Consider the following 52,252-nt stretch of genomic DNA (forward strand, 5'->3'; position numbering starts at 1 on the left):
CCGCACCGTCAGCCATGCCTATGCGCTGGAATATGGCGAGGATGTGGTCGAGGTGCAGGAGGGCATGATCGAGCCCGGCCAGCGGGTGGTGCTGGTCGATGATCTTCTGGCCACCGGCGGCACCGCGTCGGCCGCCGTCACCCTGCTGCGCAAGGTGGGCGCCGAGGTGCCGGGTGCCGCCTTCATCATCGAACTGATCGGCCTGGGCGGTCGGGCACGTCTGGACGTGCCGACCGAGACCGTGCTTCAGTTGGAAGCCTGACCGGACCGGTTCAGCCCGCGTCACCCGCGGCGCGGGCAATCTCGGCATGGCGCGGACAACTGACCAGATGATCGTTCACCATCCCGGTCGCCTGCATCAGCGCATAGGTGGTGGTCGAGCCCATATGCCTGAAGCCCTTCTGCTTCAGCAGCTTCGCGATCCGGTCCGACAGATCGGTGCGGGCCTGGGCGTCGCTCATGCTGGCCAGATGATTGGTGATCTGGCGGCCGTCGATCACGTCCCACAGCGTATCGGCAAGCCCGCGCCCGGCATCGCGCAGCGCCAGGGTGGCGCGGGCATTGCCGATCGTCGCCTCGATCTTGCCGCGATGACGGATGATGCCGGGATCGCCGACCAGCCGGTCGACGTCATCGGGCCCCATCCGGGCCACGGCCTCGGCATCGAAGCCCAGAAACGCCTGTCGGAACCCCTCGCGCCGGCGCAGGATGGTGATCCAGGACAGGCCGGACTGGAAGCTTTCCAGCACCAGCATCTCGAACATCTGCCGGTCGTCGCACACCGGCACGCCCCATTCGGTGTCGTGATAGGCGCGGTAGAGCGGATCGGTGCCACACCATGGGCAGGTGCCGTCGGCGGCGGCTGGGGTATCGGTCACGGCGGGGGCATCCTTCCATGGGCGCGCGGCAGGCGATGCCGGGCGCGGATCTTCCGTGTCAGTCGTCGCCACGCGGTCGCGCGGCCAGGGTGATGCCATCGGCGGTCAGGACCGGGCCGCTGCCGGCTGCCGCCTCGTCCGTCCGGTCGATCCGGAGCAGGGCGATGCCGGTGCCGCCGACGCTGCTGCGCAGATCGCCGGCCGCACGCTCGCCCGCCATCACCGGCGTGCCCGGCGGCGGCAGGCGGGCGCCGTCGGCCGTATCGACCACGAACAGGCGCTTGCGGACCTGGCCGCGGAACTTGCTGCGGGTGGTGACTTCCTGCCCGACATAGCAGCCCTTGTCAAAGGCGACGCCGTTCAGCCGGTCCAGATCGTGTTCCAGCGCCAGCCCCTGTTCGGGCGGCAGGTCCGCCGGCCCCTCGGGCACCCGTGCCTCGATCCGCCACAGATCCCAGTCTGCGGCCTCGGCCGACGCAAGACCGGCCGCGGCTGCGCGGTCGGCGACGGCCTGATCGCTGCCCCAAAGCCGCACGCCCAGCCCCGCGCGGCGTGGATCGGTCACCTGCAGCACGCCGCCCTCGGCGACATCGCCGCCCGTGGCCCGAACGCTGCCGGGGGCGTCGTCGACACTCAGTGCCGCCGCGGCACCGGAACCGAAGGCCACGGCGACCACAAGCCCGGTGGCGGGGCGGATGGTCACCTTGGCGCGCAGCTTGTACAGCGTCAGCCGCTTGACCAGATCGCCTGCAAGCGGCGCGGCGCATTCCACCAGCAGCCGTTCGGCGCCTGCCGCCGGGTCGGCCGGTGCCACGATCAGGTCATGCAGGATCTTGCCCTGGGGGGTGAGCAGGGCACCATAGCGTGCGCGGCCTTCCTCCACCGGATCAAGGTCGCCCGACACCAGCCCGTCGAGGAAGCGCAGCGCATCGGCGCCATCGAGCATGATCAGGCTGCGGCCGGGCAGGCGGGCGATGCGGGGCTGGATGGTCAGGGTCATGTGGCGGTCCTGTCGGTGGCGTCGTCCGGTGCGGCCGATTGCCGGCCGGCCGCTCAACTGTGGCGTCGGCGACCGGCGGGTTCAAGGGGAAGCCGCGCGTGCCGTGCGATCGAAGCCCGGTGCTGCGGGGACCATGGTTGCATCACCGGCCACAGGCACCCTATAACCGACGGGATGCCATGGCCGGGATTGCGCATGAATCTGCTGTTCATCACCTCCACCCGCATCGGCGATGCGGTTCTGTCGACCGGCCTGCTCGATCACCTGATCCGGGCGGAGCGCGCGGCGGGGCGGGGCGTGCCGCGTGTCACCGTTGCCGTGGGCGCACCCGCGGCGGCTCTGTTTGCGGCCGTGCCGGGGATCGAGCGGGTGATCCCCATCGTCAAGCGCCGTTACGCCGGGCATTGGCGCGATCTGTGGCGGGCGGTGATCGGCACGCACTGGGACATGGTGGTCGATCTGCGCGGTTCGGCGATTGCCTGGACCCTGCGGGCCCGACGTCGGCGGGTGCTGGCGCGCCATGACGGCGGTCGCCACAAGCTGTTCCAACTGGCGGGCACGCTGGATCTGGACACGCCACCGGCGCCCCGTATCTGGACCAGGCCCCAGGACCACGACGCGGCAACCCGCGCCCTGCCGGCCGATGGCCGCCGGCTGCTGGTGGTGGCCCCTGCCGCCAACTGGGTGGGCAAGCAATGGCCGGCCGACCGGTTCGCAAGCCTGGTCGGGCGGCTGGCGGGGCCCAAGGGGCGGCTTGGGGGTGCCTCGGTCGCCGTGATCGCCGCCGCCCATGAACGGCCACAGGCGGAGCCGGTGCTGTCGGCCGCGCACGCTCTGAGCCTGAACGCCCCCGACATCGTGGGCACCCTGCCGCTGCTGGCGGTTCAGGCCCTGCTGGAGCGTGCGGACCTGTTTGTCGGCAATGACAGCGGCCTGATGCACATGGCCGCGGCTGCCGGCGCGCCGACCGTCGGGCTGTTCGGCCCCACCTCGGATGTGGTCTATGGCCCGTGGGGCGACCATGCGGTGGCGGTTCGGACGCCCGAATCCCATCACCAGCTCGCGGCCGAGCGATCGTCGTCACCGGCCGATCGCTGCTACATGACCGACCTTGCCGTCGATACCGTGGAGCGGGCCGCGGTGGCGTTGCTTGACCGGGTTGGCGTGGCGCGACCGGGACTGGTGACCCAATGACCCACCGCCCGACCGATCTTGCCATCCTGCTGACGCCGAGCGAGAGCTTCCAGGCGGCCAATGCCGGCGCCATCGCGCTCTCGGTGCGTGATTTTGTCCGATTCAGCGGCTATGCCGACCGCACCACGGTCCTGGGTGCTGCGGTTGAGCGACCCTTCGAGGGCATCAGCTTTCGCAGCCTAGCGACCCGGGGGCTGATCGGATCGCGGCGCCTGGCCTATCTGATCTCGGCGACCCGCGTGCTGCTCGCCGCCCGGCCGAAGCTGATCGAGGTCCATAACCGGCCGGAATTTCTGCCCTGGTTGATGCGCATCGCACCCCGGGCCGGTTTTGCCCTGTTCCTGCACAACGATCCCCAGGTCATGCGCCGTTTCCGCAGTGCCGCCGACCGTCGGGCATTGCTCGCCCGGCTCGACACGGTGTTCTGTGTCAGCGGCTATATCCGCGCGCGGCTGCTCGACGGCATCGACGATCCGGCGCTGGCGGCGAAGGCGGTGGTCTGCCCGATCGGTTTCGACCTGTCCGTCTTCGACGCGAACCGCGCGGCCATCACCGAGCCGCGCGGGCAGGTGGTGCTGTTCGTCGGCCGCATTGTCAGAGACAAGGGCGCGGATCTGTTTGTCGAGGCGGCCGCCGCGGCACTCGCCGACCGGCCGGGCTGGCGGGCGGTGATGGTGGGCGCCGATCGCCCGCCTGAGGGCGCGGGCGCGCGGATGGCCGCCGTTTCGACCTTCGAGGCGGGCGTGCGGGCGCGGGTGGCGGAGATCAATGCCGGCCGCGACCGGCCGCTGATCGAAATGACCGGCTTCCGCACCTTCGATCAGGTGCTCGACCTCTATGGTCGCGCCGCGATGGCGGTGGTGCCGTCGGTCTGGGACGAACCCTTCGGCCGCACCGCGGTCGAGGCCCTGGCGATGGGCTGCCCGCTGATCGCGACCGATCGCGGCGGGCTCCGCGACATCGTCCACGGCGCCGGCCTGACCCTGAACCCGGCCACTGCCGATACACTCGCGGCGGCCATCGGTGCGCTGGCCGACGATCCGGCCCGCCGCGAGGCGATGGCGCGGAACGGCCGTGCGCATCTGGACCGGCTCGGCTACGATATCCGCGCCGTCGTGGCCGGGATGGACCGGGCCCGCCGCGATCGGCTGGGCCCGCCCGTGACAGCGGACCGCCTTCGCCCTCCCGGCAACCCGACGGACGGATGATGCCTGATACCGAACAGCCGCGACCTGCCGTCACCCCCCCGGACCTCCCCGTCCTGCTCAGGGACGGGCGGCCGCTCCGGGTGATGCAGCTCATGGCGGGCGCCGCCCATGGCGGTGCCGAGGCCTTCTTCGACCGCCTGGCGGTCGCCTTCCATCACAGGGGGATCGAGCAGGCGATCGCCGTTCGCCCCCACCCGGAACGCATGGCGAAGCTGCGGGCCGCGGGCCTCGACCCCCAGGGGCTGCGTTTCGGCCGCCATGTCGACATCAGGACCTGGTGGCGTTTACGGCGGATGGTGAAGCGCTTCCGGCCCGACATCGTGCTGACCTGGATGAACCGGGCCACGGCCGCCTGCCCGGCGGGCGATTTCGTTCATGTGGCACGGCTGGGTGGATATTACGATCTGAAGAACTATCGCGGCGCCGATCATCTGGTCGGTAACACCCGCGATATCGTCGCCTATCTGCGCCGCAAGGGCGTGCCGGCCGAGCGCAGCCATTACGTGCCCAATTTCGTCGACGCCACGCCGATGCCGCCCGAGCCGCGGTCGCGCTGGGGCACGCCGGATGATGCGCCGCTGATCCTGGGGCTTGGGCGGCTGCACCCGAACAAGGGCTTCGACGTGCTGATCCGTGCGGTGGCGCAGGTGCCGCGCGCGCATCTGTGGCTGGCGGGCGTGGGATCGCTGGAAGACGATCTGCGCGAACTGGCGCGCGGGCTTGGCATCACCGACCGGGTGTCGTTCCTGGGCTGGCGCACCGATGTGGCGGCGCTGTATGCGGCGGCCGATGTGTTCGTCTGTTCATCGCGTCACGAGCCGCTGGGCAATATCGTGCTGGAAGCCTGGGCGCATGGCGTGCCGGTGGTGGCGGCGGCAAGCCAGGGGCCGTCGGAGCTGATCGCTCATGGCGCCAACGGCCTGCTGGTGCCGGTGGATCACGACGCGGCCATGGCGGCGAGCATCGAAACCGTGCTGCGTGAAACCCGGCTGCGCGAGACGATGATCGCCGGCGGCCGCACGGCCTATGAGCGCAATTTCACCGAGGCGGCGGTGGTCGGGGCCTATGCCGATCTCTTCCGTCGGATCCTGCCCCGGAGCTGAAGGAACAGTCGCCCATGTGCGGCATCGCCGGCATCATGACCCGGGACGGCCAGCCGCCCACCCGCGCGGTTCTGGACCGCCTGGCCGGCGCCATGGGCCATCGTGGCCCCGATGGCCATGGTGTGACCCTGCGCGGCGGGGTGGGGCTGGTCCACACCCGGCTGGCGATCATCGACCTTGCCACCGGTGACCAGCCGCTGCTGTGGCCGATCGACCCCGCCGACCGGAACGCCGTGCAGAGCGGCGATCACGCCCGGAGCCTGGCTTTGGTCGCCAATGGCGAGATCTACAATTACCGCGAATTGAAGGCGTCACTGCCCGATGCCCGCTTCCGCACCGCATCGGATTGCGAGCCGCCTCTGCCGCTGTATCTGCGCCATGGCACCGAGGGTTTCGACCGGTTGCGGGGCATGTATGCCATCGCGCTGCATGATCCGCGCGGCAGCGGCGATGGCCGGCTGGTGCTGGCGCGTGACCCGTTCGGCATCAAGCCGCTCTATTACGTCGAGGGGCACGAAGGCTTTGCCTTCGCGTCGGAGCCGGCGGTCCTGATCCGGGCCGGGCTTGCCGGCACGGCCCTCGACGACGCGCGGATCATCGAGCTGCTGCAACTGCATTTCACCACCGGAGCCGGAACGGTCTTCCCGGCCATCCGCCGGGTGCTGCCGGGCGAGCGGCTGATCGTCGAGGCCGGACGGATCACCGACCGCCGGGTGGCGCCGGCACTGCCCGGGGGCGATGCCCGGTCCGAGCCCGATCCCGGGCGCGGGATGGATGCGGCGCTGGCCGCTTTTGACCGCGTGTTCGAGCAGACCATCGACCTGCACCAGCGCAGCGATGTGCCCTATGGCCTGTTCCTGTCGGGCGGTGTCGACAGTTCGGCCGTGCTGGCGATGATGGCGCGCCTGAACAGCCGGCCGGTGACCGCCTTCACCGCCGGGTTCGGCGATGGCGGGGTGCATGACGAACGGGCTGCTGCCCGCGTGGTTGCCGGCGTGACCGGTGCCGACCTGATCGAGACCCTGGTGACCCGCGCCGATTTCGACCGGATCGCGCCGCAGGTGGCGCGGGCGCTGGATGATCCGACCCTGGACTATGCGGTTCTGCCCAGTTTCAAGCTGGCCGAGATTGCGCGCGCCCATGTGAAGGTGGTGTTGTCGGGCGAGGGCGGCGACGAGTTGTTCGCCGGCTATGGCCGGTATCGTCGCGCCCGACGCTGGCGGCTGTTCGGGGGCCGCCCGATGCGCCGTCGCGGCGACCTGGACGGTACGGGGCTGCTGCGGCCGGAATGGTCGGCCACGGCCGATGACTGGCGCCACGGCGTGGCGGCTGCCGAAGCGGCGGCGGCCCGCGCCGGCGGCACCCGGCTGCAACGCCTTCAGGCGGTGGATTGCGCCGACTGGCTGCCCAACGACCTGCTGCTGAAGCTGGACCGGATGCTGATGGCCAATGGCATCGAAGGACGCACCCCGTTTCTGGACCCGGCCATGGCCGCCTTCGCCTGGCCCTTGCCCGATCGGATGAAGGTCGACCGGCGGCGCGGCAAGCTGCTGCTGCGCCACTGGCTGGCACGGCATCTGCCGCAGGCGACGCCGTTTGCGCCCAAGCGCGGCTTCACCGTGCCGGTGGGGGCGTGGATTGCGGCCGACGCCGCGCGGCTGGGGCCGCTGGTGGCCGACGAGCCGCTGATCGCCCGGTTGTCGCCACGGGATGCCGTGATCGACCTGTTCCGGGCGGCCGACCGCCCCGGCCAGGGCCAGCGCGCCTGGGGGCTGCTGATGCTGGCGCTGTGGCACCGCATTCAGGTGAACGGCGCGGTGCCGGGGCCGGATATCGCCTCGACACTGGTCGGACAATGACCCGGCCCGACAGTGACCCGGCCCGACAGTGACCTGACCCGACAGTGACTTGACCGGAGCGTGATCGTCAGCGGATCTCCGCCCGATACAGCACCGGCCAGGCATCGGCCGGAATGCCCTGACAGACCTCCATCGCGATCAGCGATGTCAGGCGGAAGCGGCCGCCATCCCACAGCCAACTGGCGGCGGTGCCGCAATCGCCGATCCCGCGCCCCTTGGCATAGCTCGACAACATGCGACTGTCGGCATCATAGTCTATGTTCATCAGGTCGATCGGGCTGATGCCGTCGGGCATCTCGATATCCGCCGCCTCGATCCCGCCCTGTTGGTCTTCAACCCACAGTTGATAGACCATGTTATAGGCGCCGGCCAGACAGACGGTGCCATACAGCACATGATCGGCATCCAGACGGCCGATCAGCGGTGGCACCATCTCGCGGGCCTGAGGATCGCAGTCGTCGCCCTGAGACCGGGTGTCAAACCCGGCCGGCAAGCCGGCGGGCACGGGGGACGTGGAGGGCTGCGGTGGTGTGACCACCGGCACCGGCGGCACCGGCGGCACGGCCGAGGCGGGCTTGTCGCCCCGCCTGACCAGTGCGGTGACCGTACCCACCCGCTTCTGTGCATCATCGACATAAAGCAGCGCCGCCGAGGCCCCCGCCAGCGAGACCCGGCTGGAGGCGAGGACACCCGCGGCGGGCGCGGTCACGGTGATGTCCAGCATGTCTGCCTGCCGCAGTGCCGGCAGCATGGCCGCCGCCATCGATGCGGGGAGCGGTGCCATCAGCATCCCCTGATCGATGGTGGCGTCGATCGGCGGCAGGCTGCCACCACCACCGGGAATGGTAAGCGTCGCCGTGACCGGCCCGGTCGTGGCCTCGTCGGCCAGCAGAACGCCGATGGCAAGCCGCGGCACCGCGTCGCCGTCGCCGTCGCCGTCGCCGTCGCCGTCGCGTGCGACCGACAGCCAGGTGCCGAACACGGCATCGGTCATCGCCGGCGCCGTGCCGAAGGCCGTGCAGCTCAGGCGGTTGTCGCAGGCCACCCACCAGTCCTTGAAGGTACCGGTGCTTTGCGCGGCTGCCGGCGCCGCCATCAGCATCAGGGCGCCCAGGGCCGCGGGCAGGCCCGCGCGGGCTGCGGTGTGGTGGCGCGGCTTGCGGGTGGTGGGACGGGTCATCGGATGGCCTTGTCGACAGGAAGCGGGTGCGATCGACATCATATAGCGCATCCGACAATGCGGCGACCCGCGGCTCCGGCACAATGGACGGCGCCGATCCGGCACAGGCCGGCGCGGGCAGGGGATGTGTGATCAGGCTGTATCTCGCGCAGGGGGTTCGCCTTGTGCGAGTGATGCGCGTTCAAGCTGCAAAAAATGATGAAACCGGGACACATCTGCCGTTAAACTTCCACGCACGCCCGGCTGCGGCACCGTATCGCCGGCCGTCTGTTGCCTTCGGGAGACCTCTGCTGGCTGTGCCGTCATGATCCGGGACTTGCGAGACCTGCCGCCGTCCGGTCGCGCGCATCATGCGACGCACCTCAAGGAGACCGCTGGTCATATGCCGTCGTCCGGGCGCCGGTCGCTGCTCCAGATGCCGTTGATCCAGGCCCTGATGATTGCGGCGATCGCGGTCTATCTCGTGCTGGTCGGGGTGGGTGTCACGCTGCATATGGTCGCCTATCAGCAGCCACTGCGCGACGCCATGGAGCGGGCTGAAGGTACCGCAAGCCTGCTGGCCGATCATGCCGCCCAGGCGATGGAGGCAGCCGACCTGACGCTTCTGCGCGCGGTGGACCGCGTGGCGGACTATGACATGCGTCTCCGCAGCGACGGGGCGGCACCACGGCCACGTCTGCTGTTCGATCGGCTGGACGAGTTGATCCGCGGTTCGCAGCAACTGCGGGCGCTGTGGGCGGTGGATCGTGCCGGCGTGATGTATGTGCAGACCCATGTCTTCCCGACACCGCCGATCGACCTTGCCGGTGACGATTACATGAGCCGGCTGATGCGGGCACCCGACAGCGGCATGGTGGTGGGGAGCACCACCTATGGCGCCTTCACCGGTCGGCGCTATTTCACCGTCGCCCGGGCGCTGACCGATCCGGCGGGCGGCTTTGCGGGCGCCGCCGCCGCGGCCGTGGATGTGGACCATTTCAGCGCGTTCTATGGCGCGGCGCCGATCGGCGCTCATGGCCGGGTGCTGTTGATGTCGACCGCGGGGGCAGGGGTGCTGGCGGCGAGCCCGGGGCTTGCCGAAGCCGAGGTCACCCAGTTGCGGCACGCCATCCGGGACGTGCCGCCTCGGACCCCGGCAAAGGCGCGCGACGAGCCGGCGGCGCCGGTGCTGATCGGCGACGACTATGGCGGAGGACCGTGGTTCGCGGCGGCGGTGCCGGTACCGGGTCAGGCCATGCAGGTTGTGGTGCTGCTGGCCGAGAGCGACGCGCTGGCGGCGTGGCGCGCCTCGGGCTGGCGCACGGCGGGGTTGCTGCTGATCGCGGGCGCCGGTTTTGCCGGCGCTGTGGTTCTGATGCGGAACCATCTGGCGCGGCCGCTCGACCGGCTGCACGCGGCGATCCACCGGATCGAGCAGGGCCAGATCGACCGGCCGGTGGGCACCAGCGGCGGTCTGCCGCAGATCGAGGCCGCAATGACCGGCATCGAGACCTTGCGGCTGTCGTTGTCGCATCTGACCGATCATCTGAATGCCGAGGTCGACACCCGCACACAGGAACTGGAAGAGCGCAGCCAGCAATTCAATGCCGCCCTTGAGAACGTGTTTCTGGGGCTGGCGATGTTCGATGCCGAACGGCGGCTGGTGGTCTGCAATCAGCGCTATCGCGAATTGTTCGGCCTGAGCGAGTCCCTGGCCTGCCGGGGGACCACGCTGCACGCTATTCTTGAACATGCGGCACGGGTTGAAGGCTATGACGTGTCGGAACTGGGCGAGGTTCTGTCGCGGCGGCTGGAACGGCTGGCGACCCGCCATACCCGGACCTGGTCTGAAGAATTGCGCAATGGCCGGGTGCTGGACCTGTTCGTGCGGCCGGTCGCTTCGGGCGGCGCGCTGGTCGCGGTGCAGGACGTTACCGAGCAGCGTCGTTTCGAACAGGCGCTGATGGAGGCCAAGATGCAGGCGGAGCGCGCAAACAGCGCGAAGTCCGAGTTCCTGGCCAATATGAGCCATGAACTGCGCACGCCGTTGAACGCGATCATCGGTTTTTCCGAGATCATCGGTGCCGAGATGTTCGGCCCTGCCGGCAACCCGCGCTACGCCGCCTATGGCCGTGACATCGCCATCTCCGGCCGGCATCTGCTGGTGCTGATCAACGATATCCTGGATCTGTCGAAGGCCGAATCCGGCCGGATGACCGTGGATGTGGCGCCGGTCGTTCTGGGGCGTGTGGTCCGCGACTGTCTGCGGATGGTCGAGGCGCAGGCACGGGACAATCACGTGCGGCTGGTGGCCGACATTGCCCCGGGCCTGCCCGATATGCGCACCGACGAACGCCGGCTGGCGCAGGTTCTGCTGAACCTTTTGTCGAACGCCGTGAAGTTCACCCCCGCCGGTGGCCGGGTGACGCTGTCGGCCCGTGCGGTATCGGACCGCGCCGCATCGGACCGCATCGTGCTGGTGGTCGAAGATACCGGCATCGGCATGTCGGCGGCCGAGATCGAGGTGGCGCTGAGCGTGTTCGGCCAGATCGAAAGCGCCATGCATCGCCGCCACCACGGCACCGGCCTTGGTCTGCCGCTTGCGGTGCGGCTGATCGATCTGCTGGGTGGCCAGTTCGACCTTGTCAGCCGGCCGGCACAGGGAACCCGCGCGACCGTGGTGCTGCCGCGCGACGCGACCCGGCCCCTGGCGGCGACACCGGACACCATGTCACGTGCCGCCGCGCCGGAGCCCGGCCAGCGGCCGAAGGCGCGCCCGGCACCACCGTCGGCCGCGGCCTATTCGGCGTCGGACCCGTCAGTTTCAGGCCAATCAGTCCCGGGCCAGTCAGTCCCGGGCCAGTGACACCGAAACCAGGATCGGTGCCGTATCGTCCATTTCCCTGTATTGACGGAAGGCGCATCGAACGCTCGCCACAATAGAGGTGACGCCATGAGCTTTCTGACGGCGAACCTTGCCGGCATGGCGAGGCAGATCAGCCGTGATATCGACATGGATGTCGTGGTCATGAACACGACCGGCGATCCTGGCGGCCGACAAGCCCGGCGCGCTGGTGCGGGTGACCGGCGCCTGCAACCGGGCGCGGGTCCGGTTTCGGGGCAATGCCGTGCGGGGGGTTGAGTTCGGCATGCCCTATCAGCCCAATGGCGAGGCGATCACCATCTCGACCATCGGCCTCAGGCTGGCCGAGGCGGTGAAGCAGGACAACCGGATCGAGGTCGAGGCGACCGGCACGCTGGACGAGACGGTCAGCACCCAGCAGGTCATGCGGTCGACGGTTGGCAGCGCACTGATCCCGTTTGTCGCGGGCACCCTGGTGACCGGGCAGACCAGTGGCGCGACCGGCATGGTGATGATGTCGATCCCGGCAAACCGCTTTGTGGCCATCCGCCCGTCCGCCGGCGGCTTCGTGGCCGGTGAGGTGGTGTCGGACGGCACCAGCAGCTTCACCATCGACACGATCGCGGCCGTGGTCGGGAGCAATATCATCTCGGTCTGATGGTGGCGCTTCGGCCGGTTGCGGTCCGGTGAAACGCATGAAGCCCCGGCGTCCGATAAGGGAGCCGGGGCTTCATTGAATCTGTCGGAGCCTTGCGCCAGATCACCGCCTGGATGAAATGGTGCCGCCGGTGTGGATTGAACACACGACCTCTCCCTTACCAAGGGAGTGCTCTACCACTGAGCTACGGCGGCGCCTCTGGCGAAGCGGGCGGAAACTGCCATGAAAACCCGGCATCTGCAACCGGTTTTTCCAGCCCCGGCCGCCGGCCGGGTGGTGCATCGCGCAAGGGTGCCATCCGGGGGGGGATGGTGCCGCCGGTGTGGATTGAACACACGACCTCTCCCTTACCAAGGGAGTGCTCTACCACTGAGCTACGGCGGCGACGCTCGCGAATGTTGGCGGGGTGTGCCATGTTTCCCGCCGCCATGCAACCCCGTTCTTCATCGCATGGCGCTCGTGATGATCAGGCGAAACACCGATGACAGATCAGGACGCTTCCCAACCCGTTGACGGCAAGGCGCAATCGCGCCGCCGCCAGCAGCCGGCCGAAACCGAGGCCGCCCGTCTGGCCGCGGCTGAACGCAAGGCACGGCAGGCGGCGCAGTTGCGCGCCAATCTTCAGCGCCGCAAGCATCAGGCCCGCGACCGGGCGGCCGACGATCATGAGGCCGGACCTGAGGACTGACCGGGCCGGCGCAGGTCCGGGTTGCCGAACGCGTCGTTGAGCCGGGCTGCGGCGTCGTCTATAAGAGGCCAGCGGCGCCCCGATGGTCGCCAGTGCCAGCCTGCATCGGCCGATCCGCATCACACCGGTGCCTGCGGATCATCCGGTTGCGGGCGCGTCGCCGTTCCGGCCCACGTCTTCAGTCACCTGCGGGAGATGCACCCGATGTCGATCATGTCCGATCAATGGATCCGCGAGACCGCCTTGAACGAGGGGATGATCGAGCCCTTCGTCGAGAAGCAGGTCCGCGAGGGCATGATCTCATACGGGCTGTCATCCTATGGTTATGACGCCCGCGTGGCCGACGAGTTCAAGATCTTCACCAATGTCGACAGCGCGGTCATCGATCCGAAGGATTTCTCGGACCGCAGCTTCGTCGACCGCAAGCTCGATGTCTGCGTGATCCCGCCGAACAGCTTCGCCCTGGCGCGGACGGTGGAATATTTCCGCATTCCCCGCGACATCATGGTGATCTGCGTCGGCAAGTCGACCTATGCGCGGTGCGGCATCATCGTCAACGTGACGCCGCTGGAGCCGGAATGGGAAGGCCATGTGACGCTGGAGTTCAGCAACACCACGCCGCTGCCCGCCAAGATCTATGCCGGCGAGGGCGCCTGCCAGTTCCTGTTCCTGAAGGGCGAGCAGCCGTGCCAGACCTCGTACAAGGACCGGTTGGGTAAATATATGGGCCAGCGCGGCGTGACGCTGCCGCGTCTGTGACCACGGCGATGATCCTTTCAGGTGGCGCCACGCGCCTTCAGTCCGACACCCTTATCGACACCCACAGCCAGAACGGGCCAGGAATGGACAGCATCCGCATCCGGGGCGGCCGGCCGCTCGAAGGCATCATTCCGATCGGCGGCGCCAAGAATGCCGCCCTGCCGCTGCTGGCGGCCGGTCTGCTGACCGAAGAGACCCTGACCCTGACCAATCTGCCGCATCTGGCCGATATCACCACCATGGTCAAGCTTCTGGCCCAGCACGGTGTGGTCTGCACGATGAATGGCGGCCACAGCGGCGGCCATGAAGGCCGGGTTCTGGCGCTGGATGCCGGGCAGATCACCAACACGACGGCCCCTTACGATCTGGTGCGCAAGATGCGGGCCTCGATCCTGGTGCTGGGGCCGTTGCTGGCGCGGGTGGGCGAGGCGCAGGTGTCGCTGCCCGGCGGCTGCGCCATCGGCACCCGGCCGGTCGACCTGCATCTGAAGGGCCTGGAAGATCTGGGGGCGGTCATCGAGCTGGACGGTGGCTATATCCGGGCGACGGCGCCCCGGGGGCTGAAGGGCGCCCATATCCGGATGCCCTTCGTGTCGGTGGGGGCGACCGAGAACCTGCTGATGGCGGCAACCCTGGCCTATGGCACGACGGTGCTGGACAATGCGGCGCGAGAACCCGAGATCGGCGATCTGGTGCGCTGCCTGACCGCGATGGGCGCGCGCATCGAGGGCATCGACACCGAAACCCTGACCATCCATGGTGTCGCCCGGCTGCATGGCGCCGAACATTCGGTGCTGCCGGACCGGATCGAGGCCGGCACCTATGCGATCGCCGGCGCGATCACCGGCGGCGATGTCGAACTGACCGGGCTGGATGCGGCGCTGATCGGTTCGGTGCTGGAAAAGCTGGAAGAGGCCGGCGCGCGGATCACCGTCACCGATCGCGGCGTGCGCATCGTGCGTGATCAGGGGCCCTTGCGCGGCGCCGATGTGATGACCCAGGTCTATCCCGGCTTCCCCACCGACATGCAGGCGCAGTTCATGGCGCTGATGACGGTGGCCGAGGGGGCCGCGATGGTGACCGAGACCATCTTCGAGAACCGCTTCATGCATGTGCCGGAACTGCACCGCATGGGCGCCAACATCGTGCTGCATGGCGCATCGGCGCTGGTGCGCGGCGTGCCGAAGCTGACCGGCGCGCCGGTGATGGCGACCGATCTGCGCGCGTCGTCCTCACTGGTGCTGGCGGGGCTGGCCGCAAGGGGTGAAACCATTGTCAGCCGCGTCTATCATCTCGACCGTGGCTACGAGAACATCGAGGCGAAGCTCGCCGCCTGCGGTGCCGACATCACCCGGCTGACCGGGGGCGCCTGACCGCCACCGCTCGGCGGCCCGTCCAGGCCGACCCCTGCCGGACAGCATCCAAGGAAACCAGAGCCGATGAGCCCCGCAACCTCTCCCCGCCGCGGCCTGACGATCGCGCTGCCCAAGGGGCGGATCCTGAAGGAAGTGCTGCCGCTGATGGCCGAGGCCGGGCTTGTGCCCGAGCCCGACTTCTTCGACGATGCCTCGCGCAAGCTGGAATTCGAGACCAACCAGCCGGGGGTGCGGCTGGTGCGGGTGCGCAGCTTCGACGTGGCCACCTTCGTGGCGTTCGGTGCCGCCGAGATCGGCGTCTGCGGCCGCGACGTGATCATGGAATTCGACTATGCCGAGCTGTACGCGCCGCTGGATCTGAATATCGGCCGCTGCCATATCGCCGTGGCCGAGCCGGCCGATCTGGCCCATGGCGACGATCCGCGCCGCTGGAGCCATGTCCGCGTCGCAACCAAATATCCGCACGTCACCCGGGCTTATTTCGCGGCGCGCGGCGTGCAGGCCGAATGCATCAAGCTGAACGGCGCCATCGAACTGGCGCCGAAGCTGGGCCTGTGCCGCCGGATCGTCGATCTGGTCTCGACCGGTTCCACCTTGAAGGCCAATGGTCTGGTCGAGGTGGAGACGGTGGCCGAGGTGACGTCGTATCTGGTCGTCAACCGTGCGGCCCTGAAAACCCGGCCGCAGACGATCGGCGGCTGGATCGACCGTTTTCGCGAGGTGGTGAGCAATGCCGCAGCGGCTTGACGTCAACGACCCGTCATTCCCCCACGCCTTCCAGGCCCTGCTGGGCATGAAGCGCGAGACCACCGACGAGGTGAACGATGCCGTCCGGGCGATCCTGGACGATGTGCGGCTGCGCGGCGACGCGGCGGTGATCGACTACACCGCCCGCTTCGATCACATGACCATCGGTGCCGACGGTCTCACCATCGGTGCCGACGAGGTGGATGCGGCTGTGGCCAGTTGCCCGCGCCATCTGATCGACAGCCTGGAGGTGGCGGCCGACCGGATCCGCGCCTACCATGCCCGGCTGGTGCCGCAGGATATGGATTATACCGACGATACCGGTGTCCGGCTGGGCGCGCGCTGGCGGCCGGTCGCGGCGGCGGGCATCTATGTCCCCGGCGGCCAGGCGGCCTATCCGTCATCGGTGCTGATGAACGCCGTTCCGGCGCGGGTGGCGGGTGTGAAGCGCATCGCCATGGTCGTGCCGACGCCTGGCGGCGTGTTGAACCCGCTGGTGCTGGCGGCGGCGCGGATCTGCGGTGTCGACGAAATCTATCGGATCGGCGGCGCCCAGGCGATCGCGGCGCTGGCCTATGGCACCGAGACCGTGGCCCCGGTCGACAAGATCGTCGGGCCGGGCAACGCCTATGTGGCGGCGGCCAAGCGTCAGGTCTTCGGCACGGTCGGCATCGACATGATTGCGGGGCCGTCGGAGATTCTGGTGGTGGCCGATGCCCATAACGATCCGCGCTGGATTGCGGCCGATCTGATGTCGCAGGCCGAACATGACAGCGCCGCCCAGTCGATCCTGATCACCGATGACGCGGCCTATGCCGACCGCGTCGCCGCGGCGGTCGACGAGCTGCTGAGCCGCCTGCCGCGGGGCGCCATCGCCAGGCAGAGCTGGAGCGAGAACGGCGCGATCATCGTCACCGACGACCTGATGCAGACCGCGCCGCTGATCGACAGCATTGCGCCTGAACATCTGGAACTGGCGGTTGCCGACCCCGATGCCCTGGCGGCCCGGGTCAGCAATGCCGGCGCGATTTTCCTGGGGCGGTATACGCCCGAGGCGATCGGTGACTATGTCGCGGGGCCGAACCACGTGCTTCCCACCGCACGCAGCGCGCGGTACTCTTCGGGCCTGTCGGTGCTCGACTTCATGAAGCGCAGTTCACTGATCGCCTGCGATGAGAATTCGCTGCGGGTGATTGGCGGCCATGCGATCAGCCTGGCCGAAGCGGAAGGCTTGGGGGCGCATGCCCTGTCGGTTGCCATCCGTCTGGATGTGTCCGGCGACTGATCCGGCCGGGCACCAGGCAGACCGAAGCAGGACCGGCATCTTTCTGCCGGTCACCCGTCGATCCGAGGAGCCGCTCCATAATGGCCGATAGTCACGAGCCGCAACCCTCCGATGCGGAGCGCCGCCCCGCCCATCCGCGGATCGCCAGCCTCAAGCTCGATCAGGGCAGCGTGGTCGCACTGGGGCCGCAGGTCGAACATGAGCGCAAGGTGGCGATTTTCGATCTGCTGGAGCAGAACCATTTCGCGCCGCTGGGGGTTTCGTCGGACGGGCCGTTCGATCTGCTGCTGAGCATTCAGGACAACCGGCTGTATTTCGACATTAGCGATGAAACCGGCCGGATGCTGACCCGCGTCACGCTGCCGATCGCACCATTCCGCGGGATCGTGAAAGATTATTTCATGATCTGCGAAAGCTATTTTTCCGCGATCAAGTCGCAGAGCCCGTCGCAGATCGAGGCGATCGACATGGGCCGGCGCGGGATTCACAACGAAGGCTCCGAACTGCTGAAGGATCGGCTGGAGGGCAAGGTCGAACTGGATCTCGACACTGCGCGCCGCCTGTTCACGCTGCTTTGCGTGCTGCATATCCGGCAATGATCGCAGACGTAACCGGGCGGCCGAGACTGCGGATGCCGTCGAGCGTGCTGTTCTGCTGCACGCTCAACTCGATTCGCTCGCCAATGGCCGAGGGCATGCTGAAACTGCTGCATGGCAGGCGGATCTTCGTCGACAGCGTCGGCGTCAGGCGTGCGCCCGTCGACCCGTTCGCGGTCGCGGTGGCCGAAGAACTGGGCGTCGATCTGTCGAAACACCGGCCGAAAACCTTCGACGATCTGGAAGACGGGTCTTATGACCTGATCGTGTCGCTGTCGCCCGAGGCGCAGCACAAGGCGGTCGAGCTGACGCGCGACATGGCGTGCGACGTCGAATACTGGCCGACCTTCGACCCGTCGATCGCCGAGGGCAGCCGCGATCAGCAGCTCGACGCGTTCCGCGAGGTCCGCGACCAGTTGATGCGCCGCATCCGCCAGCGGTTTCCGCCGATGGGCTCGATGGCGCTCTGACGGGGGGATGCGTGCCGCGACCGCGGATCAGATGGCGTCTGGTGCAGGTGGCGGCGTCGATGGCACCTGCCTGTGCATGATGCCGGCGCGGATGTAATCCTCGGCTTCGGCCGTGATCCAGGTCACGAAGGCGCTCAATTGCGGTGCCGCCTGATCGGCTGGTCGCCAGACCAGGTGATAGGCGAACGGGTCGTGGACGGCGATGTCGAACAGCCTGACCAGGCGGCCGGTCCGCAGGTCGCCGGCCACCAGATGTTCGCGGGCAAGGGCAACGCCATGGCCGGCGGCGGCCGCTTCCAGCAGCAGCAGCATCTCGGAATAGATCGGGCCGCGTGTCGGTTCGGGCAGATCCAGGTCGGCGGCCTGAAACCAGGGTGCCCATGGCTGGCGGGGGTAACGCAGCAGCGGCATGTCGACCAGGTCCGACGGGGCTGCCGGCGAATACCGGTCGCGAAGCTCCGGTGCGCAAACCGGAAACACGGTTTCGCCGAACAGGCGATGTGCGGTCAGCTTCGGCCATAGCCCGGCGCCATAGCGGATCGACGCCATCACATCGGCCTGCCCCGGTTCTTCCAGCGCCTGGGTTGCCCGCAAGGAAACGTCGATCGCCGGATAAAGCGCGCTGAACCGCGGCAGGCGCGGGATCAGCCAGCGGGTCGCGAAGGCGGGCAGGGTGCTGACGGTCAGCAGGCCGACGATCGGCACATGTGCCGTGCGGGATATCGCCGCCTCGATCATAGCCAGCGCGTTGCGCAGCGTCACCGCCAGATCGCTGCATGCCGGTGTCGGGATCATCTCGTGACCGTGGCGCACGAACAACTGGCAGCCGAGGCTGGCCTCCAGCCCCCTGATCTGTTGCGCGACCGCCCCATGGGTCAGGCCCAGCTCGTGGGCGGCGCCGGTGAAGCTGCGTCGACGGGCGGCCGCTTCCACCGCGCGAAGGGCCTTGGTCGATGGCAGCATGTCGGGCGATCCGTTCACCAGGTTCAGAATTCGTGCCATTCAATCATAGATAAATTCGATGGTCGCGTGGCATGGCAGGTGTGAGCCTGAGCAGGCGCGGTGCGCATCTGTGGCGAGGGGGATCGGGTTGATGGAACAGGGCAGGCATCGGGCTGGCGATACGGCGGCGCGGCTTCAGAGATCATGGCCGGCCGCCGCCGGTGGCGACGCTCCGGTGTCCCTGCGGCGGGACTATCTTCTGGCACTGGGCCTGTCGCTTGGTCCGGCCGCATCCAATGGTCTGGCGCGCTTCGCCTTCGCCCTGATCCTGCCCGCGATGCGCAGCGATCTGAGCTGGAGCTATACCCAGGCCGGCTGGGTCAATACCACCAATGCCATCGGATATCTGCTGGGAGCCTTTGTCACGCTGCGGGCGATCGACCGGGCCGGGGCACGGACATTGTTGAATACCGGCATGGTGATGTCGGCGCTTGCCCTGGTGCTGTCGGGCATGACCAGCCATTACCCGACGCTTCTGGGTCTGCGTGCCGTGGCAGGGGTGGGCGGCGCGTTCGTATTCATTTCGGGCGGAGCGCTGGCGGCCAGGATCGGCGATGGCGACGGGCAGCGGGCGTCGGCCGCGATCGCGGTCTATTTTTCGGGGGGCGGTCTGGGGATCGCCGTGTCGGGCGGCGTGCTGCCCTGGCTGTTCGCCAGCCAGGGCAATGGTGCCTGGGATACCGCCTGGATCGTTCTGGGCCTGTTGTCCTGTGCGGCCTGCCTCGGCACCTGGGCGGCGGCGCGGGCCATTGCGCTGCCGCCGCGGCCGGTGATGCGCGCGCCCTGGTCGGTCCGCCCATTCGCCTGGCTGGCGGCCGGCTATGTCCTGTTCGCCTTCGGCTATATCGGTTACATGACGTTCATCATCGCCCATATGTCCGAAGCCGGCGCCTCGGCCGGCAGCGTTGCGCTGGTGTGGGTGGTGCTGGGCGTGGTGACGGCCGTCTCGCACCGCATCTGGCGCCGCGCGCTTGCCGGCTGGTCGGGCGGAACACCGATGGCGGCTACGGTTCTGGTGGTCGCCGTGGGCGCGTCCCTGCCTTTGATCGACACCTCGTTGCCGGTGATGCTGCTGTCGGCGGCGTTGTTCGGCAGCGCCTTCTTCATCACGCCGGCGGCGGCGACGGCCTTTCTCCGCCAGTCGCTGCCCCAGGAGGCATGGGGGAGGGCCATCGCCGTTTTCACCCTGCTGTTCGCCTTCGGTCAGACGCTGGGGCCGGTGGTGGCCGGGTGGCTCGCCGATGCGACCGGCCGGTTGTCGATCGGGCTGGCGGCATCGGCGGTGGCGCTTCTGCTCGGCGCCCTTGTCAGCAAAAATCAACCATTAGTTACTAAATAGAGTTTCAGATTGCTCATAAGTGTGCTTTAGTTTTTCTGAAAAACGAAAAGGCCGGGCAACCGGCTTGATTAAAAAATGGGTGGAGGGAATTCCATGATCGCCGCGGATGATGTCATAGACCGTCTATCTAAACGATCTGTTAACAATTACTGGAATCCGTACACGACAATAGAATGGCCGCAGGTTATCGATCCCGGGAAAATGTGGATGGATGCCGCACTGTTGACCATTTATGACACGGAATATATGGAGACATTTTCAGAGCAGACTCTGATCGAGATATCGAAGTGGGAATCTGTCAATTTTTACAGTCTGAATATCCACGGTATCCGGGAGGCACTCGTCGAGGTCGCCCTTCGCGTAGACACCCCCGAGTTTCAGTTTTCTGACGACTTCCTACATCATTTTCTTGGTGAAGAAAACGAGCATATGTGGTTCTTTGCGAAAATATGCAAAGACTATGCTGGGAAAATCTATCGAATTCCCGAAATAAAGATGTTCGAGGGTGACGAGGCGACGCCAGAGGAACGTGATCTTGTCGTCTTCGTCAACATATTGATCTTTGAGGAAATTGTTGAATACATCAATATGAGGGTCGGCCGCAGCGATGTGGTGCCCCCGATCATCCGGCAGGTGAACTGGCTGCACCATCTGGATGAAAGCCGGCATGTCGCCTTCGGCCGGCGGATGGTGGTGCTTCTTCATCAGAGGCTGATGTCGGCGGCGCCCGACCCGGACGCCGCGCGCGCCCGGCTGGATGCCCATATCCGGGGCTATATGGCGCGCAGCATCGATGTGCTGTACCGCGCCGAGGTCTATCGGGATGCGGGCTGCCCTGAGCCGTTCAGGATGCGCAACCTGCTGCGCCAGCATCCGGCCCGTCGCGCTCATCACAACAAGATGCTTGGTCGCGCTATCGGGTTTCTGCGCGACCAGACCATTCTCGGTGAGGGGGAGGTCGTGCTGTGACCACAACAGAGACCTGGCAGCGCGCCATTTCGGACTGGATCGTCGAAAATTACCGCCGGCGCCATGGCGGCGATCCCGGCCCCGTCGATCTGGATACCGACATCATCGAAAGCCGGATTCTCGACAGCCTGTCGATCATGAACTTCGTGGCTTTTCTTGAAGAGCTGGTGGAGCGGGAGATCGACATCGCGAAGATCGATATCGAGAACATGCGCACCATCCGTCGGATCAGCGACGGCGTTCTGGGGGAAGTCGCGTGATGGATACATCGCCTTTGTTCCAGGCGGTCGACGGCTTCGCGGTCCTCAGTGCCGAGGGCATGGCCGTTCAACAGGCCCTGGACCGCTGGATCCTGGATCGCGCCGGCGAGGTCGGTGCCGAGCAGATGCGGTTTCCCTATCTGCTGCCCTTGCAGGATCTGGCGCGGTTCGATTATTTCCACAACTTTCCACATCTGGGGCTCTGTGCCTGCACGGTGTCGGAACGGCGCTGGACGGCTTATTCCGACAACGACCCGGCGGCGACGGCCGACCGGATTCCTGCGGCGGACCTGGATGATGCGGCTTTCGCGCTGCCGCCTGCCGCCTGCTACAACGTCTATCTCCATGCGCGTGGGCAGGATCTCGGCCAGGAGCGCGTGGTAACGACGGTCGCCCAATGCTTCAGGAACGAGGCCCATTACAAGGGGCTGGAACGGCTACGCGGTTTCACCATGCGCGAAATCGTCCGCATCGGCCTGCCCGCCGGCATCACCACCCATCTGGGCCATTTCCGCCAGCGCATCCTGGGGCTGGGGCAGGTGCTGGGGCTGGATCTGAAGATCGAGGTCGCGACCGACCCGTTCTTCGACCGGTCGAGCGATCGCGCGCTTGCCGCGGGTCTGTTTCCCACCAAGGAGGAATTCGTCTTCGATGGCACGCTTGCCATCGCCTCGCTGAACTATCACCGGAACTTCTTCGGCGAACGCTGCGGCATCACCCTCAACGGCACGGTCGCGAGCACCGGCTGTGTCGCCTTCGGGCTGGAGCGCTGGCTGCATGCCCTGGACCGCCGCTTCGAGGGCGATGCCCGACGGATCATTCAGGCCATCGGGGATGCGTCATGACGATTGTCACCCGTTATCGCCCTGAACCCGTGGCGCCGCCTGTCGCCCGGTTGCGCAGTCGGCGCGGCATGCATGTCGAAATCTCGGGCGACGGGCCGCCGATGATTTTCGTCAACGGGTTGTTCCAGAGTATCGACGCGTGGCAGGGCGTCCAGCGTCTGCTTCCATCGACCGTGATGTCGGTTGGCTTCGACATGGTCAATCAGGGTCTGAGCGACAGCGCCACCGACATCGTGACCTTCGACGATTACTGCAGGGTGATCGCCGAGTTGATCGACGAACTCGCCATCGACATCACCGCCGCGACGCTGGTCGGGTTCTCCGCCGGTGCCGATATTATCCGGTCGCTGGTCTGTCGTGGCCGGCTGTCGCCACGCCACATCGTGCTGGGGGCGGTGTCGACGCCGGGGTTCCAGTCCTATTGGCGGCAATGGTTCAACAATCTCGCGAGGGTGGGCGACACCGGCGACGTCGACATGCTGGTGCGCGTGATCGCCTTTCACATGTTCTCGCCCGGCTTCATCGAGAACAACCCCCGGATCCTTGATGTGATGTCGCTTCGCTATCGCCAGTATTACGGCCGGCGACCCGAATGTCTGGCGCGGCTTGCCCGCGCGCAGATCGGCCGCGCCGAGGCGGGAGGCGCGATGCCATGCCCGGTGGACATGATCGTGCCGACGCATGACAGCCTGATCCCGGCCGAGGCCGCGATGGCCTATGCCGCGTCGATCGACGCGCGGGTCCATCGCATCGACTGCGGCCACACCTTCGCGGTCGAGGCGCCGCAGGCGACCGCCACGGTCCTGACGTCGATCCTGCGCGGCGCCTCCGTCGCCAACTGAGCCCGCACATCACTGATATCTTAGGGGATTTCCGCGATGCTTATCACCTCGCCGGAGAAGGTCGTATCCAATACCGACGATATGCTGCGGTTGCGCGAGTCCGCATTCGCGATCGATATGTTCGTTGCCGCAACGGCGTGGCTGGGCTTGTTCGATCACCTGGTGGCGTCTCCCGGGCGTCGCGAGGCGGTCTGCGCGGCGCTCAACATCCATGCACGCCCGGCAGACACCATGTTCACGCTGCTGCTGTCGTGGGGGCTGCTGGTCGAGGACGAGCAGGGGCTGCGGCCAAGCGATCTTGCCCTTGATCATCTGGTCGCCGGCGCGGCGAACGATCTCAGGCCGTATTATGCATCGCTGAAGGAGCGCCCTGGCGTGCATGACCTGCTCTACGTCCTGCGGAGCGGCCATTCCAAGACCTGGGAGGCCAAACATGCAGGCAAATCGGACAGCGATGCAAAGGAGGAGTGGACGGCATTGATGCGCCGGCCCGATTTCGCTCAGTTCTATACCGCCGGCATGGACAGCCGCGGTGCGGTGCTGGCGCCCGATCTGGCGCGGATGCTGCGCAAGCCGGGGGCGCGGCTGCTGGATGTCGCCGGCGGCTCGGGCATCTATTCCAGTGCCATCGTTACCGCGAACCGCGATGTCGCGGTCACTGTGCTGGAACGCCCGCCGGTCGATGATGTCGCGCGCTGGCATATCGACAGGCGCGGCCAGAGCGACAGGATCGACGTGGTCGGCGCCGATATGTTCGCCGACCCGCTGCCTGAAGGCTTCGATACCCATCTCTACAGCCACATCCTGCACGACTGGACGCTGGAAAGCGGGGCGGTTCTGTTGCGGAAATCCCATGCGGCGCTCAATGCCGGCGGGCAGGTGGCGGTCTATAGCGCGCATCTCGACGATGACAAGGCCGGGCCGGCCCCGGTCGCCGAATACTCGATTTTGATGATGTATCTGTATGAAGGACGCTGCTACTCGGTGGCCGAGATGCGGTCGCTGATGGAGCAGGCGGGCTTTGCCGATGTTCAGGTCAGCCACGGCGTTGGCTGGCGCAGCCTGATCACCGGCCGCAAGGTATAACCACCGCCAGCGAATTGGCTGACCACCACCAGCGAGGTGGCTGACCGCCGCCAGCGGGATGGCATCCCTGCAGCCGGCAGAGCCGAACGACCCTGCCGGCTTCTTCGTGTCTGGGCCGGCTTCTTCGTGTCTGGGGTCGCCATGGGTGGATAAGGGTTGCGTCTGTGATGCCATCGGCGGATAATTCGCCGCTCAATTCCGCGGGCGTTCACCGCCTGTGGCGATCGAACAAGTTTCCACGCGTCGCCGCGGCGTCTGCTGCAGGCGGCGCGTGCGCATGGCTTATCACTCCAGGTTCCCCACTCTCCCGAAGTCTACAGGAAGCAGCAGGCCACATGGCAAAAGAAGACGTCATCGAATTTCAGGGCACCGTCACCGAACTTCTGCCCAATGCGATGTTTCGTGTGAAGCTCGACAACGAGCACGAGATCCTCGCCCATACCTCGGGCAAGATGCGCAAGAACCGGATCCGCGTTCTGGCCGGCGACCGGGTGACGGTCGAGATGACCCCGTACGACCTGAGCAAGGGACGTATCACCTACCGCTTCAAGTGAGGCGTCCGGTGTCTGCGCCGGCCCTGGTCCTGGCCTCCGCGTCGCCGCGGCGGCTCGACCTGCTGGGACAGATCGGCATCACGCCCGATCTGGTTCAGGCCGCCGACATCGATGAAAGCCGGCGGCGCGACGAATCGCCCCGCGAACTGGCATTGCGGCTGGCCATCGCGAAAGCGGAGGCTGCCCGTGGCGTGCTGATGGCAGAACCGGACGGCCGCCTGCATGGCCGGGAGGCCGTTGTGCTGGCAGCCGATACCGTTGTGGCCGTCGGCATCCGGGCGCTGGGCAAGCCATCCGATATTGCCGAGGCGCGGCGTTTCCTTGATCTGCTGTCCGGTCGCCGTCACCGTGTCTATGGTGGGGTGTGCGTCATCGATGGCGCGGGCAAGGCGCGCGCGCGGGTGGTGATGACCCAGGTCGGCTTCAAACGCCTGTCCCTGTCCGAGCGCGAAACCTATCTCGCGCACGGCGAATGGCAGGGCAAGGCCGGTGGATATGCCATCCAGGGCCTGGCCGCCGCCTTGATACCGTTCATTGCCGGCTCGTACAGCAATGTCGTGGGCCTGCCCTTGGTCGAGACCGCGTCGCTGCTGGCGGCATCCGGGATCGATGTCTTCAACGCTGCCGGAGATGCCTGATGACCAACCGGCTGCTGATCGACCAGGCCGAACACGAGACCCGGGTGGCCCTGATCGAGGGCGACCGGGTGGTCGACGTGCAGATCGAGCGTCTGGCCCATCGCAGCGCGGTCGGCAACATCTATCTGGGCAAGGTGTCGCGGGTTCTGCCCGGCATGCAGGCGGCCTTCGTCAGCGTCGGCCTGGGCCGCAACGCCTTTCTGCACGCCGATGACGCGCGGGTTCTGCCGCGGGCCCGTGCAGCGGCCGACCGGTTGTCGCGCGAGGCATCGGACGCGGCGGCGGCCAATGCCGCCGCACTCGCCGCGGCCGCTGCCGCCGTGACCGCGGCGGTGGAGCCCGACGAGACCGATGCCGAGGTCGAGGTGCGGCCGGCGACGCCGTTGCAGACGCAGCGGTCGCGCCGGCTGATGATCGGTGACTGTGTCGCCGATGGCGACCAGATCATGGTTCAGGTCACCAAGGACGCGGTGAAGGGCAAGGGTGCCCGGCTGACCGCCAATATCAGCCTGCCCGGCCGGCACCTGGTGTTCACGCCCTTTCAAGGCGGTGTCGGGGTGTCGCGGCGGATCGACAGCGAGGTCGAGCGCGAGCGCCTGCACGAGATCGTCCAGCCGCTGACCGATGCTGGCGAGGGCGGTTTCATCGTCCGCACGGCGGCCGAGGGCGCGTCTGCCGCTGAGCTTGAGGCAGATGCCGCCTATCTGCGGACGCTGTGGGCCGATCTGGAAGCCGGCGCCGCGCGTGGCGGCGGCCCGCGGCCGCTGCATGTCGACCTTGACCCGCTGCTGCGGTCGCTGCGCGATCAGGCGCAGGAAGGCGTGGCCGAAATGCTGATCGACGAGCCGGTGGCCTATGAACGGGCCCTGGCCTTCGCCCGACGCTTCATGCCGCATCTGGTCGACCGCATCCGGCTGTGGGACCGTCCGGAAGGACTGTTCGACAGTTTCGGGGTCGAGGACGTGATCGCCGAGGCGCTGCAGCCGCGTGTGCGGCTGCCGTCGGGCGGGTTCGTCGTCATCGACCAGACCGAGGCACTGACCGCGGTCGACGTGAACACCGGACGTTTCGTCGGCGAGGCCGACCAGGAAGCGACGGTGATGCACACCAATCTCGAAGCCGCCGAGGTCATCGCCCATCAATTGCGGCTGCGCAATCTGGGCGGGTTGATCGTGGTCGATTTCATCGACATGGAGCGGGCGGAGAACCGCCAGAAGCTCTATGACGCCTTCCGCGGGGCGCTGGTGGCCGATCGGGCCTCGACCACGGTTCTGCCGATGTCGGAACTGGGTCTGGTGCAGATGACCCGCAAGCGCGGCCGCGAGAGCCTGTCACAAGTGCTGACCGAAGATTGCGACACCTGCGGCGGCACCGGCCGGGTGAAATCGGCCGAGACCGTGGCTTATGAGGTGATGCGCGCCGCCCGCCGGCTGTTGCTGCGCCCACGGCCCGGCCGTGTCGCCGCACGCGCCCTGACCGTGATGGCATCGCCCGATGTCGCCGCCCTGTTGACCGACAGCCGTGTCGGCATGGTCGAGGCGGTGTCGGAGCTGACCGATGCCGTGGTCGAGGTCCGTGCCGATCCGTCGATGGCCCGTGACGCCTTCGATCTGGCGGAGCGCGACTGAGCCGGCGTGCAGACCCGGCCCCGACTTGACCCATAGCCTCCGAGATGGCACATCCCATCCTCCCCTGTCCGCTGTACCGGCCATGCCCATCGGGCGCCCGGCCCAGAGGAGTTGAGAGACCATGAGCGATACACCCTCGAAACCCGCATCCGGCAACGCGGCCGTCAGGACCGGCCAGGGCACCTGTCCGGTCTGTGGCCGTGGCCGGTCGGACGCTGCCGAGCTTGCGCGTTATCGGCCGTTCTGTTCGAAGCGTTGCGCCGATGTCGACCTCAATCGCTGGCTCAGCGGCACCTATGTGGTGCCGGGACGTCCGGCGGAAGAAGGCGAGAGCGATCTGTGGTCGGATGACAGTCTGAAGCACTGAGGGTGGCGGGCGGCATGCGGCGCCGCAGCCCCGGCCATGGCATCTTCATTTTCGCTGAAAACGGCGCTTTACAGCCGATCGGCTTTGCCCTATAACCCGACCCACGCCGCGGCCAAGACCGCAGCGTGGCACGCCCAGGTAGCTCAGTTGGTAGAGCAGTGGACTGAAAATCCGCGTGTCGGTGGTTCAAATCCGCCCCTGGGCACCATCTTTTTCGAAGCCGTCGCTGCCTGATCCGCAAGGATCTTCTGCAGCGGCGGCTTTGGCATTTTCGGGGCCCGTGTTGTGGGTTCCGTGTCCGTTGCGGGGCAGGTGCGCCTTGTCCGTGACGTGGCGGCGCCAAGCGGGTGACAAGACCGTGGAGCGGTTGAGCGCGGTCCCCCGCCAGCCCAGTTCTGGTTCATGTGCCAACCAGACTGGAGCCTCGCTATGCGTCGCGAACCCGATACCACATCTTCTGGAATGTCCGCCGCCGGACGCAGCCCGGTACGCGTGCTGGCGGCGGCCGTGGTCGCCATCGGCCTCGCCACCGGTCTTGCGGCCTGCGGCGGTGGGGACGATTCGGTCGCGGTCGACGGTCGGACCAAGGGGGAGGCGCTGACGGATATGAAGGGCGCCTATGACAAAGGCGCGATCACCCCGGATGAATACGAGGACCAGCGCGAGGATATTCTCGACGAATGACCCGGCCTCGACGAGTGACCCGGCCTCGACGCGCGATCCGATACGTCCGGATCAAGCCTCCGACGAGACGACGAGGCCGGCCGCCTGCAGCTCTGTAAGAATGCGCGCAAGATCGTCGCGGGCAGCGGCCTCGGTCACGTCGTAATATTCAACAAGGTGGCGGGCCATATTGTCGAGGGATGCGCCGTCCTGGAGCTTGTCTGCCACCCGGCTGACCGCCCCGGTGAGGCCGAAATATTTGCCGGATGCATAGCTGAGCAGCATAGTTTCCGAGTCGACGTCGACCTGGAGAACATCGGAACTGAAGCGGTAGATCGTTGGCATTGTGCGCAGATCCTGTATAGCGGATGGCCATGATGTTATTGTAAACAAAAGCATCAAGATAATCGGGATATAGGACGCCGTAGGCGCGTTTCATCCGCTCTCTTGCAATGTGCGCTTTACCATAAAGACTGTTTAGATTATACTAAAAGCCCGAAGATTTGAGGAGATATAGGATGTCCTTTCAAGGCACTGAAGAGAATCAGGCGGAGGCGTCTAAGCCAGCCTTCGAGCCGTCGATCCTGCGCGAGCACGGATCGGTCGAGGCGTTGACGCACAATGCTGCGGATTCGGGGACTGACGCCGGCAACTACGTGTCGTAGCGGCTCCGACCGCCTGTGAGGGGCCAGATGCCCAGCTCGATCCACGGTCTCCGCATCGCCATGATCCGCGACGATGGAACGCATCCCGACATGACGACGGCAGATGTCTCATGGCGTGATCAGCGCGTCCTCCGGTTGTCGACGACCGGTGCCCTGCCCGGTGCTGCCGTGGCGATCGAGCGCGATGGCACGACCTGGATCGAGCAGGCCTTTGCTGCGGTCGATGGCAGTCCGATCTGCCGGTTCCTGATTTCCGGCGATGGCCGGCGGGTGCTGTCGGACAGTCTGCCGGACCTTCACCGGAACGACCGGGACAACCTCTTCGTCGAGCCGGTGATGCGGACCATTCTGTCGCGGATGGGGCTGGTCTCGTTCCACGCGGCCGCACTGGTCAAGCAGGGGGCGGCGGTTCTGATCATGGGGCGGAAAGGGGCGGGGAAATCGAGCCTCGCCGGTGCCCTGTATCAGATCGGCTGGCAGCCGCTCGCCGACGATCTCGTGCGCATGATCGATGGCGACGGATGCTGGCATGCCGCGGCGGGTGGTACCGTGCCGCGGGTCAATGCCGACACCGCCCGGGCGCTCGGTTTCGATCCGGGGGCGCTTCTGACCCGCTGGTCGATACCGGGGGTGGCCGGCAACAAGTTTCTGCTACCGGCAGGTGTCTTCGGGCCGCCGCCATCCGAGGCTCCGATCCGGGCGGTGCTGCTGCTGGACACCCGCGATCCCGCCCTGGGGAGCCCTCGCTGCGACAGGGCCAAAGGGGCCGATGCCTTGCGCGGGCTGGTTGCCAATCTGACCCCAGATCCGCTGGCCCTTGCCGCCTTGCCGTCGCGAGAGGCCATGCGCGTCGTGGGCGGGCTGCTGCGTCAGGCTGCCGTCTATCGTTTCGGCCTGCCCGATCGGCTTGACGCGCTTGGGGCCGCCGCGGCCGCGGTCGACGCCTGTCTTGCCCGTGAGGGTGCGCCCATTGCGGCCTGAGCCAGGCATCCCCGGCCTGACGCCTGCCGGCTGTTTCGATCTGCTGGCGCCCCGGCTGGCAGATGTGCTGGTGCCGGCCGGGCGGCACCGGGCGATCCGCGAGGTCACCGCCCTGCTGCCGCCGGTGCCGCGTCTGGCGCTGGAAATCCGCCTCGGGCCCGCTGAGACGGCGGTCGATCTTCACCAGATGATCACCCGCCACGACAATGACCCGCAGATCCTGCTGCGCCATCTTGAACGGACAGGCGGCGGGTGGGCCGGTGCGCCGCTTGCGGATTTTCTGCGCGGCTGGATCGCGGATGAGGACGGGTTGCAGGGCTGGTTCGACCCGCTCTATCTGGAATGGGATATGGCGCCGGATGGCGGGCTGCCACAGCCGCCGGCGTTGTTTCTGGCAAGTGATCTGCGGTTCGACGATCCGGCGGTCCGGACCCGGCGGCGCACCGTCCTTCGCCGGACACTGGCGCGCCTTTGCGGTGCAGATGGGGCAGGGCTGCACGATCGTCTGTTCGACGTTTCGGAGCATGGGGTTTCGATCGGCCATATCGGGGTCATGTCGGGCCGTGGCGATGCGCTGCGGGTGAATTACAAGAACGTCACGCCGGCCGCGCTGCCGGGTCTGCTGGACCGGATCGGATGGCCGGGCGACATCGCCCGTCTTCAGGATCATGTCGCGGTGCTGGTGGATAGGGCCGACCGTGTGGCGGTGGGGGTCGATCTTGTCGACGGCCGGATACAACCCTCGATCGGTTTCGAGATCTTCTGCGATCATCCGCTGCCCTCGGGACGATGGGACCGCATCCTCGATCATCTGTGCGCCCATGGATTGTGCACGGCCGAAAAGCGTGCGGCCCTTGCCGACATTGAGGCGACCCTCGCCGCCGGCGATGCCGGCCAATCCTGGCCGGCATCCTGGATCCTGCCAACGATCCGCGGCCCTGAAGATGCCTATCCGGCGGTCCGGTGCCATGTCTCGCATCTGAAACTCGGGATCGGAGCGGATGGCAGCGGTCAGGCGAAGGCCTATATCGCGGCGGAGCATCATTGGCGGCGCGGCTTCGGGCGCCCGGCCCCGGAGGCGCTGCCTGCCGGGCTCGCTATTCGTCCGCGCCCCTCCATTGCCGCCGCGATGGCGGATGCGACGGCTTTCCTGCTGCGGACCCGCCAGCAGAACGGGCTCTGGGGCGATTTCAACCGGGTCAATGGCGGCTGCAACAACTGGGTCACGGGCGTCGCCGCCCTGGCCCTTGCCGCCACTGGCGAGGCTGGCGCACTGGCGACGGCGCGTGAGGCCGTGGATGTGCTGCGCCATCGCCCGCAGGCGGGCGGCGGCTGGGGGCACAACGAGACCGCGCCCGTCGATACCGATACCACCGCCTCGATCATCAAGGCGCTGGAGGCGGTGGGGGCAGGCGACAGCCCGGTTGCGGTTGCGGCCCGCGCGTTTCTGCGCAGCCACGTGACCGGTGACGGCTTCCAGAGCTATGGCACAGCCACCCGGATCCGTTTCGCGGCAGGCGATGTCACCGATGACGGGTGGCGGGCGACACATGCCTGCGTCGTGGCCAATTGCGCCTTGCTTCTGCCCGACCAGTTGATCCCGCTGCTGTTGGACTGTCAGGCTCCGGATGGCAGTTGGACGCCCTATTGGTGGCGCACACCCGCCTATCCGACGGCACTGGCCGCCGAGGCGCTGGCCCTGCATGGCCAGGAGGCTGCGGTCGGCCGGGCGGTCGCCTGGGCGACGGCGCAGGATCTGGCGGTGCTCAGCCCCTTCTGTGTCGCGGCGATCGCGCGCATATTCATTGCCGGTGGCGACCATGGCGGCGCCGATGACATCCTGGCCGGGCTGCTGCGGTCACAGCTCAGCGATGGCAGTTGGACGGCGGGTGCGGACATGATCTCGCCCCGGCCGCACCAGATGCCCGGCCCGATGGACGGCAACACGGATGTCATCGACGTGCCCGACGACCGGCGCGTCTTCACCACCGCGGGCGTGCTGCTGGCCTTCGCGGCGGCCCGCCCGGCTGGGGTGTCGCCGGGCGGGGAAAGGGGCTGACAATGTCGGTATCGGGCATTCAGGCCGCGCTGGCGTTTCTTGGCCGTCAGCGCCGGGAATCACCGGTCGCTGCCGCCGCGCCGACGGATATGGCCGCAATCATCGCCCTTGCCCGGATGGCCGGATACCGGTTTGAGGCGGCTGATCTTGAAGAGGCGTTTCGCATCCAGATGCGGGCGCGGCTGTTGTCGACGACAAGAGGCAGGCGATGACCGGCCTATCCGGACGTCGGGCCTGCCGACGTCTGTTCTGCGACGCCGACAGCGGGCTTTATGCCTCTTCCATCCGCACATCGAAGGCAGGCAGGATCTGGTGAGGGCCTTTGATGCCTCGCTTGCCGGTTGTACAGAGACGCAGCGCGCCGCGTTCTCTGCCGGAAATTTCCCGGCGCATCTGCGACGAATAATCGTCAGAGCGCGGAAGCATTCCGGAGGGCGCTTCCGTGCGTGATGTCTGCATCGCGTGCGGGTGCGTTGACACATTCTTTACCGCCCGTCATGCATTCTCGGTGCCGAGGCGACACATGTCTCTGTCGCACTGCGAAAAGCCGGCGGGCGACGCTTTCCCGCCCGGGGTGAATGCCTTAAACTTCGCCCGACGGCGCTGCATGGCGCTTGAGAGACGTGGTCCGGCCCCGGCCGGAGACATGACGGCCAGGAGACGGGCACGGATGGCGACGGACGAAACCGAGCCTGCAGACGATGACATCGACTGGGGCGATGTCGGTATGGAAATGCCACAGGCCGCGCCTATCGATCGGATCAGGCGCGCGGTGGCGGTGCTGAGGCATCCGGCCGCGAGCGAAGACCCGTTGACCCTGGCCGCCGAGGCGTTGGAAGGCGTGGTCGAAGGGACCGAGGCGGCCACCGAAGCGATCCTGTCGCAGATCGAGGCGATCGAGGCTGCCCTCGATGCGGTGAGCGCCGAACTGGCACCGGAGAATCAGGCACATGCGGCGCTCGCCAATGCCGGTCTGGCAATCACCGCGCTCTACGAGGCCTGCGGCTTTCAGGATTTGACCGGCCAGCGCATCGCCAAGGTCCGCCGGGTGTTGCAGCAGGTCGACGCCCATCTTGAAGAGCTGCTGGAAATCGTCGGCCACGATCAGGTGGCAGCACTGCCGCCGCCGGCGGAACGCGAGGGCGATGCCCGGCTGCTCAACGGCCCGATCGACGATGCCAGCAAGGTGTCGCAAAGCGATATCGACAGCCTGTTCGACTGAGCGGGCTGCCTGATCGTATGGGCTGCCTGTCTGAATGGGCTGTCTGACTGAACCGGTTGTTTAATCGGGCGGGTGTCCGGCTGCACCTGGGCGTCAGGCCGCCGCCATGCCGGATTCCAGCGCCACCAGTGCTGCCTCATCGACAGCGTCGAAGCCGGGGGCCGATCCTCGCACCAGACGGGCGCTGCAGGACGGAATTTCGCCGCCGACGCGGGCCCACGGCTCCCCCCAGCCCTGACCCAGCCCCAGAAAGGCCGCGATGCCATCGGCGGCGGCGGGCATCAGGGGGCGGGCGAAGAGCTGGAACAGGCCGGCGAGGCGCGGGATACGTTCCGGCGTGCCATAAAGACGCGCCTGCTTCATCTGGCCGTTGACCCCCAGCACCACGCCGGCCAGGGCCGCCAGCGAAAAGCTGCGGGCGTCGAGCGCCGCATGCAGGCGGTTTCGGAAATCCAGCATCAGATCGTCTTCCGGCCGGTCCTGCGCCAGCGCCGTGCCCGCCACCGGATCGAGGTTGGAAATGGCGGCGAGCGACGTGCCCAGATCGCGGACCATGAACAGGTTGTGCGTGCGGGCCAGATCGGCCATCGACAATTCGCGCGCGTCCTGCGGCTCGGACATCAGCGCCAGATAGAAGCGCAGCGCTTCGGCCGGCATCCGGTCCAGAAGGTCGGTCAGGAAAATGGCGCGGCCGGTGCTGGGGTCGAAACTGCCCCCTGACAGATCGGTCAGCGGCGGCGGCGCGATGATGCGGGTGTCGGTGACCGGCCCCAGGTCATCGATCTCGCTGACCGCGTCGATCAGGCTGCGGGCGGTAACCACGTCCCGCCCGGCGAAAACCGTCAGGCGCACCGGCATCGGCCGGTCGCCGATCTGGCGGGGCCTGTGGCGTCGCAGGGGCAGCACGCCGGGGGTGCCGCCACCAAGGGTCAGCACGCCGTCGATATCGACGCCGGCCCGCCGCAGGGTTGCGGGCGCGCCGGCCCCGTCGCCATCCCGCCCACCGCCGGCGGCGATCAGAACCCGTGCCGACCGGCCAAGAAGCCGCTGGCCACGGGCATAGACATCCGCCGCCAGCCAGATGGCGGCAAAGCCCGCCGCATCGATGTCGCGATCAGCGGGGGGCGCTGCGCACAGGATCAGTTCGTCGGTCAGCACCGTCGTCATCACGCCCGCAATCCTTCCAGCAACCCGATCGCCTGTAACCTGATCGATAAGGGGGAACCTGATCGATCAGGGGGCCTGACCGACAATGAGGGACGGGACCGCCATATCGCGCGGCGGCGCCGGCCCCTGCGATCGGGCCCTGTGATCGGGAAAGCGTAGAAAGCGGCGGACGGGCCGTCAACATCAATGGTTGTGATTCGCTGGCGAAATGCGCGCTCTTCGGCGCTGTCGCGATCGGCGCGCCGGCCAAGGACAGGAAAAGTAAAACGCCCGGCCCATCATGTGATGGACCGGGCGTTTTGAAACCCGTGCGAGTGGCGGGAGTGACGGGACTTGAACCCGCGGCCTCCGGCGTGACAGGCCGGCGCTCTAACCAACTGAGCTACACCCCCGCAGTCTCTCGCGAGGCCCACCATGTCCCGGTGGGTGCGCGGTTTATAGCCAGTCATGAGCCACTTGAAAAGCCCTTTTTTACGTCTTGTGACGATCGCATGTCGCTGCCACATGAAGTCTTAAGAGGACCGGTGCCGGCGCCCGGTCCGATCATCAAGACCGAGGACAGCATCATGCCCTTCCAGACCGAGGTCCGGCCCTCCAGCTCGACCATCATGCTGACAGCGCTTCGCCTGCTCGGCCACCGCGATGCCGACAAGCACGCGGTCGGCGCGCGCCTGCTCGCCGACCTGGCGCGGGTGGAGCCGACCTCTCCGGAACTGCGTGATCCGGCGGCCCGTGCCGAGTTCGACCGCCGTGTGGTCGTCGATCTGCGCCGGCTTCTGGTCGCGGGGCTGATCCGCCGGGCCGGCGACGGGCTGCTGGCCCTGACCGATCGCGGCCGCGCCGCGCTGAGCGATTGCCCGGATGGCATCGACGACACCGTGCTGATGCGCTATCCCGAATTCCGCGCCCATCTGGCGCGCCGGCGCGGCATGGTCATCGACCCGGCGGCGGGACTCGACGGCTCGCTCGACGTTCCGCCCGACGCCGTGGTGGCGCCCGGCAGTGCCGCGCAGCCGGTGGTGGAGCGCGAGCTTCAGGAAGGCTTCATCGCCTTTCTCGACGGCCTGACCGCCGCCGACAATCCGTATGACCGCGACACGCACGCCCACGAAACCTGGGATGAGGGCTATTGGGAAGCGGCCGGCATCGCGCGCAACGAGGTGGCCTGAACGAAGAGGGTCTGCAAACGACATCGCCGGCCGGGGCAAGCGCACCCGGCCGGCGATGTCGTTCTACAGGGGCCCTGGCTGCAAGCGTTCCCCTGGCAGGGCCGCCCGATCGATCGGCCTGTCACCAGGCGACGACGATGGCGCCCTTATAGGTCTCGTTGATGTAATTCTTGATGGCCGGGTCGTGATAGGCCTCGACCAGCGTCTTCGCCCAGGGCTTGTCGGCATCCTGTTCGCGAACGGCGATGATGTTGGCATAGGGCGACTCGGCCGCTTCACGCGCGATCGGATCCCTGATCGGGTCCAGCCCGGCTTCGACCGCGTAATTGGTGTTCACGGCCGATGCGGCGGTATCGTCCAGCGACCGGGGCAACTGGGCCGCATCCAGTTCCAGAATCCGGAGATGCTTCGGATTGGTCTCGATGTCGAGCGGGCTGGCCTTCAGGCCGGCGCCGTCGCGCAGGGTCAGCAGGCCGCGGCTTTCCAGCAGCAGCAGGGCGCGGCCGCCATTGGTGGGGTCGTTCGGGATGGCGATGCTGTCGCCGTCCTTGATCTCGTCCAGACTCTTGATCTTCTTGGAATAGATGCCGAGTGGGAAGACCACGGTCTTGGCGATCGACGTCAGGCCATAGTTGCGATCGGCGTTCTGATTGTCGAGATAGGGCTGGTGCTGGAACGAGTTGGCCTGGATGTCGCCCGCGGCCAGCGCCTGGTTGGGCACGACATAGTCGCTGAACTCGATGATCTTGATCTCAAGGCCCTTTTCGGCCGCGATCGGCTTCACCTGTTCCAGAATCTGGGCATGGGGGCCGGGGGTGACGCCGATGGTGATCGTCTCGGCCATGGCCGGGGCGGCGGCGATGAGGCCGAAAATGGCGGCGGCGCCACCAAGCGTCTTCAGAAGACCTGACGTGATAGACATGGGGACCGGTGTCCTTGGATCTGATGCATGTGGACCGCGGGGCAGGGGTGGCGGCCGCCGCGATCCCGTCCGGCCGGCCGATCGGGCCTGCCCGGACTCCCAACACGAAAAAACCCGCGTGACAGCGTCGCGCGGGTTTCCAACCCCTCCGCTTTAGCTGCATTTGTAATGCGCCCGCAAGCTGTGGCTCAAATCGGCGCGATGAGTCAGAGATAGAACAGCGTGCGTCGCATGTCAATTCCAAAATGACAACATACCAGTCATGTGAAAACTGCGGAGCGACGAACCGGGGCGAAGCCGGCAGGCTCCGCCCCGGTGACGATCAGCCCCGGTCGCGATCAGCTCTGGGTGGCGACGGCCAGCGCCTGATCGATATCGGCAATGATGTCGTCGATATGCTCGATGCCGATCGACAGGCGGATATAGCCGGGGGTGACGCCGGCCGAGCGCTGCTCGTCCTCGGTCAACTGGCTGTGGGTGGTGGTGGCGGGATGGATGGCCAGGCTGCGGGCATCGCCGATATTGGCCACGTGATACAGCAGCTTCAGCGCCTCGATGAACGCCCGGCCCGCCGCGGCGCCGCCCTTGATCTCGAAGCCGATCAGCGCGCCATAGCCGCCCTTCAGGTATTTGTCGGCGCGTTCGCGGGCAAGGCCGGTCTGGACGCTCGGATGGGTGACGGTTTCCACCGCCGCATGTTCCGACAGATATTTGGCGACCAGGGTGGCGTTCTTGTTGTGCTCGCGCATGCGCAGCGGCAGCGTCTCCAGGCCCTGAATGGTCTGGAAGGAATTGAACGGCGAGGCGGCGCCGCCCAGATCGCGCAGCAGGGTGACGCGCGCCTTGATGATATAGGCGATCGGGCCCAGCGGCTTCACGGCCTGGGTCCAGACCGCGCCGTGATAGCTGGCATCGGGGGTGTTCAGCAGCGGCTGACGCTCAGGGAAGGCCTCCCAGTCGAAGGCGCCGCTGTCGATGATCGCGCCGCCGATCGACGTGCCATGGCCGCCGATATATTTGGTGGTCGAATAGACGATGATCGCGGCGCCATGGTCGAAGGGCCGGGCGATCATCGGTGCGGCGGTGTTGTCGATGATCAGCGGAATGCCGAAGGACTTGCCGATCTCGGCCACCTCGGCGATCGGGAACACCTTCAGCTTCGGATTGGGCAGGGTCTCGCCGTAATAGGCGCGGGTGCGGCCGTCGGTGGCGCGGCGGAAATTCTCAGGATCGGACGGGTCGACGAACCGGACCTCGATGCCCTGCTGGCGCAAGGTGTTCGCGAACAGGTTCCAGGTGCCGCCATACAGATCGGTCGAGGAGACGACATTGTCGCCGGCCTGCGCCAGATTCTGGATCGACAGCGCCGATGCGGCCTGACCCGATGCGACGGCGAGCGCCGCGACACCGCCTTCAAGGGCGGCGAGGCGCTGTTCCAGCACATCGGTGGTCGGGTTCATGATCCGGGTGTAGATGTTACCCAGCTCCGACAGCGCAAACAGGTTGGCGGCGCGTTCCGTGCTGGGGAACTGGTATGAGGTCGTCTGATAGATCGGAACCGCGACCGCACCGGTGGTGGGATCCGCGCGGTAGCCCGCGTGCAGCACGGCCGTCTCGGGGTGACGGTACTGGGTCATGATGGCTTCGCTCCCTGGATGGTGCCTGATCGGGTCTCGCTCTTGCCCGTCGCGGCACTCTATAATAACAGCGCTGATTGTGTAACCATCTTTAAGAACAAAAATAGAATGTCAATTCCAGGCAAAAGCCGGCCCCGGTCACGTGACGCGCGCCGGTGCCGGGTGTTGAGGCCGGGTGTTCAGGCGATCAGGGGGGGGGATGCGGCGTGTCGGCCCGCTCAGTGCGGCAGGCCGGTGCCGCTGTCGGCGACCTCGCGATACAGGGCGGCCAGGGCGCCATGGTCCTTGAAGCGGTCGGGGGCCGGATCGGCCGCCAGCCGGTCGCAGACCGCGTCGATCTTGTCGATATCGATCACCACACCGGCTTCGGCCAGGCGCCGGGTGATGGCGTTGCGCGGCGTGCCGGCCACCATCACGGCGTTGCCTGTGGACGCGCCGGTCGGATCGGCCGCCGCGACGGCCGCCGCCGCGGCCTGGGCCGGGGCATCGGTCAACGATACCGGCGGTACCGGCCAGAAATCGGTGCTGCGGCTGCCCCAGCCCAGATGGGTGGGGGCGGTGATGATGCCGGCATCGCTGCCCAGCAGCGGCTTGGTCGGCATCAGCGGCAGATGGATCATGTCGCGCAGCGCGCGCGCGGCATCCAGAACCGGCGCCAGTGCCACATCGGTCTTCAGCCCCATGCGCGGGCCGTTCAGCCGCAACTGGGCGATCGCCTCTTCCAGCGCGGTGTTGCCGGCGCGCTCGCCGATACCGCACAGCGTCGCCTGAAAGCTGTCTGCCCCGGCTTCCAGGGCCGCCAGCGTGTTGGCGAGCGCCAGCCCCAGATCGTCATGGCAATGCGCCGACAGGATCACATCGGGCCCCACCCATCCGCGCATCAGCCGCACCAGCCGGGCGAATTCGTGGGGCAGGGCACAGCCGACCGTGTCGGGAATGGCGATGGTTCGTGCGCCGGCCTCGACACTGGCCTTCAGCAGCCGTTCCAGAAAGGCCAGCGACCCGCGAGTGGCATCCTCGGGTGCGACGGCGATGTCGGTGAAGCCCAGCGATGCCGCGTGCCGCACGCTGCGCACCGCCTCGTCGACCGCCTCCTGCGGCGTGATCCGGCGCTTGTGTTCCAGATGAATCTCGGAGCCCACCAGCAGAATTTCGATCTGGGCATTGCCGCTGCTGCCCAAGCCGTCGGCGATGATGTCGATGTCGCGCTCCGCCGCCCGGCAGAAGGCGCAGATCCGGGTCTGGCGCGGCCCCTGCGCCATCTCGCGGAAGGCCTCGAAATCCTCGCCCGACGAGGCCGGGAAGCCACCTTCCACCAGATCCAGCCCCAATGCATCCAGCCGGCGGAACATCTCGACCTTCTGCCCGGCCGTCATCACATTGCCCGGCGCCTGTTCGCCGTCGCGCAGCGTGGTGTCGAACACCATCACCCGCCGGCTCCCGGCTGCGGCCTCTGGCGGCCGTTGAATGTGGATGATCCCGTCGGATGCCTGATCCATGGCTTGCCCCGTCGATGATGCTGCCGGCGGTTGGTGCCGGTGGTGGCGGATGCCTCGCTTTGGCGAATGGCGGCTTTGCCGATTTTATGTCAATGACCAACACAAAATGCAACTTATGATATGTATAACGCGCGGAAGTCAGGACGACAAACATCTTGTTGCGTCGCGTTAAGGTTGTGGTTGCTGATCACGCTCCTGGCGGCCGCTGCGCATGGCGGCGAGCGGCTGCGGGATTGGCAGCGCCGGACCATCCCGCTACAACTGGCTGACGGCACCGGATCGTCCCGTGGCCGGATGACCAGTCAGCCGATGACCAGTTGAAGGGGGCGTTCAGGTGATCGACCGGCTCGAATTCCTGCTCGCCCTGTCGCGGGAACACCATTTCGGCCGGGCGGCCCAGTCCTGCGGCGTATCGCAGCCAACCTTGTCGGCCGGCATCAAGGCGCTGGAAGACACGATGGGCGCCATGCTGGTGGAACGCGGCTCGCGCTTCAGGGGCTTCACGCCGGAAGGTCTGCGGGTGCTGGACTGGGCGCGGCGGATCGTGGGTGACGCCCGGGCGATGCGCCAGGAAATCGATGCCTTGAAGCGCGGCCTCAGCGGGACGCTCAGGATCGCGGTCATCCCGACGGCCCTTGGCATCACGCCGCAACTGACCACGGCATTCCGCGCCCGCAACCCGGATGTCCGCTTCTCGATCCGCACCTGCACATCGACCGAGGTGCTGAAGCTGGTCGATGATCTGGCGGTCGAGGCCGGCGTCACCTATCTCGACAACGAACCGCTGGGCCGGGTCGGCACGGTGCCGCTGTATCGGGAGCGGTATCACCTGATCACCGCGACCGACAGCCCGGCCGGCCGGCTGGCGGCGATCACCTGGGCCGATGCCGCGCGTCTGCCGCTCTGCCTGCTGACCCCGGACATGCAGAACCGCCGGATCATCGACCGTATGCTGAAGGCCGCCGATGCCGATGCGGCGCCGGTGCTGGAATCGAATTCGGTGTCGGTGCTCAGCGCCCATGTCCGCACCACCGGCTGGTCGACGATCATGCCGGCGGGACTGGCCGGTGCGCTGGGTCTGGTGGGCGACGGCCGGATCGGCGCCATCCCCCTGACCGGCCCGGATATGAGCCACGAAGTGGGGCTGGTCGCGCCGCATCGCGAGCCGATGATGCCGCTGACCGCGGCATTGTTCACCGAGGTTCGGCGCCTGGTGGCGGCGGGGCGGCTTTCACCCGGGGTTTCCGATCGCGACGATAGGAAAAGCTGATCGTGTGACGGAAACGCGCTGTTGATGCAGCCGTCGGCCGGCGCCATCCTCTGGTTCATGAGGACTGTGCCCATAACATCAAGAACGGGCTGCCGGCATGAACGACTTCCCAAGCTGGACGCCCGAAGCGGGCGCCCTGATCATCGACGATATGGCGGCGGCTGGCCGCACGGCGTTGTTGCCGATCCTGCACGAGATCCAGGCGACCTTTGGCCATGTGCCGCGCGCGGCGCTGCCGATGATCGCCGAGGCGCTGAACATCAGCCGGGCCGATGTCCATGGCGTGGTCAGCTTCTATCATGATTTTCACGAGGCCCCGCTGCCGCCGCGGGTGCTGAAACTGTGCCGGGCCGAGGCCTGTCAGGCCGCCGGTGCCGGCGCCGTCGCCGACGAGGTCGCGCGCCGCACCGGTGCCGGGCTGGGCGGGACCAGTGCCGACGGGCAGTTGGCGGTGGCGGCGGTCTATTGCCTTGGCCTGTGTGCGACCGCGCCGGCGGCGATGCTGGAAGGCCCGGCGGTCGCCGGCGGCCGCCGGCTGGCGGCGCGGCTGGGCGGGGCACGGCTGGACCGGCTGATCGACGAGGCGATGGGGCTTGAACCGCGCTCGCCCGCATCCCCTGGCGTTGCGCCGGCAGCGGAGGTGGCACGATGACCGCGCGGATCTATGTTCCCGCAGACGCGGCGGCGGTGGCGCTGGGCGCCGACGATGTCGCGGCCGCCATCGGCCGCCATGCCGCCGGCCACGCGGTCGAGATCATCCGCACCGGTTCGCGCGGCCTGTTCTGGCTGGAGCCGATGATCGAGGTGGCGACACCGGCCGGGCGGATCGCCTATGGTCCGGTGGCGCCGGAAGACGTGGCCGGGCTGGTGGCGGCCGGGCTGCTCCATGGTGGCGACCATCCGCTGCGGCTGGGTGCGCCCGAAGCGATCCCGTTCCTGGCCCGCCAGACCCGGCTGACCTTCGGGCGGTGCGGTGTGGTCGACCCGGCCAGTGCCGCCGATTATCGCGCCCATGGCGGTGGTGTCGGCCTTGAACGGGCGCTGGAGCTGGGGCCTGAGGGCATCGTCGAGGCGGTGGTGCAATCTGGCCTGCGCGGCCGGGGTGGCGCCGGTTTCCCGACCGGCATCAAATGGCGGACCGTCGCCGCGGCACAGGCGCCGCAGAAATATATCGTCTGCAATGCCGATGAAGGCGACAGCGGCACCTATGCCGACCGGATGATCATGGAGGGCGACCCCTTCGTGCTGATCGAGGGCATGGTGATCGCCGGCATCGCGGTGGGGGCCAGCCGGGGCTATGTCTATCTGCGGTCGGAATATCCCCATGCCGCGGTGGCGTTCGGCCGGGCCTTGGAGGCCGCCCGCAGGGATGGGTTGCTGGGCACGCGGATCGGTGGTTCGGCCCATGATTTCGACATCGAGCTGCGCATGGGCGCCGGCGCCTATGTCTGCGGCGAGGAAACCGCCCTGCTCGACAGTATCGAGGGCAAGCGTGGCCAGGTGCGCGCCAAGCCGCCGCTGCCGGCCCATCACGGCCTGTTCGGCCGCCCGACGGTGATCAACAACGTCATCTCGCTGGCCAGCGTGCCGTTCATTCTGGCCGAGGGGCCCGAGACCTATCGCGATTTCGGCATGGGCCGATCGCGCGGCACCATGCCGATCCAACTGGCCGGCAATGTCCGCTTCGGCGGCCTGTTTGAAACCGGCTTCGGCATGACCCTGGGCGAGCTGGTCGACGAGATCGGCGGCGGCACCGCCAGCGGCCGGCCGGTCAGGGCGGTGCAGGTGGGCGGGCCGCTCGGCGCCTATTTCCCGCGCGCCCTGTTCGATACGCCCTTCGATTACGAAGCCTTCGCGGCGGCCGGCGGGCTGATCGGCCATGGCGGGGTGGTGGTGTTCGACGACACCGTCGATCTGCGCGCCCAGGCGCGGTTCGCCATGGAATTCTGCGCGATCGAAAGCTGCGGCAAATGCACCCCCTGCCGGATCGGCTCGACGCGCGGCGTCGAGGTCATCGACCGGATGGGCGCCGGCGACGGTCCGGCGCAGGAAACGCTGCTGCGCGATCTGTGCGAGACGATGAAATTCGGCTCGCTCTGTGCATTGGGCGGCTTTGCGCCCTATCCGGTGCTGAGCGCGCTTGATCATTTCCCGGAAGATTTCGGCCTGAAGTCCCCGCTCGCCGTCGCGGAATGAGGAGTTGCACGCCATGTCGCTGATCCACGAGATCGATTACGGCACGCCCGCATCCCGTGCCGGAACCACTGTCCGCCTGACCATCGACGGGCGCGAGGTCGAGGTGCCCGAGGGCACGTCGATCATGCGTGCGGCGACCGAGGCCGGCGGCTCGATCCCCAAGCTGTGCGCGACCGACATGCTCGACGCCTTCGGGTCGTGCCGGCTGTGTCTGGTCGAGGTGGAGGGGCGCAACGGCACGCCGGCATCCTGCACCACACCCGTCGCCGACGGCATGGTGGTGCGCACCCAGACCCCGCGCCTGCAGAAGCTGCGCCGGGGGGTGATGGAGCTTTATATCTCGGACCACCCGCTCGACTGCCTGACCTGTGCCGCCAATGGCGATTGCGAATTGCAGGATATGGCCGGCGCCGTGGGCCTGCGCGATGTCCGCTATGGCTATCAGGGCGAGAACCATTTAGGAGCGGCCAAGGACAGCTCGACGCCCTATTTCACCTATGATCCGTCGAAATGCATCGTCTGCTCACGCTGCGTCAGGGCCTGCGAAGAGGTGCAGGGCACCTTCGCGCTGACCATCGAGGATCGCGGTTTCGGCTCACGTGTCGCCGCCGGCATGGGGGAGACGTTCTTCGACAGTGAATGCGTGTCGTGCGGCGCCTGCGTTCAGGCCTGCCCGACCGCGACCCTGATGGAAACCGCGGTGATCGAGAAGGGCCTGCCGGAACGCTCGGTCGTCACCACCTGCGCCTATTGCGGTGTCGGCTGCACCTTCAAGGCCGAGATGCGCGGCGAAGACCTGATCCGGATGGTGCCCTATAAGGACGGCAAGGCCAATCGCGGCCATTCCTGCGTCAAGGGCCGCTTCGCCTGGGGCTATGCCACCCATCGCGAACGGATTCTGAACCCGATGCTGCGTGAGCGGATCACCGATCCGTGGCGGGAAGTGAGCTGGGACGAGGCGATCGCCCATGTGGCGCGGGAGTTCCGCCGCATCCAGGGCAAATACGGCCGGGTGTCGGTGGGCGGCATCACCTCGTCGCGCTGCACCAATGAAGAGACCTTTCTGGTGCAGAAGCTGGTGCGGGCCGGCTTCGGCAACAACAATGTCGATACCTGCGCCCGGGTGTGCCATTCACCGACCGGCTATGGCCTGAAGACCACCTTCGGCACCTCGGCCGGCACCCAGGATTTCGACTCGGTCGAAGACAGCGACGTCATCCTGGTGATCGGCGCCAACCCGACCGATGGCCATCCGGTGTTCGGGTCACGGATGAAGAAGCGGCTGCGGCAGGGCGCGCAACTGATCGTGATCGATCCGCGTCGGATCGATCTGGTCCGCACGCCTCATGTTCAGGCGGCCCATCACCTGCCGCTGCGCCCCGGCACCAATGTCGCGGTGCTGACGGCGCTGGCCCATGTCATCGTCACCGAAGGTCTGGTCGACGAGGCTTTCGTGCGGGCACGCTGCGACCTCGACAGTTTCCAGGCCTGGGCGGATTTCGTGGCGGCGCCGCAGAACGCGCCCGAAGCGGTGGCCGATGCCACCGGCGTCGACCCGCTGGCGCTGCGCGCCGCCGCCCGGCTCTATGCCACCGGCGGCAATGCCGCGATCTATTACGGTCTGGGCGTCACCGAGCACAGCCAGGGTTCGACCACGGTGATGGCGATCGCCAATCTGGCGATGGCGACCGGCAATATCGGCCGCAAGGGCGTGGGGGTGAACCCGCTGCGCGGCCAGAATAATGTTCAGGGCGCCTGCGACATGGGCTCGTTCCCGCACGAGATGTCGGGGTATCGCCATGTCGCCGATGATGCAACCCGCGCGATGTTTGAAGAGTTGTGGGGAACGACGCTCGACCGTGAACCGGGCCTGCGCATCCCCAACATGCTGGATGCGGCGGTGTCGGGCAGTTTCAAGGGCCTGTACATTCAGGGCGAGGACATCCTGCAATCCGATCCGAACACGGCGCATGTCGCCGCCGGGCTTGCCGCCATGGAATGCGTGGTCGTCCAGGATCTGTTCCTGAACGAGACCGCCAACTATGCCCATGTCTTCCTGCCCGGATCGACTTTCCTTGAAAAGGACGGGACCTTCACCAATGCCGAGCGCCGCATTCAGCGCGTGCGGCGGGTGATGACGCCGCGATCGGGTAAGGCCGACTGGGAGATCACCCTGGATATCGCCCATGCCATGGGCTATGCCATGACATACAGCCATCCATCGGAGATCATGGACGAGATCGCCCGGGTGACGCCGACCTTCACCGGCGTGTCCTATGACCGGCTGGAGCAACTGGGCTCGATCCAGTGGCCGTGCAACGCGGCGGCGCCCGAGGGTACGCCGGTGATGCATATGCAGGGCTTCGTGCGCGGCCAGGGCCGGTTCATGATCACCGAATATGTGCCGACCGACGAGCGCACCGGTCCGCGCTTCCCGCTGCTGCTGACCACCGGGCGCATCCTCAGCCAGTACAATGTCGGCGCCCAGACCCGGCGGACCGAGAACAGCCGCTGGCACGAGGAGGACGTGCTGGAGATCCACCCGCATGACGCCGAACAGCGCGGCGTGCGGGATGGCGATCTGGTGAAGCTGCAAAGCCGCGCCGGTGCGACGACGCTGAAGGCCACGATCACCGACCGGGTGGCGCCGGGGGTGGTGTATACGACCTTCCACCATCCGATGACCCAGGCCAATGTGGTGACGACCGATTATTCCGACTGGGCAACCAACTGTCCGGAATACAAGGTGACCGCCGTGCAGGTGTCGCCGTCCAACGGACCCACCGACTGGCAGACCCGCTATGACGATCATGGACGACAGAGCCGCCGCATCGCCGCCGATGCCGCCGAGTGACGACGACATCGGCCCCGCTGTCAGCCCTTTGGCCGCGACCCGTCACCTGCGCTGGCGGGCGGGGCAGGGGGCGGCCGACGACCGGGTGATCCCCGAAGAGACCGCGATCGCCTTCACCTATAACGGCAGCACCCATGCGGTGATGATGGCGAGCCCCGCCGATCTTGAGGATCTGGCGGTGGGGTTCAGCCTGAACGAGGCGATCATCGACGCGCCCGGCCAGATCGAGGCGATCGATGCGGTGACGGTGCCCGATGGCATCGACCTCCGGATCTGGCTGTCGGCCGAGCGCGCCGCCGGGTTGATCGAGCGGCGGCGCCATGTCGCCGGCCCGACCGGCTGCGGGTTGTGCGGCATCGACAGTCTGGCCGCGGCGATGCGGCCGCCAAGGGCTGTTGGGCCGGGGATCACCATGACGCCGGGCCAGGTGGCGGCGGCGCTGGACAGCCTGCCGCCGGCGCAGCATTGGGGCCGGATCAGCCGCGCCATGCATGCGGCCGCTTTCTGGCATCCGGCACGCGGGCTGATGCTGCTGCGCGAGGATGTCGGCCGGCACAATGCGCTCGACAAGCTGGCGGGCGCCCTGGCGCGCGCGGGGATCGATGCCGCCGATGGCGTGCTGGTGATCACCAGCCGGGTATCGATCGAGATGGTGCAGAAGGCGGCGCGTATCGGCGTATCGGTGATGATCGCGGTGTCGGCGCCGACCGCGCTGGCGGTGCGCATGGCCGAGGCGGCGGGGCTGACATTGATCGCGATTGCCCGCGCCGATGGTTTCGAGATCTTCACCCGGCCGGACAGGGTTCCGGCCGCAGAGCAAGGGATGGCGGGATGACCTCTGAAAAACTGGTGTCCATGGCCAACCAGATCGGCCGCTTCTTCGTGTCGCAAGGCACCGATCAGGCGGCGCATGGCACCGCCGATCACATCCGGCAGTTCTGGGATCCGCGGATGCGGGCGGGCATTCTGGAGCATCTGGCGGCCGGCGGTGCCGGGCTCGACCCCCATGTCCGCCAGGCGATCGAGATGCTGCGGGATCAGCAGGCGGCCTGACGCCGCCGCCCGCCGATCCGAGAGGGTGAGGATGTCTCAGGCCGCCTTCGCCGCCGGCTGACGCACGGTGGCGCCGATCAGCCGGCTGCCGGCCAGCGCATAGGCCAGCACCAGCACCGCGAACAGGGCGGCGACGCCGGTCATCAGCGGCACGAAGCCATAAGCGGCCAGGAACCAGCCGCCCACCGCCAGGACCGCCGCGTTGGTCAGCCCATACCAGCGTTCCATGCGGCCGATCAGCCGGGCCCGTGCCGCTGGCGCCATCGGCAGCTTGTTGAGATTGGTCATGGTCACCGGCCGGATGCCGCCGGTGGCAAGGCCAAGTGCGGTGATCGCCGCCAGACCGGCGATCAGGTTCTGCGACGCGGTGGCGAACAGCACCAGCGAGACCAGCCCGATGGCCGGCATCACCACGGCGATGGCACGGGTGCCGATCCGGTCCATCACCTTGACCGCATAGCGCGCGGACAGGAAGGCCGCCAGATTGAACAGGCTGAGCACCAGCCCGAACCAGTAGAGGTCGATCTTCAGGGTCAGGAAGAACAGCGCCGGCAGGAAGCCCACGAAGGTGGCGAGCGCGAAGGCGCGCATCAGGATGTAATAGATCATCCAGCCGGCTTCGCCCTGCACCCGGCCACCAGTGGCCGCGGGCTTGGCCGCTGCCGCGCCACCGCCTGTGGCCGGTGCGGCCGACACCGGCGGGGCGGGTGCCTTCACCAGCAGAATGGCCACGGCCGAGGCCAGGGCCGCGACCAGGGCCGCCAGGAACGGCAGTTCGGCATCGAAGCGGTACAGAACGCTGCCGATCGCCCCCGCCACCAGCACCGCCAGGAAGATCAGCGATGCGGTGCGGCTTTCATGGCCGCGATAGGCCGTCATCTGGTCATCGCGATGCAGGCTGCGCAGCAGGGCCGAGTCGGTGCCTTGCGCCAGGCTGTAGCCGATGCCCCCCAGAACCTGCGCCGCCAGCAGCCACCAGAAACCCTGATCGATGGCCAGCGGCCGCATCAGCGGGGTGAGTGCGACGCCCCCGTCGGTGACCAGCACCGCGGTTGCGACGATCATGGCAAGGCCCAGCGCCTTCAGCACCTCGCCGGTGGCGATGACGCCCTTCAGCGGCAGCCGTCGCCCCAGCGGTGCTGCAATACCGGCGGCCAGACAGATGGTGAGACCATAGGCCGCGAGCAGCAGTTCCAGCCGGAAGATATCCAGCCCGTGCTCGTAGAAGAACACGAACAGGATCGGCAGGTGGAAATACAGCCGCGACAGGATGCGATAGACATAGACCAGCGCGATGCTCATCGCCGCCCCCTCACGCGCCGACGGCGCGCGCGCGCACCTGCTCGACCCGCTCCATCAGCCGCGCCTTATAGGCGTCGCTGTCGGGATCGAGATCGGGAAACACGGTCTGCACTCTGGCGACTGGATAAATGCCGCCGCGCACCAGATAGGGGCGGTCGAAGGTGAGGTCGATGATGGTGTTGGCCTTGACCGCGCTCTCTGATGCGGCGCCGGCGGTGTCGCGGCCATAATCGATGATCAGGTCGACACCGGTCCCGATATCGGCCACGGCCTTGTCCAGATCCACGAAAATGTCGCCCTGGCCCGAGATGTTCGCCGAGGTGGCGCCCACCGGCCGGCCGGCGGCACGGATGATGTCTTCAAGCGGCGAGGCGCCCTGGCAGGCGACGCCCAGCGTGTCATAGCCCATGGTGAAGCCGGCCGGCAGATCGCAGGCTTTCCAGAAGATAGCGGTCAGCTCTCCCGGCCACAATCGGGTCAGCGCATCCGGCTCGACCCAATCGGGCACCGTCACGTAATCGGCGGCGGTCGCCGGATCGGCGATGGAGAGTGTCAGCGGCCCGAATTTGGTGCGCTTCTTCACCTCGAACACCCGGCTGATTGCGTCGGCGTTGAACGCGTCGCAGATCAGGTTGTACTGGGTGCGCGTCGGCGTGATCACCAGTCCGCCGGCGCGGATGACCTCTGCCGCCTCGTCGATCGCGTCGGCGCTCATCTTCACGATATTGACCATGGAGCCTGCCCTTATGCCCGCTGATGCCCGTTGATCCTGGCCGCTCGCCGCTGGCCATGGTCTGCGCCACGGTCCGGACTGTTCCGTATCATGAGATACTGAACGGAACTTTAGCGGGATATGATCGGCCATCGATCAATTACAGCGACAAATTAGCAGGGAACGCCCCGGCGCGAAAGTGGATCAGCAACCCTGGATGGATGAAAGAGGTGTCGTCACGTGCCCGGCAGGCGATTTTCAAATGCCGCGACAGACCGCGATCGTGGCGTGGCATCGTCAGGATCGGGGTGTCGCATCGATGCTGAAGGCGGCGAATAATTCGCGCGCCATGGCCCGGTCGACGGGCTGGCCGGAATCGCGCGCCAGCGACAGATAGGCGCGAAGGATCGGCGCCATCGAGGGGCCATACGCCTCTCGCTCGGCCAGGAACAGGGGCCGCAGCAGCAGCAGGGCGCGCTGCACTTCATCGAAGGCGACCCGCAACCGCCCGGCCTGGCGGTGGGCCTCGGCAATCGCGGTCAGCACACGCGCCATGGCGGGCAGCAGCACCCGGTTATGGCGTGCCGCCTGTTGCGACAGGCGCTTGAACACGTCGCGTGCGGCATCGATATCGCCCGCGGCCGCATCGGCCACCGCCAGCGGTTCGCCGATCGCGGCGGCGGCCTGCGACAGCCGGTGAGCGGCGGCGGCGGTGTCTTCGTTCGAGGCGATGCGTTGCACCAGCAGAAAGAAGATCTGGCGCGCGCCGTTGCGGTCGCCGACATCAACCGCCATGCAGGCGTTACGCTCCGCATGGGCGGCAGCCTGTTCGGCATCGCCGCCCGAGATCAGCGCCCGTGCGGCTTGATCGATGGTCGAACCCTCGGTCATGTCGTAGAAGCCTGAGTGAATGCGCGGCCCGGCAAGGCGAGCAGGCCGGGCCGGTGTCCGGGGGCGTCCGGTGACCCTATTTATGGTCGCATGGTCGTCGGGAAACAAGGCTGGACGTCATGGCTCTGGCCAGGACGGGTGCATATGGCGTGGAGATCAGGGGCGCCGCCGGCGGTCGTCCGGGGAAACCGGCTGATCGCCACGCCGGCGGCGAATCAGCCCATGGGTCGCCATGGCGCCGATCCAGGCGGCCAGCGGCACCAGAAAGAAGCCGTTGAACAGCGGATGCGCGGGATCGGCCCCTGTCACCGCCGTGACAAAGGTCATCCAGACCAGGGTGAAAACGATCAGGGCGCGACGCCAAGTGTTGGGCATAAGCAGACCATGCCCCGGACCGGCCCCGGACGCAACAGATTGCCGCCGCCGGCCGAGATCCACCGCCGGTCGTGGCCCGATAGGGGCGATGGTGGACCGCAGCGACTCATGCCGCCATTGCGGAAGGGGGGCTCGGGCCGCTATCGTTGTGCGTCGGGACATGAACGGAGACAGCGGAGACGCGCGCCCCATGAGCCATGCCCCCCTGAACCAGACTCCCTTGAACCAGACTCCCTTGAACCATGGCCCCGCGAGCGACGCTCGTCCGGGGCCGGCGGTATCGACGCTGTCTGCGGATGCGGACCACATCATTGCGCAACTGGGACTTCAGCCTCATCCGGAAGGCGGCTGGTTCGCCGAGGTCTATCGCAGCCCCGCGGCTGCCGGCGAACGCGGCGCCCTGACCACCATCTATTTTCTGCTGAAGGCCGGTGAGCGTTCGCACTGGCACCGTGTCGATGCCTGCGAGGTGTGGCACCATTATGCGGGCGCCCCCCTGGCGCTGGATCTGGCCGCCGATGACGACAGCGTGCCTGAACGCCACCTGCTGGGCCTGGATGCCGGTATCAGCGGCGGGGTGGAGGACGCCCGGCCGGTGCAGGTGGTGCCGGCGGGCTGGTGGCAGGCGGCGTGCAGCCTGGGCGCGTGGACACTGGCCGGCTGCACGGTGGCACCGGCCTTTCTGTTCGAGGGCTTCGAACTGGCGCCGCCCGGCTGGGCGCCGGGACACCCGCGGCCGGACGGAGGCGCCGGCCCGTCCGCGGGCGGCGACGGGGCATCATGAGTGCTGGCCGCGATGCCCGCTGGCGTCTGGCCGCGGCATTGACCGTGCTGGATCTGGCATCGGGTGATCATCTGCTTGGCGAGCGGCGGGCCCGGCGGATGCTGAAACTGGCGGCGCGGCAGGGGGACAGGGCCATCGGTCCACGACGGTCGGCCGCCTTGGCCGGCCTGTCGGTGCTGTTGTGGCGGCCACCGCATCTGGTGGTGCTGGATGCCCCGGCCTGGCTCGACCTGATCGCGCCGTTTCAGAACGACATCGCCGGCGACCGGCAGCTCGACGAGGCGATGACGCTTGCCGGGGTCGCCTTGACCATGGCGGCGGGAAGCGGTGCTGCAGCTACCCGGCGATGGGCCGGCATCGCCGGCCCCGACATGTGCGCTCGCGTGCGGGACATGACCACTGAGCCGCCGGCGCCCGGTGCTGCCATCGGCTCTCTGCCGACACCCGGTGAACCCGTCGATCCGTTGCCTGTTGCGGCATCGGTGCAACCACGCATACCCTTTTCGCTGTCGCCTGCTTCGGCTTCCTGTAGGGTCGGGCCCGGCAGAACATGGCGTTCGCGAACCACACGGTAAGTGTGGAGGGAAATATCACCGGTTTTCCGGTCATGAGACATGCGGAAGGGGCGCGCAGATGGGCAGGCCGAGAGGCTTCGACCGCGAAAGGGCGCTCGACATCGTCGTCGATCTGTTCTGGCGGCACGGTTATGATGGAACGTCGGTCGAGGCGATCCGCTGTGCGACGGGCATTGGCCCCAGCAGCCTATACGCCGCCTTCGGCGACAAGCGCAGCCTGTTCTTCGAGGCGGTGGATCGTTATCGGGTCCGCGTGGTCGATCGGGCCCTGGCCGGGCTGGAGCATGGCGATGACGACGGCTATGCAGCGATAGAGGCGTTCTTCGACCGCGTTGTCGAGGGGATCATCGCCGGTGAGCGGCGCTGGGGCTGCATGATGACAAATTGTGCCATCGAATGTGCGCCACGTGACGACATGGCGGGAGATCTGACGCGCGTCCACCTGATGCGCGTGCGTCAGGCCTTTGCCCGTGCTCTTGGCAATGCCGGTACGGGCGCCGACGCGGCGCAGGTCACGGCGATGGCGACGATGTTGGTGGCGGTGCTCCAGGGGCTGAATGTCATGGCGCGTTCCGGGTTTGGCGAGAGCCCGATCCGCGCGGTGGTGCAGGCGGCGCTGGGCTCGGCCAGTCACACCGCCCTGGTCGCGGTGCCGCAGGCCCGGCCGATGCTGAGTGTCTGACGGCAGCCGGCCTCACCGACGGCCGTATTTTTGCGGCGATCATCTCCATGACATGCGCGCCAGGCGGGTGCCCGGCCAGCCAGGGCTCCGAATCCAGGTTAACGGAGAGGTAACCCGAGGATGGAAGCGAGGTATTTGACATCCCAGCCTGCGAGCTTGCGCCTGAGTTTCAGGCTCTTTTTGTCTGCGACCGCGCGGACG

At 67.3% G+C, this 52,252-nt stretch carries 54 protein-coding genes and 4 tRNA genes (1 of these 58 running past the window's edge); 41 read left to right on the forward strand and 17 right to left on the reverse strand.

Annotated features, from left to right (window positions below):
- A protein-coding gene (locus tag WG924_RS18055; protein ID WP_188582435.1) for an adenine phosphoribosyltransferase crosses the window boundary here: on the forward strand, positions 1 to 262 show its 3' portion. The gene continues 254 nt to the left of window position 1, outside the view; the window shows 262 of its 516 coding nt (coding positions 255-516); its start codon lies off the left edge, out of view; its stop codon occupies positions 260 to 262.
- A 10-nt stretch (positions 263 to 272) separates the two neighbouring features.
- Here the strand turns inward: WG924_RS18055 and WG924_RS18060 are convergent, their stop codons facing one another.
- Both WG924_RS18060 and ygfZ read right to left on the reverse strand, forming a co-directional pair.
- Entirely contained in the window at positions 273 to 878 is a 606-nt protein-coding gene (locus WG924_RS18060; protein ID WP_345934490.1) for a DNA-3-methyladenine glycosylase I, read from the reverse strand.
- Positions 879 to 936: 58 nt separating this feature from the next.
- Positions 937 to 1,878 (reverse strand): CAF17-like 4Fe-4S cluster assembly/insertion protein YgfZ, encoded by a 942-nt coding sequence (gene ygfZ, locus WG924_RS18065; RefSeq protein ID WP_345934491.1) that lies wholly within the window; start codon positions 1,876 to 1,878, stop codon positions 937 to 939.
- Between the two features lie 195 nt (positions 1,879 to 2,073).
- Here ygfZ and WG924_RS18070 point away from each other — a divergent pair, with 195 nt between their 5' ends.
- From WG924_RS18070 to asnB, 4 genes are read left to right on the forward strand one after another with little or no spacing between them, the layout of a single operon-like run.
- The gene (locus WG924_RS18070) at positions 2,074 to 3,072 is read left to right on the forward strand and encodes a glycosyltransferase family 9 protein (protein ID WP_345934492.1); all 999 of its coding nucleotides are present in this window, start codon (positions 2,074 to 2,076) and stop codon (positions 3,070 to 3,072) included.
- Complete coding sequence (locus tag WG924_RS18075; protein WP_345934493.1) at positions 3,069 to 4,280, forward strand: glycosyltransferase family 4 protein; 1,212 nt, start codon at positions 3,069 to 3,071, stop codon at positions 4,278 to 4,280. Before WG924_RS18070 ends, WG924_RS18075 begins: the two co-directional genes overlap by 4 nt.
- The gene (locus tag WG924_RS18080) at positions 4,280 to 5,383 is read left to right on the forward strand and encodes a glycosyltransferase (protein ID WP_345934494.1); all 1,104 of its coding nucleotides are present in this window, start codon (positions 4,280 to 4,282) and stop codon (positions 5,381 to 5,383) included. The genes WG924_RS18075 and WG924_RS18080 overlap by 1 nt, the downstream gene beginning before the upstream one ends.
- 14 nt (positions 5,384 to 5,397) lie before the next feature.
- Positions 5,398 to 7,242 (forward strand): asparagine synthase (glutamine-hydrolyzing), encoded by a 1,845-nt coding sequence (asnB, locus tag WG924_RS18085; protein ID WP_345934495.1) that lies wholly within the window; start codon positions 5,398 to 5,400, stop codon positions 7,240 to 7,242.
- Positions 7,243 to 7,309: 67 nt separating this feature from the next.
- On the opposite strand, the gene WG924_RS18090 is transcribed toward asnB, so the two are convergent.
- Positions 7,310 to 8,422 carry a DUF1176 domain-containing protein gene (locus tag WG924_RS18090; RefSeq protein ID WP_345934496.1) on the reverse strand — a complete coding sequence of 371 codons (1,113 nt, stop codon included), beginning with the start codon at positions 8,420 to 8,422 and terminating at the stop codon, positions 7,310 to 7,312.
- A 382-nt stretch (positions 8,423 to 8,804) separates the two neighbouring features.
- Here WG924_RS18090 and WG924_RS18095 point away from each other — a divergent pair, with 382 nt between their 5' ends.
- On the forward strand, positions 8,805 to 11,267 hold the full coding sequence (locus tag WG924_RS18095) for an ATP-binding protein (RefSeq protein ID WP_345934497.1): 2,463 nt from the start codon (positions 8,805 to 8,807) through the stop codon (positions 11,265 to 11,267).
- Here the strand turns inward: WG924_RS18095 and WG924_RS18100 are convergent.
- Positions 11,250 to 11,498, reverse strand: coding sequence for a hypothetical protein (locus WG924_RS18100; protein ID WP_345934498.1), 249 nt, complete (start codon positions 11,496 to 11,498; stop codon positions 11,250 to 11,252). The genes WG924_RS18095 and WG924_RS18100 overlap by 18 nt on opposite strands.
- A 52-nt stretch (positions 11,499 to 11,550) precedes the next feature.
- Between WG924_RS18100 and WG924_RS18105 the strand changes: the two genes are divergently transcribed.
- Positions 11,551 to 11,922: a hypothetical protein gene (locus WG924_RS18105; protein ID WP_345934500.1), complete on the forward strand. Its 372-nt coding sequence runs from the start codon at positions 11,551 to 11,553 to the stop codon at positions 11,920 to 11,922.
- A 119-nt stretch (positions 11,923 to 12,041) separates the two neighbouring features.
- Here WG924_RS18105 and WG924_RS18110 read toward each other — a convergent pair.
- Positions 12,042 to 12,116, reverse strand: a tRNA-Thr gene (locus tag WG924_RS18110).
- Positions 12,117 to 12,231: 115 nt separating this feature from the next.
- A tRNA-Thr gene (locus WG924_RS18115) sits at positions 12,232 to 12,306 on the reverse strand.
- A gap of 97 nt (positions 12,307 to 12,403) precedes the next feature.
- On the opposite strand from WG924_RS18115, the gene WG924_RS18120 reads away from it, so the two are divergent.
- The 7 genes from WG924_RS18120 (at position 12,404) to WG924_RS18150 (ending at position 17,843) form a co-directional block, all read left to right on the forward strand.
- The gene (locus tag WG924_RS18120; RefSeq protein WP_345934501.1) at positions 12,404 to 12,610 is read left to right on the forward strand and encodes a hypothetical protein; all 207 of its coding nucleotides are present in this window, start codon (positions 12,404 to 12,406) and stop codon (positions 12,608 to 12,610) included.
- Positions 12,611 to 12,814: 204 nt separating this feature from the next.
- Positions 12,815 to 13,369, forward strand: a complete 555-nt coding sequence (dcd, locus tag WG924_RS18125; RefSeq protein WP_188580653.1) for a dCTP deaminase — start codon at positions 12,815 to 12,817, stop codon at positions 13,367 to 13,369.
- Positions 13,370 to 13,452: 83 nt separating this feature from the next.
- Complete coding sequence (gene murA / locus WG924_RS18130; RefSeq protein ID WP_345934503.1) at positions 13,453 to 14,742, forward strand: UDP-N-acetylglucosamine 1-carboxyvinyltransferase; 1,290 nt, start codon at positions 13,453 to 13,455, stop codon at positions 14,740 to 14,742.
- A 66-nt stretch (positions 14,743 to 14,808) separates the two neighbouring features.
- Positions 14,809 to 15,492 (forward strand): ATP phosphoribosyltransferase, encoded by a 684-nt coding sequence (gene hisG / locus WG924_RS18135; RefSeq protein ID WP_345934504.1) that lies wholly within the window; start codon positions 14,809 to 14,811, stop codon positions 15,490 to 15,492.
- Positions 15,476 to 16,777 (forward strand): histidinol dehydrogenase, encoded by a 1,302-nt coding sequence (hisD, locus tag WG924_RS18140; RefSeq protein WP_345934505.1) that lies wholly within the window; start codon positions 15,476 to 15,478, stop codon positions 16,775 to 16,777. Before hisG ends, hisD begins: the two co-directional genes overlap by 17 nt.
- A gap of 80 nt (positions 16,778 to 16,857) precedes the next feature.
- Positions 16,858 to 17,376 carry a UPF0262 family protein gene (locus WG924_RS18145; RefSeq protein WP_345934506.1) on the forward strand — a complete coding sequence of 173 codons (519 nt, stop codon included), beginning with the start codon at positions 16,858 to 16,860 and terminating at the stop codon, positions 17,374 to 17,376.
- Positions 17,377 to 17,408: 32 nt separating this feature from the next.
- A complete protein-coding gene (locus WG924_RS18150; protein ID WP_188580664.1) occupies positions 17,409 to 17,843 on the forward strand; it encodes an arsenate-mycothiol transferase ArsC in 435 nt (144 codons plus the stop codon).
- Between the two features lie 27 nt (positions 17,844 to 17,870).
- On the opposite strand, the gene WG924_RS18155 is transcribed toward WG924_RS18150, so the two are convergent.
- Positions 17,871 to 18,845: a LysR substrate-binding domain-containing protein gene (locus tag WG924_RS18155; protein ID WP_345934507.1), complete on the reverse strand. Its 975-nt coding sequence runs from the start codon at positions 18,843 to 18,845 to the stop codon at positions 17,871 to 17,873.
- Positions 18,846 to 18,936: 91 nt separating this feature from the next.
- Here WG924_RS18155 and WG924_RS18160 point away from each other — a divergent pair, with 91 nt between their 5' ends.
- From WG924_RS18160 to WG924_RS18215, 12 genes are all read left to right on the forward strand, one after another.
- The gene (locus WG924_RS18160; RefSeq protein ID WP_345934508.1) at positions 18,937 to 20,184 is read left to right on the forward strand and encodes a YbfB/YjiJ family MFS transporter; all 1,248 of its coding nucleotides are present in this window, start codon (positions 18,937 to 18,939) and stop codon (positions 20,182 to 20,184) included.
- 93 nt (positions 20,185 to 20,277) lie between these two features.
- Positions 20,278 to 21,153: a diiron oxygenase gene (locus WG924_RS18165; RefSeq protein WP_345934509.1), complete on the forward strand. Its 876-nt coding sequence runs from the start codon at positions 20,278 to 20,280 to the stop codon at positions 21,151 to 21,153.
- Entirely contained in the window at positions 21,150 to 21,413 is a 264-nt protein-coding gene (locus tag WG924_RS18170; protein ID WP_345934510.1) for an acyl carrier protein, read from the forward strand. Before WG924_RS18165 ends, WG924_RS18170 begins: the two co-directional genes overlap by 4 nt.
- Positions 21,413 to 22,258 (forward strand): class-II aminoacyl-tRNA synthetase family protein, encoded by an 846-nt coding sequence (locus WG924_RS18175; protein WP_345934511.1) that lies wholly within the window; start codon positions 21,413 to 21,415, stop codon positions 22,256 to 22,258. The genes WG924_RS18170 and WG924_RS18175 overlap by 1 nt, the downstream gene beginning before the upstream one ends.
- Positions 22,255 to 23,100: an alpha/beta fold hydrolase gene (locus WG924_RS18180; protein WP_345934512.1), complete on the forward strand. Its 846-nt coding sequence runs from the start codon at positions 22,255 to 22,257 to the stop codon at positions 23,098 to 23,100. The genes WG924_RS18175 and WG924_RS18180 overlap by 4 nt, the downstream gene beginning before the upstream one ends.
- Positions 23,101 to 23,136: 36 nt before the next feature.
- Positions 23,137 to 24,186, forward strand: coding sequence for a methyltransferase (locus WG924_RS18185; RefSeq protein ID WP_345934513.1), 1,050 nt, complete (start codon positions 23,137 to 23,139; stop codon positions 24,184 to 24,186).
- Positions 24,187 to 24,521: 335 nt separating this feature from the next.
- A complete protein-coding gene (infA, locus tag WG924_RS18190) occupies positions 24,522 to 24,740 on the forward strand; it encodes a translation initiation factor IF-1 (RefSeq protein ID WP_188580682.1) in 219 nt (72 codons plus the stop codon).
- A gap of 8 nt (positions 24,741 to 24,748) precedes the next feature.
- On the forward strand, positions 24,749 to 25,378 hold the full coding sequence (locus WG924_RS18195; protein WP_345934514.1) for a Maf family protein: 630 nt from the start codon (positions 24,749 to 24,751) through the stop codon (positions 25,376 to 25,378).
- Entirely contained in the window at positions 25,378 to 27,006 is a 1,629-nt protein-coding gene (locus WG924_RS18200; RefSeq protein WP_345934515.1) for an Rne/Rng family ribonuclease, read from the forward strand. The genes WG924_RS18195 and WG924_RS18200 overlap by 1 nt, the downstream gene beginning before the upstream one ends.
- A gap of 121 nt (positions 27,007 to 27,127) precedes the next feature.
- A complete protein-coding gene (locus tag WG924_RS18205; protein WP_345934516.1) occupies positions 27,128 to 27,373 on the forward strand; it encodes a DNA gyrase inhibitor YacG in 246 nt (81 codons plus the stop codon).
- Between the two features lie 132 nt (positions 27,374 to 27,505).
- A tRNA-Phe gene (locus WG924_RS18210) sits at positions 27,506 to 27,581 on the forward strand.
- Between the two features lie 221 nt (positions 27,582 to 27,802).
- Positions 27,803 to 28,057, forward strand: coding sequence for an SHOCT domain-containing protein (locus tag WG924_RS18215; protein WP_345934517.1), 255 nt, complete (start codon positions 27,803 to 27,805; stop codon positions 28,055 to 28,057).
- 51 nt (positions 28,058 to 28,108) lie between these two features.
- Here WG924_RS18215 and WG924_RS18220 read toward each other — a convergent pair whose 3' ends face one another.
- Positions 28,109 to 28,381 carry a PqqD family protein gene (locus tag WG924_RS18220; RefSeq protein WP_345934518.1) on the reverse strand — a complete coding sequence of 91 codons (273 nt, stop codon included), beginning with the start codon at positions 28,379 to 28,381 and terminating at the stop codon, positions 28,109 to 28,111.
- A gap of 173 nt (positions 28,382 to 28,554) precedes the next feature.
- Here WG924_RS18220 and WG924_RS18225 point away from each other — a divergent pair, with 173 nt between their 5' ends.
- From WG924_RS18225 to WG924_RS18240, 4 genes are all read left to right on the forward strand, one after another.
- Positions 28,555 to 28,701, forward strand: a complete 147-nt coding sequence (locus WG924_RS18225) for a hypothetical protein (protein ID WP_345934519.1) — start codon at positions 28,555 to 28,557, stop codon at positions 28,699 to 28,701.
- Positions 28,702 to 28,728: 27 nt separating this feature from the next.
- Positions 28,729 to 29,682 (forward strand): hypothetical protein, encoded by a 954-nt coding sequence (locus WG924_RS18230; protein ID WP_345934520.1) that lies wholly within the window; start codon positions 28,729 to 28,731, stop codon positions 29,680 to 29,682.
- Entirely contained in the window at positions 29,672 to 31,741 is a 2,070-nt protein-coding gene (locus WG924_RS18235; RefSeq protein WP_345934521.1) for a hypothetical protein, read from the forward strand. Before WG924_RS18230 ends, WG924_RS18235 begins: the two co-directional genes overlap by 11 nt.
- Positions 31,742 to 32,411: 670 nt before the next feature.
- Complete coding sequence (locus WG924_RS18240) at positions 32,412 to 32,963, forward strand: protein phosphatase CheZ (protein WP_345934522.1); 552 nt, start codon at positions 32,412 to 32,414, stop codon at positions 32,961 to 32,963.
- Positions 32,964 to 33,056: 93 nt separating this feature from the next.
- Here the strand turns inward: WG924_RS18240 and WG924_RS18245 are convergent, their stop codons facing one another.
- Entirely contained in the window at positions 33,057 to 34,130 is a 1,074-nt protein-coding gene (locus WG924_RS18245) for a class I tRNA ligase family protein (protein WP_345934523.1), read from the reverse strand.
- Positions 34,131 to 34,445: 315 nt separating this feature from the next.
- Positions 34,446 to 34,522: transfer RNA gene (locus WG924_RS18250), tRNA-Asp, on the reverse strand.
- A gap of 99 nt (positions 34,523 to 34,621) precedes the next feature.
- Between WG924_RS18250 and WG924_RS18255 the strand changes: the two genes are divergently transcribed.
- Complete coding sequence (locus WG924_RS18255; RefSeq protein ID WP_345934524.1) at positions 34,622 to 35,299, forward strand: hypothetical protein; 678 nt, start codon at positions 34,622 to 34,624, stop codon at positions 35,297 to 35,299.
- A gap of 121 nt (positions 35,300 to 35,420) precedes the next feature.
- Here the strand turns inward: WG924_RS18255 and WG924_RS18260 are convergent, their stop codons facing one another.
- From WG924_RS18260 to WG924_RS18270, 3 genes are all read right to left on the reverse strand, one after another.
- Positions 35,421 to 36,221 (reverse strand): MetQ/NlpA family ABC transporter substrate-binding protein, encoded by an 801-nt coding sequence (locus tag WG924_RS18260; protein ID WP_493660857.1) that lies wholly within the window; start codon positions 36,219 to 36,221, stop codon positions 35,421 to 35,423.
- Between the two features lie 338 nt (positions 36,222 to 36,559).
- A complete protein-coding gene (locus WG924_RS18265; RefSeq protein WP_345934525.1) occupies positions 36,560 to 37,858 on the reverse strand; it encodes an O-acetylhomoserine aminocarboxypropyltransferase/cysteine synthase family protein in 1,299 nt (432 codons plus the stop codon).
- A gap of 218 nt (positions 37,859 to 38,076) precedes the next feature.
- Positions 38,077 to 39,357 (reverse strand): LeuA family protein, encoded by a 1,281-nt coding sequence (locus tag WG924_RS18270; RefSeq protein ID WP_345934526.1) that lies wholly within the window; start codon positions 39,355 to 39,357, stop codon positions 38,077 to 38,079.
- Between the two features lie 180 nt (positions 39,358 to 39,537).
- Here WG924_RS18270 and WG924_RS18275 point away from each other — a divergent pair, with 180 nt between their 5' ends.
- The 7 genes from WG924_RS18275 (at position 39,538) to WG924_RS18305 (ending at position 46,730) form a co-directional block, all read left to right on the forward strand.
- A complete protein-coding gene (locus tag WG924_RS18275; protein ID WP_345934527.1) occupies positions 39,538 to 39,678 on the forward strand; it encodes a hypothetical protein in 141 nt (46 codons plus the stop codon).
- Between the two features lie 13 nt (positions 39,679 to 39,691).
- Positions 39,692 to 40,627, forward strand: coding sequence for a LysR family transcriptional regulator (locus tag WG924_RS18280; RefSeq protein ID WP_345934528.1), 936 nt, complete (start codon positions 39,692 to 39,694; stop codon positions 40,625 to 40,627).
- Positions 40,628 to 40,724: 97 nt separating this feature from the next.
- Positions 40,725 to 41,279: an NAD(P)H-dependent oxidoreductase subunit E gene (locus tag WG924_RS18285; protein ID WP_345934529.1), complete on the forward strand. Its 555-nt coding sequence runs from the start codon at positions 40,725 to 40,727 to the stop codon at positions 41,277 to 41,279.
- The gene (locus tag WG924_RS18290; protein WP_345934530.1) at positions 41,276 to 42,823 is read left to right on the forward strand and encodes a formate dehydrogenase beta subunit; all 1,548 of its coding nucleotides are present in this window, start codon (positions 41,276 to 41,278) and stop codon (positions 42,821 to 42,823) included. The genes WG924_RS18285 and WG924_RS18290 overlap by 4 nt, the downstream gene beginning before the upstream one ends.
- Before the next feature lie 13 nt (positions 42,824 to 42,836).
- On the forward strand, positions 42,837 to 45,677 hold the full coding sequence (gene fdhF / locus WG924_RS18295) for a formate dehydrogenase subunit alpha (protein WP_345934531.1): 2,841 nt from the start codon (positions 42,837 to 42,839) through the stop codon (positions 45,675 to 45,677).
- Positions 45,634 to 46,512 carry a formate dehydrogenase accessory sulfurtransferase FdhD gene (gene fdhD, locus WG924_RS18300; RefSeq protein ID WP_345934532.1) on the forward strand — a complete coding sequence of 293 codons (879 nt, stop codon included), beginning with the start codon at positions 45,634 to 45,636 and terminating at the stop codon, positions 46,510 to 46,512. The genes fdhF and fdhD overlap by 44 nt, the downstream gene beginning before the upstream one ends.
- On the forward strand, positions 46,509 to 46,730 hold the full coding sequence (locus WG924_RS18305) for a formate dehydrogenase subunit delta (protein WP_345934533.1): 222 nt from the start codon (positions 46,509 to 46,511) through the stop codon (positions 46,728 to 46,730). Before fdhD ends, WG924_RS18305 begins: the two co-directional genes overlap by 4 nt.
- A gap of 36 nt (positions 46,731 to 46,766) precedes the next feature.
- Here WG924_RS18305 and WG924_RS18310 read toward each other — a convergent pair whose 3' ends face one another.
- The 4 genes from WG924_RS18310 to WG924_RS18325 form a co-directional block, all read right to left on the reverse strand.
- Positions 46,767 to 48,032 (reverse strand): MFS transporter, encoded by a 1,266-nt coding sequence (locus WG924_RS18310; RefSeq protein WP_345934534.1) that lies wholly within the window; start codon positions 48,030 to 48,032, stop codon positions 46,767 to 46,769.
- Between the two features lie 10 nt (positions 48,033 to 48,042).
- Entirely contained in the window at positions 48,043 to 48,765 is a 723-nt protein-coding gene (locus tag WG924_RS18315; RefSeq protein ID WP_345934535.1) for an L-threonylcarbamoyladenylate synthase, read from the reverse strand.
- 276 nt (positions 48,766 to 49,041) lie between these two features.
- Positions 49,042 to 49,635 (reverse strand): hypothetical protein, encoded by a 594-nt coding sequence (locus WG924_RS18320; RefSeq protein WP_345934536.1) that lies wholly within the window; start codon positions 49,633 to 49,635, stop codon positions 49,042 to 49,044.
- Positions 49,636 to 49,791: 156 nt separating this feature from the next.
- A complete protein-coding gene (locus WG924_RS18325; protein WP_345934537.1) occupies positions 49,792 to 50,010 on the reverse strand; it encodes a hypothetical protein in 219 nt (72 codons plus the stop codon).
- A gap of 190 nt (positions 50,011 to 50,200) precedes the next feature.
- On the opposite strand from WG924_RS18325, the gene WG924_RS18330 reads away from it, so the two are divergent.
- The 3 genes from WG924_RS18330 to WG924_RS18340 are packed head-to-tail and all read left to right on the forward strand — an operon-like array spanning position 50,201 to position 52,051.
- Positions 50,201 to 50,794, forward strand: coding sequence for a cupin domain-containing protein (locus WG924_RS18330; RefSeq protein ID WP_345934538.1), 594 nt, complete (start codon positions 50,201 to 50,203; stop codon positions 50,792 to 50,794).
- Entirely contained in the window at positions 50,791 to 51,369 is a 579-nt protein-coding gene (locus WG924_RS18335) for a hypothetical protein (RefSeq protein WP_345934539.1), read from the forward strand. The genes WG924_RS18330 and WG924_RS18335 overlap by 4 nt, the downstream gene beginning before the upstream one ends.
- A 58-nt stretch (positions 51,370 to 51,427) precedes the next feature.
- Positions 51,428 to 52,051, forward strand: coding sequence for a TetR/AcrR family transcriptional regulator (locus tag WG924_RS18340; protein WP_345934540.1), 624 nt, complete (start codon positions 51,428 to 51,430; stop codon positions 52,049 to 52,051).
- Positions 52,052 to 52,252: the final 201 nt, after the last annotated feature.

The sequence above is a fragment of the Tistrella arctica genome (assembly GCF_039630945.1).
Lineage (GTDB): Bacteria > Pseudomonadota > Alphaproteobacteria > Tistrellales > Tistrellaceae > Tistrella > Tistrella bauzanensis.

Bases quoted from the DNA above. Each gene is read 5' to 3' on its own strand.
- ygfZ (WP_345934491.1), bottom strand. From the start codon at position 1,878: ATGACCCTGACCATCCAGCCCCGCATCGCCCGCCTGCCCGGCCGCAGC.
- WG924_RS18070 (WP_345934492.1), top strand. From the start codon at position 2,074: ATGAATCTGCTGTTCATCACCTCCACCCGCATCGGCGATGCGGTTCTG.
- WG924_RS18075 (WP_345934493.1), top strand. From the start codon at position 3,069: ATGACCCACCGCCCGACCGATCTTGCCATCCTGCTGACGCCGAGCGAG.
- WG924_RS18080 (WP_345934494.1), top strand. From the start codon at position 4,280: ATGCCTGATACCGAACAGCCGCGACCTGCCGTCACCCCCCCGGACCTC.
- asnB (WP_345934495.1), top strand. From the start codon at position 5,398: ATGTGCGGCATCGCCGGCATCATGACCCGGGACGGCCAGCCGCCCACC.
- WG924_RS18090 (WP_345934496.1), bottom strand. From the start codon at position 8,422: ATGACCCGTCCCACCACCCGCAAGCCGCGCCACCACACCGCAGCCCGC.
- WG924_RS18095 (WP_345934497.1), top strand. From the start codon at position 8,805: ATGCCGTCGTCCGGGCGCCGGTCGCTGCTCCAGATGCCGTTGATCCAG.
- WG924_RS18105 (WP_345934500.1), top strand. From the start codon at position 11,551: ATGCCCTATCAGCCCAATGGCGAGGCGATCACCATCTCGACCATCGGC.
- WG924_RS18120 (WP_345934501.1), top strand. From the start codon at position 12,404: ATGACAGATCAGGACGCTTCCCAACCCGTTGACGGCAAGGCGCAATCG.
- dcd (WP_188580653.1), top strand. From the start codon at position 12,815: ATGTCGATCATGTCCGATCAATGGATCCGCGAGACCGCCTTGAACGAG.
- murA (WP_345934503.1), top strand. From the start codon at position 13,453: ATGGACAGCATCCGCATCCGGGGCGGCCGGCCGCTCGAAGGCATCATT.
- hisG (WP_345934504.1), top strand. From the start codon at position 14,809: ATGAGCCCCGCAACCTCTCCCCGCCGCGGCCTGACGATCGCGCTGCCC.
- hisD (WP_345934505.1), top strand. From the start codon at position 15,476: ATGCCGCAGCGGCTTGACGTCAACGACCCGTCATTCCCCCACGCCTTC.
- WG924_RS18145 (WP_345934506.1), top strand. From the start codon at position 16,858: ATGGCCGATAGTCACGAGCCGCAACCCTCCGATGCGGAGCGCCGCCCC.
- WG924_RS18150 (WP_188580664.1), top strand. From the start codon at position 17,409: ATGCCGTCGAGCGTGCTGTTCTGCTGCACGCTCAACTCGATTCGCTCG.
- WG924_RS18155 (WP_345934507.1), bottom strand. From the start codon at position 18,845: ATGGCACGAATTCTGAACCTGGTGAACGGATCGCCCGACATGCTGCCA.
- WG924_RS18160 (WP_345934508.1), top strand. From the start codon at position 18,937: ATGGAACAGGGCAGGCATCGGGCTGGCGATACGGCGGCGCGGCTTCAG.
- WG924_RS18165 (WP_345934509.1), top strand. From the start codon at position 20,278: ATGATCGCCGCGGATGATGTCATAGACCGTCTATCTAAACGATCTGTT.
- WG924_RS18175 (WP_345934511.1), top strand. From the start codon at position 21,413: ATGGATACATCGCCTTTGTTCCAGGCGGTCGACGGCTTCGCGGTCCTC.
- WG924_RS18180 (WP_345934512.1), top strand. From the start codon at position 22,255: ATGACGATTGTCACCCGTTATCGCCCTGAACCCGTGGCGCCGCCTGTC.
- WG924_RS18185 (WP_345934513.1), top strand. From the start codon at position 23,137: ATGCTTATCACCTCGCCGGAGAAGGTCGTATCCAATACCGACGATATG.
- infA (WP_188580682.1), top strand. From the start codon at position 24,522: ATGGCAAAAGAAGACGTCATCGAATTTCAGGGCACCGTCACCGAACTT.
- WG924_RS18200 (WP_345934515.1), top strand. From the start codon at position 25,378: ATGACCAACCGGCTGCTGATCGACCAGGCCGAACACGAGACCCGGGTG.
- WG924_RS18205 (WP_345934516.1), top strand. From the start codon at position 27,128: ATGAGCGATACACCCTCGAAACCCGCATCCGGCAACGCGGCCGTCAGG.
- WG924_RS18215 (WP_345934517.1), top strand. From the start codon at position 27,803: ATGCGTCGCGAACCCGATACCACATCTTCTGGAATGTCCGCCGCCGGA.
- WG924_RS18220 (WP_345934518.1), bottom strand. From the start codon at position 28,381: ATGCCAACGATCTACCGCTTCAGTTCCGATGTTCTCCAGGTCGACGTC.
- WG924_RS18225 (WP_345934519.1), top strand. From the start codon at position 28,555: ATGTCCTTTCAAGGCACTGAAGAGAATCAGGCGGAGGCGTCTAAGCCA.
- WG924_RS18230 (WP_345934520.1), top strand. From the start codon at position 28,729: ATGCCCAGCTCGATCCACGGTCTCCGCATCGCCATGATCCGCGACGAT.
- WG924_RS18240 (WP_345934522.1), top strand. From the start codon at position 32,412: ATGGCGACGGACGAAACCGAGCCTGCAGACGATGACATCGACTGGGGC.
- WG924_RS18245 (WP_345934523.1), bottom strand. From the start codon at position 34,130: ATGACGACGGTGCTGACCGACGAACTGATCCTGTGCGCAGCGCCCCCC.
- WG924_RS18255 (WP_345934524.1), top strand. From the start codon at position 34,622: ATGTCGCTGCCACATGAAGTCTTAAGAGGACCGGTGCCGGCGCCCGGT.
- WG924_RS18260 (WP_493660857.1), bottom strand. From the start codon at position 36,221: ATGTCTATCACGTCAGGTCTTCTGAAGACGCTTGGTGGCGCCGCCGCC.
- WG924_RS18265 (WP_345934525.1), bottom strand. From the start codon at position 37,858: ATGACCCAGTACCGTCACCCCGAGACGGCCGTGCTGCACGCGGGCTAC.
- WG924_RS18270 (WP_345934526.1), bottom strand. From the start codon at position 39,357: ATGGATCAGGCATCCGACGGGATCATCCACATTCAACGGCCGCCAGAG.
- WG924_RS18285 (WP_345934529.1), top strand. From the start codon at position 40,725: ATGAACGACTTCCCAAGCTGGACGCCCGAAGCGGGCGCCCTGATCATC.
- WG924_RS18290 (WP_345934530.1), top strand. From the start codon at position 41,276: ATGACCGCGCGGATCTATGTTCCCGCAGACGCGGCGGCGGTGGCGCTG.
- fdhF (WP_345934531.1), top strand. From the start codon at position 42,837: ATGTCGCTGATCCACGAGATCGATTACGGCACGCCCGCATCCCGTGCC.
- fdhD (WP_345934532.1), top strand. From the start codon at position 45,634: ATGGACGACAGAGCCGCCGCATCGCCGCCGATGCCGCCGAGTGACGAC.
- WG924_RS18305 (WP_345934533.1), top strand. From the start codon at position 46,509: ATGACCTCTGAAAAACTGGTGTCCATGGCCAACCAGATCGGCCGCTTC.
- WG924_RS18310 (WP_345934534.1), bottom strand. From the start codon at position 48,032: ATGAGCATCGCGCTGGTCTATGTCTATCGCATCCTGTCGCGGCTGTAT.
- WG924_RS18315 (WP_345934535.1), bottom strand. From the start codon at position 48,765: ATGGTCAATATCGTGAAGATGAGCGCCGACGCGATCGACGAGGCGGCA.
- WG924_RS18320 (WP_345934536.1), bottom strand. From the start codon at position 49,635: ATGACCGAGGGTTCGACCATCGATCAAGCCGCACGGGCGCTGATCTCG.
- WG924_RS18325 (WP_345934537.1), bottom strand. From the start codon at position 50,010: ATGCCCAACACTTGGCGTCGCGCCCTGATCGTTTTCACCCTGGTCTGG.
- WG924_RS18330 (WP_345934538.1), top strand. From the start codon at position 50,201: ATGAGCCATGCCCCCCTGAACCAGACTCCCTTGAACCAGACTCCCTTG.
- WG924_RS18335 (WP_345934539.1), top strand. From the start codon at position 50,791: ATGAGTGCTGGCCGCGATGCCCGCTGGCGTCTGGCCGCGGCATTGACC.
- WG924_RS18340 (WP_345934540.1), top strand. From the start codon at position 51,428: ATGGGCAGGCCGAGAGGCTTCGACCGCGAAAGGGCGCTCGACATCGTC.